A 57,671-nucleotide genomic window follows, 5' to 3' on the forward strand; every position below is an offset into this window, starting at 1 on the left:
TTGTTACTGCAAGAATATATTCAGAGCTTTTTAAGATTCCATCTATTTTAAACGAATCTACACCCGCTTCTAACATTTCTTGCAATTCATCAATGATACAAATATCATTTGGACTCATAATATGGGTTCCATTTTCGTCTTCAAAAATGGGGTATTTATTCTCACGTTCTTTATCATGCAGGAACATATTCTTTTCCATTTTGCGGTTTTCGATTTCTAATACCTTCCCTTGGTATTCATAATAATTTCCCAGCAAGGAACGTTTCGATTGGAACATACAACTCATCCCATGAACTTGAACTTCGATTTCCACTTCTGCATTTTCTTTTGTTTCCACAATGGCGTCCATGTTTATTTCTCTGGCAAGGACAGCTCTTTTTGCACCCTTTGTTCCCCAATAGTTGCAAGTAAACCAGTTTGTTCCAGTGGTTTCCGTACCCCAATGGAGTTTCATATCAGGAGCAACCTCTCTGGCAGTCATTAAAACGGCTGGGTCACCGAAAATAATCGCATCAGCCTTTGCGTCAGAAACAAATTTAATATAATCATCTAATTCATCAATTTTTTCATTATGAAAAATCGCATTCATGGCCACATAGACTTTTTTACCTTTTGAATGAGCTAGTTCAATCGTTTTTTGTACATCGTCACGAGTAAATTCACCCGCCAGCCGCAGCCCATAGCGTTGTTCACCAATTACAAACGCATCTGCACCTGCTTCAATTAATGGCAAGATATCATCAACTGTCAACGGAGTTACAAGTAATTCCGGTTTTTTCATTCCCTCTCACCTCTTCTTTTACTGATCGCAACCCCATCCCCTACAGGTAGAATGACCGAATGATAATCTGGATGGCTCATTAACCAGTGGTTAAATTCATCAATTTTTTTGACGAGATTACGAATTCTTTTCGTTTCAATTTCTGGTTCAGCGACCAGTCCTTTAAATAAAACATTGTCAGTAATGATCATTCCATCATCACTTAAATATTTTGAATACATCTCAAAGAACTTTTTATATTGACCTTTTGCTGCATCAATAAAAATGACGTCAAATGAGGCATGGTCTTTCACAGCATCCTCAACTTCTAGTGCATCACCTTTAATCAAAGTAATTTGATTTTGATGTTCCGAACGTTGAATAAATTCCTCTGCCACTTGCAGCCGTTCCATATCACGTTCGATGGTAACGATATGGGCTTTTGGCAACGCATCAGCCATTCGTAAGGCTGAATAACCGATTGCCGTGCCTACCTCAAGAATTCTTGCCGAACGGTGAAGCCGCAATAATTGAAGCATGGTTTCTATACCCGCGAGTTCCATAATAGGAACATTATGAATACTTGCATAGTTTTCCATTTCTGTTAGTAATGGATCTCGTTCTGAAATAAGACCTTCTATATAAGAATGCAGCTTTTCATTTAACAAGCTGCCCTCACCTCTATCCTTAAATAAGAATTGCACTCATGTAGCAATTCTCTAAGTAAAATACTTTTATTATCTCTATCCATAATGCTCTTTAGACATGAAAAAATAGCGTTCACAGTAATCTTCAGCATTTAACGGCAAAAATCCGCCATCATGCGTTCCAAGCAGTTGCTGCTTAGGGTACCTTTACTGTGAGTTACGCTATGGATCCTTTATTAAAATACTTGAACTATTTTATCATAAACCAAACGTAAATTTCAACAAAAAAACGAGGGAAAGCGATTGTTTCCCTCGTAGAAGCCTTTATTTTTTACTAGTAATATGTTTTGCTTTTTCTTTATTATGTTCTTCGAGTGTTTTTGTAAAAATAACCTCTCCGTCAGCTGTTGCTATGAAGTAATAAAAATCTGTTTGCGCAGGATCAAGTGATGCTTCAATCGAAGACTTTCCAGCATTGGCAATTGGTCCTGGAGGTAAACCAGTATTTTGATAAGTGTTATAGGGAGATTCCACTTCTAGATCCTTATATAATACCCTTGCCTTGTGTTTCCCTTGTGCATAGAGAACAGTTGGATCCGTTTGGAGCATCATTCCCTTTTTTATGCGATTATAAAAAACACTTGCAATCGTTTTGCGGTCTGCCTTTTCGGTTGCTTCCTCTTCTACTAAGGAGGCCATTGTCAAAAGTTGATGAACAGATAGCTTTTTCTTCTCACTTTGTTCCGCATAGTCAGATAATACTGTCCGCGTTTTCGTAAGCATAGCAGCAACCATTTCCTCCACTGAGGGATTATTTTTATAAAACGGATAGGTTGCAGGGTACAAATACCCCTCAAGAGGATATTTCACTGAGGAATTTAAGATTTCCTCTGTTAAGATATCAGGATATTTAGCCATCAATGATTTAATAAATTCCTGATCGTTCAATTTATTAAAAACATCATTTTCATTCTGCTTAGTTGCTTTCGCCATGATCGCAGCGATTTCCCTTAGTTGTTTACCTTCTGGTATTGTAATTTTGAAGCTGGCTTGTGCCAGTACTTTTCCCGTCTTGAGGCGGTTGACGATTTCAGGGACATCCATAGACGGACTTAGTTGATATTGCCCTGCCATAAACCCGCCTTCATTTTTTAACTTAACATAATATTTGAATACTTTTGCACTCTTTATTATGCCATTTGATTCTAATGTTTCGGCAATACCAGTTACCGATGAACCTAACGGAATATCAACCTGTTTAAACTTCTTGCTATCTGCGTCAATAGGTTTAAGCGCTGAATCTATATACAAATATCCTCCACCACTGATTAAGAGTATAAATAATAGCAATAAAATAGAAATAATCAAAACTATCTTTCTGACAACTTTTGCTTCTTTTTGATGTTCTAACATTTTTTTACGAATAACATCTTTTTTTGTATCTGTATGGTTTGTTGTCATTTGACTCCCCCTTTCCTTTGACTCATCGAACTACGTACGAAAAAATAGACCATCTTAATTATTTCAGCATATAGTAAGAAGAATGTCAATTTAACAATAAATTTGTCAGATTTTAAAACGAAATCCATAAAAAAAACCGACCATGGAAATGGCCGGTTTTTCTGTTTCTATTCTTCGTCTTCTTGGTCTTCGTTGAAGGTATTGAAAACTTCTTCAACCATGTCCCATTCTTCGTCTGTTTCAATTTGCATTAACGGACCATATCCGCCGTCTTCTGTTGGAATGTAGGCATAGACATGGATATCGACATCTTCTTCCTCATCATCAAAAGATCCGACTGGATAAAAGAATACATAGGACTTTTCGAATTCCTCAGAATCAAAAGTAAAAAGTACTTCATGTAACTGTTCATTACCATTTTCGTCTACTAATGTAATATATTGTTCCTCTTCATGTTCGTGCTCGTGCTCGTTTACCATTTCTTCACCTCATTAATTTTTACTATCAAGATAGCCTTGCAAAATCATTACTGCTGCCATCTTATCAATAACTTTCTTCCGTTTTTTCCGACTCACATCGGCCTCAAGTAATACGCGCTCAGCTGCCATAGTTGTAAGACGCTCGTCCCAAAGAATTGTTTGAACGGCAAATTGCTTTTCAATTTCATCGGCATATTGCATACTTGCTTCTGCACGTGGTCCGATCGTCCCGTTCATATTTTTAGGCAGACCGATAACAACTTTCTCTACTTGATACTCTTTTATTAATTGACCAATTTCCTCAAAACCAAACTCATTTCTTTCTTCATTGATTTTAAGAGTGGTGAGGCCCTGAGCAGTCCAGCCGAATTCATCGCTTAACGCCACACCGACTGTCTTCGTGCCTACATCTAAACCCAATAAGCGCATTATTAACCCTCTCGCTGCTGTTTAAGATAGGATTTTACCAATTCCTCAATAATTTCATCACGTTCAAGCTTGCGAATTATATTGCGAGCATCACGATGACGTGGAATGTAGGCAGGATCTCCTGATAATAGATAACCAACAATTTGGTTAATCGGGTTATAGCCTTTTTCCTGCAAAGCTTCATACACTTGATTAAGAACATCATTGATATCATGTTCAAATGGTTCTTCAGGAAAATTGAATCGCATCGTTTTGTCAAATGAGCTCATTGCATGCACCTCGCTTTTTATTTGAGGAAAATTATTCTATTTCTCTTCATTTTACACTACTTTATTTCAATATCAAATGGATTTTACCCATTCCTCAACGAATTGAAGCGCTGCATCAAGCTTTTCTGGGTCTTTCCCACCAGCTTGAGCCATGTCAGGACGACCGCCGCCGCCACCGCCGCAGCGTGTAGCAACTTCTTTGATTAACTTACCAGCATGGTAACCTTTTTCAATTAGATCCTTCGTTACCGCTGCAATTAAGTTTACCTTTCCTTCCTGTGCACTTCCCAAAACAATCACAACAGAGCCAAGCTTTTGCTTTAAGTCATCCGCCATATTTCTGAGGTTGTTCATATCAGCACCTTGAACATTTGCCGTTAATACAGTCACCCCATCAATTTCTTTTGCTTTGGTTACGAGATTTCCAGCTTCAATATTTCCAAGCTTCGTTGCAAGAGATTCGTTCTCTCTGTGAAGTTGTTTGATTTCAAGCATCAAACTATCAATTCTTGCAGCGATATCTTTAGGATTGGTTTTTAGTTTCTCAGCTGCATCCTTTAACATACCAACCTGCTCATTTAGGGACTTATAAGCCGATTCACCGGTTACTGCTTCAATCCTTCTTGTACCAGCACCAATTCCACCCTCAGAAACAATCTTAAATAATCCAATCACCGAGGTATTCGGTACATGGCATCCGCCGCAAAGCTCAAGACTGTAGTCTCCCACTCTTACGACACGAACAATGTCACCATATTTTTCGCCAAAAAGAGCCATCGCTCCCATTGCTTTTGCTTCAGCAATTGGTTTTAAGCTGATATCCAGTTCGATATTTCTCCAGATCTTTTCATTGACGATTTGTTCAACCTGTTCAAGTTCTTCTGGCTTAATTTGACCGAAATGCGAAAAATCAAAGCGGAGACGATCAGGTTCTACGAGGGAACCCGCTTGATTCACGTGCTCGCCAAGTACGTCTTTTAAGGCTTGGTGTAACAAATGTGTCGCTGTATGGTTTTTAATAATTTTGACACGATTTTCGGCATCCACTTCAGCTTTCACTTTGTCATTCGTTCTTAAGGTTCCAGCTGTAACCATGACTTGATGTAGATTTTGACCATTTGGTGCTTTTTGTACGTCCTTAACAGCAACACTGCTGCCTTCACCTACAATTACACCACGGTCAGCAATTTGTCCGCCGCTCTCGGCATAGAATGGTGTCACATCTAGAATTAATTGTACTTCCTCACCACTTGTCGCACTGTCAACAAGTTCACCATTTTTAATAATCGCTGCTATAGTAGAATTTGTTTTGAGTTCATCGTAGCCAACAAATTTACTCTCAACCTTTACATCACGAAGGACTCCACCTTGAACCTGCATCGAATCAACATCTTGTCTTGCTGCACGGGCACGTTCACGCTGCTGCTCCATTTCGACCTCGAAGCCGGAATGGTCTACCTTCATCCCCTCTTCTTCGGCATATTCCTCTGTTAATTCAACAGGGAATCCATAGGTATCGTAAAGTCGGAAAATATCAGCACCTTTGATGGTATCACTGCCTTTTTCTTTTTCCTTCTTAATGACAGTTGCTAGAATCGCTAAGCCTTCATGAAGTGTCTCATGGAAGCGTTCTTCCTCACTTTTGATAACTTTTTGAATGAAATCTGTTTTGTCCTTTACTTCTGGATAGAAGTCATCCATAATTTCGCCAACTACTGGTACGAGTTCATACATGAATGGACGATTAATGTTGATTTGTTTGGCATACCGAACAGCTCTGCGCAGCAGGCGGCGAAGTACATAGCCACGGCCTTCGTTGGATGGCAATGCTCCATCTCCGACAGCAAAAGCAACCGTCCGAATATGGTCAGCAATTACTTTGAACGCAACATCGGTTTCTTTGTTTTGACCGTACTTTTCACCAGAGATCTCTTCTGTTGCACGAATAATCGGGATAAATAAATCTGTATCAAAATTGGTAGGGACGTTTTGTACAACAGAAGCCATACGCTCTAATCCCATCCCCGTATCAATATTTTTCTTTGGCAGCGGTGTATAAGTGCCGTCAGGATTATGATTGAATTGTGAAAATACAAGGTTCCATACTTCCAAATAACGGTCATTTTCACCGCCTGGATAAAGCTCTGGGTCTGATGGATCATTTCCATACTCTGGACCGCGGTCATAAAAAATTTCAGTATTCGGGCCGCTTGGGCCTTCTCCAATATCCCAGAAGTTCCCTTCTAAACGAATAATACGCTCTTCTGGCAAACCAATGGTGTTTCTCCAAATGTCATATGCCTCGTTGTCTTCAGGATGGATCGTAACTGAAAGAAGTTCTGGATCCCAGCCAATCCATTTTTCAGATGTTAAGAATTCCCACGCCCATTCAATCGCTTCCACCTTAAAATATTCACCAATGGAAAAGTTACCAAGCATCTCAAAGAATGTATGGTGTCGAGCCGTTTTCCCAACATTCTCAATGTCATTGGTTCTAATTGATTTTTGTGCATTTGTAATTCTCGGATTTTCAGGAACAACACGTCCATCAAAATATTTCTTTAAGGTTGCGACACCACTGTTAATCCATAAAAGTGATGGATCATCATGAGGCACTAGTGATGCACTTGGCTCAATCGTGTGACCTTTTTCTTTGCTAAAAAACTCTAAAAACATGGAACGAATTTGTGAACCTGTTAAATCTTTCATATGTAGAAGACCTCCTTTTTTATAAAAAAGCATACAAAAAAGCCCTCATCCCAAAAAACAGGGACGAGAGCCTATCTCGCGGTACCACCCTGATTATGGATACAATAAAACGTATCCATCTCTCAAAAAACCCTTAACGCAGGCATACGGCAGTGATTAGCTGCACTCCAGATTAGCTTTCTGTCGTCCTTCATCTAGAGCTTCTTTCAGCTAGGGAAGCTCCTCTCTTCTTCGCAAATGCGATACAGATGGACTACAACATACTTTATCCTTCAACATTTTCATCCAATGACTCTATAACACGAATTATAGACACCCGAAAAAAGTTTGTCAAATCAATCTTTCCGCTTAAGTGCTAGGTTCCTTTGCATTCCTTCGAATAAAATGATTTTTCGCATGAATTATGGCTACTTTGATCACCACAAGGACCGGGACGGCCAAGATCAGTCCCAGAATCCCGCCGATTTCTCCTCCAGCTGTTAATGCAGCCATAATAATTAAGGGGTGCATATGAAGACTTTTCCCCACAATCAAAGGGGATAAAATGTTTCCTTCAAGAAATTGGAGACCAAACACGATAACTAATGTAATCAATACTAATTTTACGGATGATGTGGCAGCGATAATGACGGCCGGGACTGCCCCGATGATGGGCCCAAAATAGGGAATGACGTTTGTAATCCCCACTATTAAACCTAATATTAACGGATATTTTAAATGGAACAGCCAAAACAATAGGGCAGAGACACTGCCAATAATGATACATACCAGTAGTTGTCCCCTAATATAGCTGCCAAGGGATTCATCCACATCCTTCAGGAATAGCGTCCCTTTTCTCCGCCATTGTTTAGGTGTTATATACCAAATTGCCCGTTTGATCAACGGAAAATCCTTTAACATATAAAAGGCAATAAATGGAATGATCATCATAATTAATGCGGAATTAAGAAACTTAATTAAAATATTGACAATGACCGTTAATAAGGAATCCAGTTTTTTTTCAAACGCATCAATGCCTTCATCCATTCTAGTCTGCAGACCATCTGGCCATTCCCGTGTGTGCGATTGAAGCGTAGTAATCCATCCTCTGTATTGCTCTGCTAATACTGGTGCACTTTCAGAGAGATCTTTTATTTGGTCAATGATTGCTGGAACTCCTTTATACACGCAAAAGCCGAGTCCACCAAAAAATAAGATATAAATTAGAAAAATAGCTAATCCACGGTGGAGACCCTTTTGATGTAATTTTTCCACAATTGGATGGAGCAAGTAGGTGATAAATGCTCCAATTGCAAAGGGAAGAATAATAAGGATAACCACCCTTAAAATAGGCAGCCACACAAAGCGGATTTTTAGAAAAACATAAATAGCAATTAATAAAAGGAGTAAAAAACCGATGCGGTAATACCACTTCATACGAATTTCCACATTATCCGAGCCTCCCTTCAGGTTAGTGTTAGAGACACTCGGTAAAAATATGCATTAATAATCCCCCTCTGCTGCGAGGGGGATTCGTTCTAAAAAATCGCTCGTTTTACTTTCTTTGTCATTCTTTTCATATTGCGGGTGGACATCATATTATTTCTTTGGGCGACATTATAGGCTGCCATCCCCGCACCAAACGCAATCATCGTCGTCATCATTTTATTCATACGTTTCACCTCTTTAATAGACGTTAAATAAGTTTCTACTCACTTTGATAACGGTCTAGCATAGCATTTCCGCTTTTCTCTCTTAAAGGGTGTAACGACGCTCTTCTTCTTCAAACAAATCGTCCAAGGAACTAAGTGACCCGTCTTCTTCGACTTGATGGGTATTGATTAGGCCTTTGTTTACTGAAAGTTCAATAAAGCAATTCCAACAATAATATTGGTTAATTCCAATTTTACCGATATCCTTACTTTGACAATTGGGACACTTTAACATGGAAAGACACCTCACGTATTATTTACATCTACGATAATGGCATCCTTTCCGATTGCTAAGGGCTTCCCGGATTGAATGACTTGTTTGCCTTCCGTAAGATCCGAAAAGAAGCCATCCGTGATTTCGTACCCTATGATTGTGCCCAATTCCTCCTGAAAATATACATCTTTTAACAAACCAAGGGATTCCCCGCTTTTTGAAAGCATCATCATCCCGTCTAATGGCTGTTGATGTGTAAGTGTATATTGGGGGTCTTTCAGCTTTACTAAAGAGGTGTTATCCTCAATCATTACCCCATCTACACCGAAGGAAGCCACTTTTTGGATATCCAAAAAAAAGGATTGTTTGAAAAAAACGCCTTTTTTTACCAATAATCCGTCTACCCTGCCGGTGCTCGAGATACATAAATCACTTACCTCGCCAATTTTCTGACCGCTGTTTGTTTCAAAAACAGGCTGTCCTTTTAATAAAGAGAATGTCCGCAAAGAGTGTCCCACCTCCTGTGAACATTCATAGTGTTAGTCATTTGCCATGAAATCATAAGGTGAAACGTTTTCCATTCCAACCATTGGATTAGCCTGCATGAATTTTTCTTCGTAGGACATGGCAGAACCTATTTCTTCACCTTGGTCATTACTTTCTATCGCTGTATTTGATTCATGCTTTTTACCAACATGTGAAGCCGGTGCAATCGACTCTTGCAGCTTTTGACACAATGTAGTTTGACGGGAAAGTTCATCCGCTCTTTCTACGCCCATTTTAAGAGCATCGACTTCACCGCAAAGAATTAAGGATTGTTTACTTCGTGTGATGGCTGTATAGATTAAATTTCTACGTAACATCCGATAATAACTTCTTGTCACTGGCAAAATGACAATCGGGAATTCACTGCCCTGCGATTTATGGACGGAGCAGCAATAGGCGTGGGTAATTTGAGTTAAATCTTGTCTAGTGTACTCGACTTCATTGCCTTCAAAGGAAATGTATATCATATCCTGTTTTTCGGTGTTTTCCTTCGAATAGATAATCGAGATAATTTCCCCAATATCCCCGTTAAAAACATTGCTTTCTGGTTGGTTCACCAGTTGGAGTACTTTATCACCAATCCGATATTTGACCTCACCAAAAGCAATTTCCTTTCTTTTACCATCAGGATTAGGATTAAATATTTCCTGTAATAAAACATTCAAGCGGTCAATTCCAGCAGGCCCCCTGTACATAGGCGCTAACACTTGAATATCCTTTGCGGAATAGCCTTTATTTTTCGCATTAAAGGCGACTTTTTCAACCACTTGTGCTACCTGGGCTGTTGAACATTTAATAAACGACCGATCTGCTTGCTTCTGAGTGATATCAGCGGGCAAGTAGCCTTTTTTAATTTCATGGGCAAGTTCAATAATTGAAGAACCTTCTGCCTGTCGGTAAATATCCGTTAACCGTACGGTTGGAATCCGTTCAGATGTGAGCAAATCTTTTAAGACCTGTCCCGGTCCGACCGATGGTAATTGATCTTCATCACCAACCATGATGACTTGGATATTTTCGGGAAGCGCCTTAAACAATTGATTTGCAAGCCATATATCGAGCATAGAGGTTTCATCTACGATGATAATTTTCCCTTCGAGCGGACTTGCATCGTCACGGTCAAATCCTTCTTGACCATTAAATCCAAGTAAGCGATGGATGGTTACCGCAGGGAGGCCGGTCGATTCACTCATCCTTTTAGCGGCTCTTCCAGTCGGGGCTGCTAATAAGAACGGAAAGGGTTCGCCTTTTTTCTGGTAATCCTTAAGCTCTAAGGAACAGCCATGCAGTTCTGAATAAAGTTCTACAATTCCTTTGATAACCGTAGTTTTTCCTGTCCCTGGTCCACCAGTTAGAATCAACATAGGCGACATTAACGCCGTTTGGATGGCTTCACGCTGCGAGGGTGCATATTGGACACCCAGTCGTTCCTCTAAACTTCCTAATGAGAGAAGAAATTCAGATTCCGGAAATTGATCCTTATATTCGGTTTGTTCGAGGATACGCTGGATATTTGTTACTAGCCCTTTTTCGGCAAAATATAAGGATGGTAAGTACACGCGTTTCTCTTCACCAATTAATTTGCCCTCTTCTTGCAGCTTGATGACTTCATTTGAAATATCTATGTATTCTATTTGATCGCGCTTGTTCTCTTCTAAAAGGTCTTTTACCTGTTCCAATAAGTCCTCAGCATGGATGTAAACATGCCCCGTCTGCATGCTTTCATTTTCAAGGATGTAGAGACAGGCTGCCTTAATCCGGTCAGGGTGATTCCCAGAAATCCCTAGTTGGTACCCGAGTTCATCCGCCCGGCCAAAACCGATTCCCTCTATATCTTCAACAAGTTTATAAGGATTCTTCTGCATAATTTCAAGCGTCTGTTCTTTATAGGCTTGATAAATCCGCATCGAGATTTGAGGTCCGAAGCCATATTGATTTAAAGCGACCATGACTTGCTCTAACCCTTGATGCTCCATTAATGTATCGTAAAGCATTTTTGCTTTTTCTGGAGGGAGTTTTGGAATGGAGTCGAGCAATGACGGCTGGTGGAGAATCTTTGAAATGGCGTCCTCTCCTAAGGTTTCAACAATGTTTTCAGCCGTCTTTTTCCCAATACCTTTAAACATCTCACCTGATAAATAGTTGATGACCCCTTGTTTCGATTGGGGCATATCTTTGCGGAAATGATTGGTATGAAATTGCAGTCCAAACTTAGGATGATCCTTAAATTCCCCGAAAAAGATATAGGTCTCCTGTTCATGGATTTTTGGAAAATAACCGGTGACCACAGCCTCTTTGTCCTCATAAGAATGATTGGTTTCATCGACTCTTATTCGTAAAACCGTGTAAAGGTTTTGTTCATTGTGAAAAATGGTGACAATCGGTCTGCCTTTTACAAATTTCCCCTGTTCAGCAAATAAATCCAACGTGTCTTGCTTTTCCATTTAGCTCCCTCCCTTCTATATAATAATGAGTATTATTGATTGTTTTCTATTAATTTTTTCGCATGACCAGCGAGCAGATGGTCGGGTTGAATGTCAAGTGCTTTGTTTAACATTTCTAATGCTTTGGCTGGATTGTCTTGAAATGCGTAGGAAACACCTAAATTATAAAAGGCATCGGAATGAGTTGGATCCAATTCGATACATTTTTCAAATTGAATGACAGCTTCAGCGATGAATTCTAGTTGTGCAAGGCATAATCCGTATTGAAAACGAGCCTCCGCATCAGTTTCATTTAACTCCACACTTCTTTGTAGATAAGGGAGAGCAAATTTCCCTTGATCTAATTGAACAAGCGTCAGCCCTAACATGAAATAATTATCACTGGATTGCAGACCCTTTTTCATTGCAGTCTCAAACATATTCTTAGCTTCGTTTAATAGGTCTTTGCTAAATAACAAAGTCCCAATACTATAATAAGCAGCCGCAGCGTTATCATCTATTTCAATGGCTTTTTGATAAAAATTAAGAGCCTTTTCGTCGTCCCCAACTGCAGAAAGTACATTTCCGAAATTTATATAGGCAACTGGGTCGTTTGGGTTTTCTTGAATGGCTTCATTAAAGGCCTTTGCCGCCTCTTCCAGATTGCCATCCTGCATGTATTGTACACCTAATTGGTTTTTATCCATTAGTACCACTCCAATCTAAGAGAAAGTATATCATATTTTATAAAAAAATAATTTCAAGAGTTGTAACCAAACGGGGTATTCCCTATTTAACTGGCCGGTGGGATCTCGCCAAGTTTGAAGTTTATTTCGCCAAACTCTAGAGGGATTTCGCCAACTTTTATTTTTATTTCGCCAAACTCTGGAGAGATTTCGCCAACTTTCACTTTTATTTCGCCAGGCCCTTGAATTACCCACAAAAAAACCTGATTCCATTTGAGGAATCAGGTCTTCTATTATCCCACATAGGTTAAACGTTCACCATTTTTAAAAACATGATCAATCGTCCCACCGCCAAGACATTCATCACCATTGTAAAACACAACTGCTTGTCCTGGTGTAATTGCCCGAATCGGTTCGTCGAAAATAACTTCCACTTGATTATCTTCTAAGAGACGAACGGTTACGTTATTGTCTTCCTGGCGATAGCGGAATTTTGCAGTACATTTAAATTCCGCTGGCTTTTCACGGTCGGATACCCAGCTGACATTGACAGCCGTAATCGAGTCTGAATAGAGTTTTTCATGATGAAAACCTTGACCGACATAAAGGATATTTCTTTCTAAATCCTTACCAATTGCAAACCACGGCTCACCCGAACCGCCAATCCCTAGACCATGGCGCTGACCAATCGTATGGTACATCAAGCCCTCGTGTTTACCTTTAACTTCACCGGCGAACGTCTCCATATTCCCTGGCTGGGCAGGTAAATATTGACCTAAAAACTCTTTAAAATTCCGTTCGCCAATAAAACAAATCCCCGTGCTATCTTTTTTAGCAGCCGTGGCAAGGTTTGCTTCCTTCGCAATTTCCCGGACTCTTGGTTTTTCAAGATTACCAATTGGGAACATTACCTTACTTAATTGTTCTTGGGTCAATTGGTTCAAGAAATAGGTTTGATCCTTATTTTCATCCAGACCGCGCAGCATCTTATATTCTCCATCCCGATACTCAACTTGAGCATAGTGACCGGTCGCTAAATAGTCCGCTCCTAAATTCATGGCATGTTCAAGGAAAGCTTTAAATTTAATTTCCTTATTACACATAACATCCGGATTAGGGGTCCGTCCTGCTTTATATTCTTCAAGGAAGTAGGTAAATACCTTATCCCAATATTGTTTTTCGAAATTAACTGCATAATATGGAATGCCAATTTGGTTACATACACGTATGACATCTTCATAATCTTCTGTTGCAGTACAAAAACCAGTATCATCTGTGTCATCCCAGTTTTTCATAAAAATACCGATGACATCGTAGCCTTGCTGCTTCAACAAAAGTGCTGCCACAGAAGAATCTACTCCACCTGACATTCCGACTACCACTCTTGTATTTTTCGGATCTTTTGTTTCCAATGAATTTCACCTCTCTATTGCCAAAAGCTTTTACTAATTTTATTTTTTCAAACGAGTAACAATTCTAGCCGTTTCTTCCGCAGCCTTAACAACTTCTTCAATGGTTGTATTATACCCAAAGCTGAACCGAATCGAATTAGTTAATCGTTCTGAGTTTTTTCCAAACATGGCAACAAGCACGTGGGAAGGTTCAATTGAGCCCGCAGTGCAGGCGGAGCCGCTCGATACAGCAATACCTGCTAAATCAAGATTGACGAGCATTGCTTCCACACTTGTCCCAGGAAAGCTTAAGTTTAATACATGTGGCAAAGAGTTATCAAGTAATCCGTTTATGTTAAATTCTACATCTAGCTCTTGCAGCTTATCAATTAACGTTCGTTTCAGATCTAGGAATTGTTTGCGCTTTGCGTCACGATTTTCATTTGATATTAAAACAGCTTCATGAAAACCAACTATTGAGGCAATATTCTCCGTCCCTGCCCGTCTTTTTCGTTCTTGCTCACCACCGAAGGAACGTGGAGAAAGCTTAATATTAGATTTTGAAAAAAGGAAACCTACTCCTTTTGGTCCATTGATTTTATGAGCTGAAACAGATAATAAATCAATGAAACTTTGATTGACATCTATTTCTTCAACACCATATGCTTGGACAGCATCCGTATGGAAGATTGCTTGATGATCTTTTAATAACAGTCCAATCTCCGTTATTGGCTGGAGCGTTCCTACTTCGTTGTTACCGTACATAATCGACACTAATATGGTATCTTCTCTTAGTGCAGCTTGAAGGTCTGCCAACGAAATTTGGCCACTATCATCGACGGGTAAATAAGTGACCTCATATCCTAGTTTTTCTAATTTTTGGCAGGCATGGAGGACAGCATGGTGCTCCACTTCAGTGGTGATTATATGTTTGCCCCTATGTTGATACGTTTCAGCGGCTCCAAATAACGCCATATTATCCGCTTCTGTTCCGCCGCTTGTAAAAATAATCTCGGTTTCCTTTGCACCAATGCTGCCTGCTAACACCGAACGGGCCTGGTCAACTAGGTGACGGGCTTCCCTCCCATAAGAATGGATGCTTGAAGGATTTCCGAAAGTTGATTGCATCACCTCAAGCATTTTTTCAATAACCATAGGATGCATAGGCGATGTTGCCGCATGGTCGAGATAGATTCGTTCCACATTTACACCTTCTATCAAAATAATTCTCAATATTACTTTTTTACCCTAAATATAAAACATATATCCTTCTGGCGTTTCGTCATTACTATGATTCGCTAGGTCCTCTAAGGTCGTGTTGTCCAACACATCCTTAATAGCATCCCGAATTCGAACCCACAATTCCCGCTTAGCTGGTTCTTCATCTTCTATCCCTTCCACTGGGGCAATTGGTCCCTCTAATACACGGATCACATCACCAGCAGTAATTTTGGATGGGATGTTGGTTAGAATATAGCCGCCGTATGCACCACGAATACTTTTTACTAAACCCGCATTACGCAATGGGGCTATCAATTGTTCTAAATAATGTTCGGATAAATCATTCGCTTGTGCAATTGTTTTTAATGATATTGGACCCTCGCCGTGCTTTTTGGCAAGTTCAATCATAATCGTTAAACCATAGCGACCCTTTGTTGATATTTTCATATCGCACCTCTATTCGTATCTATAAAATTTAATTTAAAATCCATAGTAATTTGATAGGCATTAATTATATCATATTCTTCTTTAATATGCTTTTTCAACGGAAAATGGTAAAGTAAGGCTATATATAGTTAGATTGTTATTCGAATTTTGGAGAGATGTAACCATGCAGCAAAAGCCTTTAGCGTTTCGGATGCGGCCTAGAACAATTGAAGAAGTTGTCGGGCAGCAGCATTTGGTTGGCGATGGAAAAATCATATCAAGAATGGTGAAGGCAAAACAACTGACCTCGATGATTTTATATGGTCCGCCCGGTATAGGCAAAACATCCATTGCCAGTGCAATTGCCGGCAGCACCAAATATGCCTTCCGGACACTTAACGCCGTCACGAATAATAAAAAGGATATGGAAATTGTTGCCGCCGAGGCAAAAATGTCAGGAAAAGTCATTTTGCTTCTTGATGAGGTCCATCGTTTAGATAAAGGGAAGCAGGATTTTTTATTACCTTACTTAGAAAACGGCATGATCGTCTTAATTGGCGCTACCACCAGTAATCCGTATCACGCCATTAACCCAGCAATCAGGAGCCGCTGTCAGATCTTCGAATTAAAACCACCTACACCCGATGAAGTAAAATTGGCATTACATCGTGCACTCGAGGATGAGGAACGTGGACTCGGAAAGATAAAAGTAGAAATGGCCAATGAAGCCCTGCTGCATTTTGCCCAGGGATCCAATGGGGATGTAAGAAGTTCTCTAAATGCCTTAGAATTAGCTGTATTATCAACGGATAAAGATGAACATGGCATCATTCATATCGATGTAAAGACAGCTGAAGAATGTTTGCAGAAAAAGAGTCTTGTTGCAGATAAAGACGGGGATGGGCATTATGATGTCCTCTCTGCCTTTCAAAAGTCGATCCGCGGGAGCGATGTCAACGCTGCACTCCATTATCTGGGCCGATTAATCGAAGCAGGAGACCTGCCAAGTATCAGCCGAAGATTGATCGTGATTGCTTATGAAGATGTCGGGTTAGCTAATCCACCCGTTGGTGCACGCACGTTAGCTGCGATTGAAACGGCTGAGAGAATTGGTTTTCCTGAGGCAAGAATTCCACTGGCCAATGCCGTGATTGAATTATGTCTGTCACCAAAATCAAACTCGGCTGTTCTGGCTATTCAGGCTGCACTCGAAGATATCCAAAAAGGGATCGTTGGAGAAGTACCTGACCATCTAAAGGATGCGCATTATAAAGGAGCTAAGGAACTAGGCAGAGGAGTCGACTACAAGTACCCACATGACTATGAGAACGGCTGGGTTCCACAGCAATATCTACCCGATCGATTAAAACACAAACAATACTACCAACCTAAGAAAACCGGAAAATTCGAACAAGCCCTTGCAATCGTATACGAAAAGTTAACAAGGAAAAAATAGGGTGTCAGGCGCCATGTGAATTCTTCACATGGTGCCTGACACCCTTTTGTTTTTTATGAGGCCACATCACGTTTCTTAAAGACGGTGAAGGCAAAGAATTGGAATACCGCGAAGTAGATGAGTAACATGATGACTGAGAATGTCATTGACATCCCTTCGACCATAGGTGTCCCTTCTACATATTGCATAAGGTTTGTGTTTGCAAACAAGATGTATTTAGCCCAGCTAAATTTAAGAGACAATAGGACAGTAAATTGAGCCCCTGTGAACAATAAAAATAATGATAAGCCGATGGCTAAGGAACTGTTCCGGAATACAGATGAAATCATGAATGCCATCGTCGCTAACATAATCGTATCAATGGAACTTAATCCGTAATAGATTAACAAGTGAATAACAATCGGTTGTTCCGTTACTTGGCCATTAGAATAATTTAGATATGGAACAGCTTGGTCTGGCATTCCAAAAAGAAGTGCGCCTAGCAAAGCTGAGAAAACAAATAAAATGCCAAGCATTAATAACGCGAACAATAAGACAGTCAAATATTTCGAGATCAATATCTTGCTTCGGTTAATTGGTCGTATTAATAACAATTTGATGGTTCCCCAGTTGAATTCACTGGCGACAATTCCAGCTGAAATGATAATTGTAAATAATCCAGGCAGGATTATCAGTTGGGACGCATCTTTTACAAATGTCCAGACATTATATTTTTCGTGAAAGGGGATATGATGCTTGATACGGTAATCATTTATTGCGATTTCCTCTTTATAAAATTGCTTTTCCAGCTTTGAAGTGCTTTGTTCCATCTGCTTCTTTAATGCGTCATTTTCCTGCTGTAATGTCTGTTCCCAATTTTTATCGATGCTGAAATCTTTTTCTTGATACTTATGAAAGATACCAAAGGCAAAAGTTATTACAACAAGAATGGCGATCATTACATAGGTTCCAGGTCGTTTAAAAATTTTCATCCATTCATTTTTAATTAAATTAACCACGGTTTGGCACCCCCTTTTCGGTTGTCAATTCAAGGAAACGATCTTCTAATGTCTTCGCAACTTCCCTGATTCCATAAACCTGAATATCCTCCGTTACGAAACTTTTAATTAGTGAAGGAATTTGTTCCTTTGGAAGTTCGATCGTTATTCCATTCCTAGAAAGGTTCGCTCGAGCATTGGGATAGTGAACACCAATCAGCTGTAAGGCTTTATCAGCGGGGACTACTTCCAGTTCATGGGTCGTTTCAGAAGCACCGTGAACAAGTTCCTGGACAAGCTGTACATCAATTAAGCGGCCACTTTGGATAATGCCAATCCGATCACACATCATTTCCATTTCGGAAAGCAGATGGCTTGAAACAATCACAGCTAGATTTTTTTCACGTGCTAAGAGACGGACATAGTCGCGGATCTCTCGGATACCAGCGGGATCTAATCCATTTGTTGGTTCGTCCAAAATCAAGACTTGAGGGTCATGTAAGAGGCACTGAGCCAATCCTAGTCTTTGGCGCATTCCTAGTGAATAGGTTTTTACCTTATCGTGAATTCGATCAGTTAATCCTACAAGTTCTACTATTTCAGCAATCTTCTCTTTGGAAATACCATTTGCCATTCTGGCATAGTGAATCAAATTTTGGTACCCCGTCAAAAATTTATACATTTCCGGGTTCTCTACAATTGCACCGATATGACGAACAGCCTCTTCAAAATTAGTTTTAATGCTGGAACCGCCAACCTCGATGTCTCCAGATGTAATCGCCATTAATCCTACGATCATTCGAATTGTCGTTGTTTTTCCTGCGCCATTTGGACCTAAAAAGCCAAATACCTCTCCTTTATTTACCTGAAAGCTAATGTTATCTATGATGGTTCGACCTTTAATTACCTTCGTTACATTTTTCAACTCGACAATTTTTTCCAAACTCTCTCTCCTCACTATGTATTCTCACACTAGTTTATCTTATTCTAGAAAAATTTACCTCCCTAAAACTTCAAAATATAAGAAAAACCCCAAACCAATTAAGGTTTTAGGGCTCCATCAAAAGCTTATTTCTCATCTGATACACGTTGAATTTTGATGCTGCTTAATAATTGTCGCACCACATAGCTTGCCATAATCAAACCAGCGGCTGATGGTACAAAGGCATTTGATGCTGGCGGCATTTGCGCTTTGCGGATGGGTGCATTTTCATTTCCTACTTCTTTTTTAATATCTTCACGAATCACAATCGGGCTTTCATCAGAGAACACAACAGGAATTCCTTTGTGGATTCTTTCCTTCCGCAGTTTCGTACGGATGACTTTGGCAATCGGATCCGTATGGGTCTTTGAAATATCCGCAATTTTAAAACGGGTTGGGTCCATTTTATTGGCTGCTCCCATACTTGAAATAATTGGAATATTCCTTTTTAAACATTCCTTCATTAAATGTATTTTATAAATAATCGTATCTGAAGCATCAACCACAAAATCTAAATTATGGCTAAAAATTTGTTCATAGGTCTCTTCTGTATAAAACATTTTTAAGGAAATAACTTCGCATTCAGGATTAATATCTCGAATCCGCTCCTCCATAATTTCCACTTTCGGCCTTCCAACAGTGGAAAGCAATGCGATCAACTGGCGGTTGATATTGGTAATATCCACATCGTCTTTATCTATTAAAATTAACCGGCCGACGCCTGAACGGGCCAATGCTTCGGCTGCAAAAGAACCGACACCGCCGATACCTAAAACAGCGACCGTACTGTTCTTCATAATTTCTAGGCCTTCTTTACCGATGGCTAGTTCGTTCCGTGAAAATTGATGCAACATGATGTTCACTCCAATTATAAATTCGTTATGTTTCTTTTTCCCGATTAAAAATATATCATACACTCTACCAAAAACAAGCATCTTGATAGGATGAATCAAGTAAAAAGCAAAATAAAACCTCCCGAAATCTCCAGGAGGTTGAGCATTTTGCAATTGAAAAGAGTCCCAATTATGCCGTCACTTTTAACATCCTTAGTTTTGATCCCGCATTCAGCAGGGGGGTGCCCTGTTCCCGAAATTGTAAGTCCCCTTACCCGTATAAGAGTGGGGCATTTACGCAATCAGGAAACTCTAGACTCCCGAATAATTAATGTTCGGTCAAAACTTCAGGCAACGCAACGTACATCTCAGGACTCTTCTTTGTTGCTTTTATAATAGCATATTGAAAATCCGGATTCAAGGATTCATGAAAGCGAATTCCTGCTATTTTTTAACATTTAGTGACAGATGTAATTCCTTCAATTGGGCCTCAGAAACTTCCCCAGGAGCATCCGTTAACAAGCAGCTGGCACTAGCAGTCTTAGGAAATGCAATGGTATCTCTTAGGTTGGTGCTTCCAGCAAGAAGCATAACCAATCGGTCCAATCCAAGCGCGATCCCGCCGTGTGGTGGTGTTCCATATTCAAACGCATTCAATAAGAAACCGAATTGCTCATTGGCTTGTTCCGGTGTAAATCCAAGAATGTTAAACATTTTTTCTTGGATCGGACGCTCGAATATACGAAGGGATCCGCCGCCAAGCTCATATCCATTTAAGACAATATCATAGGCCTGTGCACGGACTTTTGACGGGTCAGAATCTAAATATTCAAGGTCTTCCCTAAATGGCATCGTAAACGGATGGTGAGCCGCGTAATAACGTCCTTCCTCCTCATCGTACTCAAGAAGCGGCCAGTCCGTTACCCATAAGAAATTGAATAAACTTGGGTCAATTAAATCTAAATCCCTGGCCAACTTTTGGCGAAGGGCACCTAAAGCATCGGCTACAACCTTTTTCTTGTCAGCAACAAATAGAAGTAAATCTCCTTCTGTTGCTTCAAGGGTTGCTTTAAGCGCTTGGGCATCCTCTTCTGAGAAGAATTTTGCAATCGGACCTTTTAGCCCTTCAGAATCGACTTTAAGCCACGCAAGCCCCTTCGCGCCATATACAGCAACGAACTCTGTTAAGGCATCAATGTCTTTACGTGAGTAATTGTCAGCGGCACCTTTCACATTGATTGCTTTTACTTGGCCTCCATTTGCAACTGCCGATGCAAATACTTTAAAGCCTGAGTCCTTAACAATTTCAGAAAGATCGACGAGCTCTAATCCAAAACGAGTATCAGGTTTATCCGAGCCATAACGGCTCATTGCCTCGTCATAGGTCATCCGAGGGAATGCCTCAGGCAGGTCTACACCTTTTACTTCTTTCATTAACTTTGTCATCATCTTTTCCATCATTCCCATGATATCTTCCTGGCTTAAAAAGCTTGTCTCGATATCGATTTGGGTAAATTCTGGCTGACGGTCTGCACGTAAATCCTCATCACGGAAGCAGCGTGCAATTTGGTAATAACGTTCAATGCCCCCGACCATGAGCAATTGTTTAAACAGTTGTGGTGATTGCGGCAGGGCATAAAACTCGCCTGGATGAACACGGCTTGGCACTAAATAATCCCGTGCTCCCTCAGGGGTACTTTTTGTCAAAATAGGTGTTTCAATATCTAAGAAGCCTTCTCCATCAAGAAAATCTCTGATTTGCTTGGTCACTTGATGACGCATCTTTAAGGTTTCAAAAATAACCGGACGACGGAAATCAAGGTAACGGTATTTTAAGCGGACATCTTCAGATGCATCGGTTTTATCAGAAATCATAAATGGCGGTGTCTTTGCTTCATTTATGATTGTTACTTTTTCTGCCTGTACTTCAATTTTCCCTGTTTTCAGGTTTTCATTGAAGGTTGCTGCATCACGTGCTACAACAGTTCCAACTATATCTAACACAAACTCGTTACGGATTGTTTCAGCAATTTGCAATGCTTCTTGTGATAAATCCGGATTAAAAACTACTTGAACAATCCCTGAACGGTCGCGGAGATCAATAAAAATTAATCCGCCAAGGTCACGTCTTTTTTGGACCCAACCCTTCAAAGTTATTTTTTCACCAACTGCTGATTCTGGGACTTCCCCACAAAAATATGATCTGCCAAACATAATTATCCCCCTCTTAATCCTGTAACTCTTGGAACTGTTTAATAAAAGTTGCTAAATCAATTTCTACTTGCTCACCTGTAGCCATATTTTTTACATTGATTTTATTATTTTTAAGTTCTTCATCACCTAAAACCGCTACAAACTTAGCTCTTAGACGATCGGCTGCTTTAAATTGAGCTTTAATTTTCCGATCCAAATAATCTCTTTCTGCTGAGAAACCTGCACGACGCAGCTGCTGTAACAATCCAACGGTGTAATCCTTCGCTTCCTCCCCGAGTGCGGCAAGGTAACAATCAATGCCTTCGTTACCTGCAAGCTCAATCCCTTCTGCTTGGAGAGCCGCAATAAATCGTTCAATACTTAAAGCAAATCCGATACCTGGTGTTTCAGGTCCGCCAATTTCTTCTGCTAAACCATTATAACGGCCTCCGCCGCATAACGTGGTGATCGCTCCAAATCCTTCAGCATTACTCATAATTTCAAATGCCGTGTGGTTGTAATAATCGAGTCCGCGAACTAAGTTGGCATCGACTTCGAAAGGAATATCCAATTGTGTTAAATACTTCTGTAATTTTTCAAAATAATCCTTTGAAAAATCATTTAGGAATTCAAGAATCGATGGTGCTGTTTTCATCAATTCATGGTCGCGGTCCTGCTTACAATCCAAGATCCGGAGTGGATTTTTCTCAAGTCGATTTTGACAATCATGACAAAACTCACCGATTCTTGGTTTGAAGTGATTGACAAGTGCATCGCGGTGAGCGCCGCGGCTTTCCTTATCACCCAGGCTATTAATAATCAACTTCAGCTTTTTTAAACCCATTTCTTTATATAGGTTCATCGCAAGGGAAATGACTTCTGCATCAATGGCAGGGTCATTACTTCCTAATGCTTCAATTCCGAATTGAACAAACTGGCGAAAGCGCCCTGCTTGTGGACGTTCATATCGGAACATCGGTCCCATATAGTAAAGCTTGACCGGCTGATTAGCCAGCCCGAACATTTTTTTCTCCACATAAGAACGGACAACTGCTGCGGTACCTTCTGGGCGTAGGGTTAGACTACGTTTGCCGCGGTCTTCAAATGTATACATTTCTTTCTGAACGATATCTGTGCTATCGCCAACGCCTCTTGAAAAAAGATCTGTATGTTCGAATATTGGGGTGCGAATCTCTTTATATTGATATTTCTCACAAAGTTCACGCGCTTTAGCTTCAATCAGTTGCCACTTTTCTACCTCTCCAGGTAAAATGTCTTGCGTTCCCCGAGGAATGCTAATGGACATAGTGGAAAACCTCCTTATTTTTTCTTATGTAAGTAGATGGAATTATTACTATTTTCCTAAATAAAAACAAACAAAAAACTCCCATCCCTTGTATGAATACAAGGGACGAGAGTTTGATTAATCCCGCGGTGCCACCCTAGTTGAAGGCATGAACAACATGCACTTCCTCTTTAACAGTTAACGCCTGCTACGTTCTTCTCCTACTAGAGGGTACCCTTTTTCAGAGAGAAGCCTACGGAGTGTTCATTCATTAAGTTCCATGTAGAAATGCTTTCAGCCCAGGACATTTCCTCTCTATTCATGAGTTTGCTTAATTACTATGCTCCATCATTGGTATATCACAATATGTCATTTTATTTAATTAATATTACGGAGCATCGCAGATATTGTCAATAGCCAATTATGATCTTTCTAAATGTTTTTTTAACTTTCTGACATCACCCATTGTTATTCCGAATTCTGATGCGAGTTCAAACGAGGTTGCATGCTGTTCCTTTTGAATAAAATCATGAAAATCAACACCGAAAAGCCGTCCATCCATAGATTGGATGTTCATTCCTTTTTCACTTGCTCTCACTTCTAATCACCTCAGCCTTTTCATCATTACTCATATTATCTCCACCAATCGTGAAAAACTTGCATCCTGATAGGATTTTCTCACCAAATTGGACAATATTAGCAATTTAGGCATGATTTTCAGCTTTTGATACGCTAAAATAATAGAATAGAAAAGGAGGGCTTTATGGTCAAAAAAGGTAGTTTATGGCTATTATCTATTATTCTTATTTTGATAACTTTTATGCCTCATGGTAAAAGTGTGGCAGCAACAGAGTCCATTACGATTTCCACCGATAATATCAATCTTCGCGGCGGTCCAGGTCTAAGTTACCCACTAATAAAAATTGTATATCGGGGCGAAAAGTATCCGATTGTGAAAGAACAAGGCGATTGGATTGAAATTGAACTTGCAAATGGTCAAACAGGCTGGCTCGTTAATTGGCTCGTCACCAAAGAAACCAATTCGGCTATAAAAACTAATTACGGTATGGTGAATGCTGATACCTTAAATATGCGCCAGGAACCTTCCGCATTAAGCTCAGTTGTTGGGAAACTTACCTATGGGACAAGCGTCACCATATATTCGAAACAAGATAATTGGCTGGAGATTGGTTTTTCAAATGTAAGAGGCTGGGTTATCTCTGATTTTATTGACGTCCAAGCAGCAGGTGACACATCTTCAGGTACGGCAAAAAGGAATGGCTTGATTGGAACAGTAACAGCCGACAGCCTTAGTGTCCGCTCAAATGCCTCATTGAATTCCAACCTTATTGGAACTGTAACTATGGGGCAACGTTTTACGATCGTAGAAGAATTGAATAATTGGGCAAAGATAGAGTACCAGTCTGGTAGTTTCGGGTGGGTAGCCGGCTGGTTTCTCGAGAAAGAGACTTCCAAAACTCAAACTGGACAAACCGTGAAGGAAACTATTATTACGATAATAAATAACGGGACAAATATCCGCAAAGGTCCAGATGTACAGTCAGAAGTTATCGAACGGACCAATACAGGTGCAGCATATTCCGTAAAAAGCATCATCAATGACTGGTATGAAGTTAAGTTAGAAGACGGAAGAATTGGTTATATTGCTGGCTGGCTGGTTTCCGTTAACGGGAACAACCCACAGATTAAAAAGCAAGGCGCTGAAGGCTATCTTAAAAATAAAACGATTGTCCTTGATCCAGGGCATGGCGGTACGGATAAAGGGGCAACGGGTGTCAGCGGAACATATGAAAAAGACCTTACACTTCGGACGGCACAACTTTTGTCAGATAAATTAATGGCAGCAGGGGCTAATGTTTACATAACGAGAATAAATGATTCTTACTTACAACTAGCCTCTCGTGTGAATATAGCAAGTTCTTACAATGCGGATGCCTTTATCAGTCTCCATTACGATAGCAATGTTGATCCAAGTACCCGCGGTATGACTGGCTATTATTATCACTCTTATCAACAAGCCCTTGCTGAATCCATTTTTGCATCAACCGTCGGTCAAACGAAAATGACTAGTCGGGGCGTCCGTTTTGGTGATTTCCATGTCATCCGTGAAAATAGTCAAAAAGCTGTTTTAATGGAACTAGGCTATTTAAGCAATCCAGCTGAAGAAATGGTAATAACATCTGCTGGATTCCAAGAAAATGCGGCAGCGGGGATGTTTGATGGACTGGCCCGCTACTTTAAAGAAAATGAATAAACTTCGAAAAAAAAGGCTCAGCACTTGATTAAGTGCTAAGCCTTTTTTATGCTTTACTATCAATAATCAACGTTACGGGACCGTCATTGATTAGTTCAACATCCATCATCGCACCGAAAATACCGGTTTCCACACGGATGCCTTTTTCACGAAGCAAGCTATTAAAAACCTCATAAAGTTCAACAGCCTGTTCTGGACGTGCCGCACCCATGAAATTAGGCCTTCTTCCCTTTCGACAATCCCCGTAAAGGGTAAATTGCGAAACGGAAAGAATTTCACCACCGACATCCATTAAAGAAAAATTCATCTTTCCGTCTTCATCTTCAAAAATACGGAGATTAGCAATTTTATCAGCAAGATAGGCAGCGTCCTCTTGTTTGTCTTCATGGGTCACACCGACAAGCAGGACTAGTCCTTTGGTTATTTCCCCCGTTACTTCCCCAGCAACGGTTACGCTGGCATTTTTACTTCTTTGCACAACAACACGCATTCTGAAACTCCTTAATTCATCATTCGACGTACTGAATAGATATCCGGGATCTGTTTAATGCGTTCGACCACCTTTTGCAAGTGGGCCACATTATGGATGGCAATCGACATGTTTATCGTAGCCATTTTATTCCGATCTGTTTTACCAGAAACCGCAGAAATATTCGTTTTTGTTTCATTTACCGCTTGAAGCACCTCATTCAGAAGCCCTCTGCGGTCATAGCCGCTAATTTCAATGTCAACATTATATTCTTTCCGGTCATTTAATGATGATTCCCATTCAACCGGAATTAACCTTGACTGTGCATCATTCGAATCAATATTCGTACAGTCCGAGCGATGAACAGATACCCCGCGGCCTTTCGTAATAAAACCTACGATTTCATCTCCAGGTACAGGGTTACAGCATCTTGATAAGCGAATCAATAAATTATCAATGCCTGATACACGGACACCGGATTCCCGCTTTTTCGTTGCTGGGAAAGTCTTCAAATCCGTTATGGCATTCGTAATATTCGAACTTTGTTCCTGATCTCTCTTTTTACGCCATTTCTCAGTTAAACGGTTTGCCACCTGTAAGGCCGTTACTCCATTATAGCCCACCGCTGCATACATATCTTCTTCATTGGAAAAATTAAACTTTTCAGCAACTTTTTTCAGATTGTCTGTAGTTAATATTTCTTTAATATCAAATTCCATATTACGAATTTCTTTTTCTACTAACTCTTTACCTTTATCCACATTTTCATCACGACGCTGTTTCTTAAAGAAGGCCCGGATCTTGTTTTTCGCTTGTGATGTTTGCGCAAGCTTCAACCAATCCTGACTTGGACCGTATGAATGTTTCGAAGTAAGGATTTCAATAATATCGCCAGTCTTGAGTCGATAGTCAAGGGTAACCATTTTGCCATTCACTTTTGCACCTATCGTCTTATTGCCAATTTCAGAGTGAATTCGATAAGCAAAATCAATAGGAACAGAACCAGATGGCAACTCAATTACATCACCTTTTGGCGTAAATATAAACACCATATCGGAAAATAAGTCGATTTTCAATGACTCCATAAACTCTTCCGCATTAGCGGTATCATTTTGAAATTCAAGGATCTCTCTAAACCAGGTTAGTTTTTGTTCAAACGTGGTGGTATCATTCATTGCTTCTTTGCCCTCTTTATACGCCCAGTGAGCAGCAACCCCGAATTCGGCTATCCGATGCATTTCCTTCGTCCTAATCTGAACTTCAAGCGGATCTCCCTTTGGGCCAATTACAGTGGTGTGCAACGATTGATACATATTCGGTTTAGGCATCGCAATATAATCCTTAAACCGGCCAGGCATCGGTTTCCAGCAGGTGTGAATGATTCCTAGGACAGCATAGCAATCTTTAATACTGTTCACGACGATGCGGACAGCTAGTAAATCATAAATTTCACTGAATTGCTTATTTTGCAAAGCCATTTTTCGGTAAATACTATAAATATGCTTTGGGCGGCCAGAAAGTTCTGCTTTAATAGCCACTTCTCCCATTCTGCTTTTTACTTCGTCAATGACATCCTCTAAATATTGCTCGCGTTCGGCCCGCTTCTTTTTCATTAGGTTAACAATTCGATAGTATTGCTGCGGATTTAAATACCTTAATGCTGTATCTTCGAGCTCCCATTTAATCTTAGAGATCCCAAGACGATGTGCCAAAGGTGCAAAAATTTCAAGTGTTTCATTTGAAATCCGACGCTGTTTTTCTACAGGAAGATGTTTAAGTGTCCGCATATTATGCAAACGGTCGGCAAGCTTAATCAGAATAACCCGGATATCCTGAGCCATGGCCACAAACATTTTTCTGTGATTTTCTGCTTGCTGTTCCTCGTGAGATTTATATTTAATTTTCCCTAATTTTGTTACACCGTCGACAAGCATCGCCACTTCGTCATTAAAAGCTGTTTCGATATCTTTTAAGGATACACTCGTATCTTCTACGACGTCGTGAAGAAAACCAGCAGCAACCGTAGCAGGATCCATCTCCAAGTCAGCTAAAATGCCCGCAACCTGGATGGGGTGGATAATGTAGGGTTCTCCCGATTTTCGATATTGTTCACGATGAGCATGTTTTGCGAATTCGTATGCATTTTTTACTAATTCAACATGTTCCTCATTTAAGTAGTTCCGAGTCTTGTCGATGACTTGGTCGGCTGTCAACACTAAATCATTCGCCATGAAATCACCTTTATTTTCGTCTCAATTTATTTATATAAATGTCATTCGCTAAAAATTAGTTCCTTGAATATGAACGATTGTTACTATTATCGAAAAAAATAGCCAAGATGTAAAGGGATTGAGAAGTTTTTTTATTATATAAAGAGAGCACTCGCGCTTCGAGTGCCCTCACTAATGGTTTAATAATGCATTAATGTTAAAACATCATAACCATCAAGTTTTTGTCTGCCTTCTAAATAGCTTAACTCAACTAGGAAAGCGATACCGGCAACAACACCGCCAAGTTGCTCCACTAATTGAATCGTAGCATCAATTGTTCCACCAGTAGCTAATAAATCATCCGTGATAAGGACGCGTTGCCCTGGCTTAATAGCATCTTTATGGATGGTTAGAATATCCTTTCCATATTCAAGACCATATCCTACCTTAATGGTTTCTCTAGGAAGCTTTCCTTCTTTACGAACAGGGGCAAAACCAATACCTAAGGCATAAGCCACAGGACAACCAATAATGAAACCACGAGCTTCAGGTCCAACGATAATATCAATCTTACGTTCTTTGGCGTATGCAACGATTTGGTCTGTTGCATATTTATATGCTTCACCATTATTCATTAACGGTGTAATATCTTTAAATTTAATACCCTCTTTTGGCCAGTCAGGCACAATTGTAATAAATTCCTTTAAGTCCATTCTGTAATTGCCTCCTCAAATTCAACCGACTCTTGAATTACTTGATCGAACCAGCCTTTTAATTCCTGAAAGGACGAAAATAATAACTCTCTTTCCAGTTCATATTGTGCTTGTTTTAACTGATAGGTTCGTGAGTCAGTTAAGTCACGCTTTTGCGCTCCAGTTTTTAAAGTAATAAATCCATTGTTTATTGTAACAAAATCCAGGTCAGAAAACACCTTTGACATAAAGTTAATGGTTTCCTGCGACCAACCGCGGTGTTTAGCAAGATCATCAGCATTACGTTTAAGATCAATCGGCCCCTTCTTTAAGAGAAAAGCATAAAACCATTTAAAATGGTCTCGGGTCGGAACCGTACTAAAGAAATCACTCGATTCTTTATAAAAATAAGCATAAATCCTCGCAGGTTGTTTCCCTTTAAATAAAACCTTGAGAATCTCTTTCGAGGATGGAAAATCAACCAAAACAATGTTTGCCTTTTTCCCATCGAAAGCTTTTGCTGCTTCTATATCCTGAATTAGAATGGTCTCGGGCATCAAATTAGGGTTTATTTTTTCAAGGTGCTCTTCATTAAAAATAATAAATTTCCGATTTTCCGCTGGGACTGTATTTGAAAGACTGTTGATTCTCTTTTGTCCTCGATAATCAAATAATTGCCATGACTCAACTGCGATATCATGAATAAAAATTTGTGGTTTACGTATATTGTTCCATTCGTTGACAGATAATTCTCCAATTAACGAAATTTTTGATGCAGGTGAGATATGGTCCACCAGGTGGCCCAGTCCAAAACCGACGCCATCCAGATTTGCATCCTTCTCTTTTACAAGGAGCTTTAAATGGTTTTGCTCACTGCCGATTTTTCTCATACTTGTGATATCCACATTATTTATTAAAACTTTTGGCTTAGGATTGTCCATACCAAAAGGAGCTAAAAGACTCATCTCATCTAAAGAAGATAAATTTACATGTTCCAGCTGGACTTCCTCATCAAGATAGGTGACCGGAATAAAATCTTCATCCGTAAGCTGCTCCTCAGCAAGTGTATTCAATCGTGTGCGGAGTCCATCAACATCTTCTAGCTTTAAGGTCATTCCTGCTGCCATTGGATGTCCGCCAAAGTGAGGAAGAATGTCACGGCAGGTTGATAAATTCTTAAAGAGATCAAAACCAGCAATACTACGGGCAGAACCCTTAGCTACCCCTTTTTCTGGATCAAAATTCAAAATAATTACCGGACGGTAATACTTTTCAACCAGACGGGAGGCAACAATTCCTATAACACCAGCATTCCAGCCTTCCTTACCGATGACAAGAACCTTATTGGTATCAATTGGGAAGTGTGTTTCAACCTCTTCCATTGCCTCTGCCGTAATTGCATTAACAATAGACTGTCTTAACTTATTAAGGTCATCCATTTCCGCTGCCAAGGTCTCTGCCTCAATCGGGTCATCTGTTAAGATAAGCTGGACGGCAAGGTCAGCATCTTCTAAGCGGCCCACGGCGTTAATCCTTGGTGCGAGTGTAAAACCAATCGTTTCTTCATTTATTGACAGTGGATCAACCCCTGCCAGTTTTAATATGGCTTTCAAGCCAATATTTTTGGTTGTTTTTAACTTTTCAAGTCCTTTTTTAGCAATCAGTCGATTCTCATCTTTTAGAGAGACTAAATCAGCAATTGTCCCAATTACAGCAATCTCCAATAAATGCTCTGGTACTTTTCCGTAGAGGGCATGGGCTAATTTAAAGGCAACACCTACTCCAGCCAACTCTCGAAACGGATAGGTACTATCGGGGAGCTTTGGATGAATAATTGCAAGTGCCGTTGGTAATACCGGACCTGGCTCATGGTGATCAGTAATAATTAGATCTAATCCAAGCTCTTCGGCAAAGGCTGCCTCATGTACAGCAGATATTCCAGTATCCACAGTAATAATCAACTTTATTCCATTTTCCGCTGCATGCCGGAATGCAGTCTCATTCGGACCGTATCCTTCAGTGAAGCGGTTAGGGATATAAAATTGGACATTGGCTCCAAGTTCTCGAAGTGTAATCATCAATACGGATGTACTGCTTACTCCATCCGCATCATAATCACCAAAAATAAGAATCGGCTCTTGCTGTTCAATGGCTTGACGAATTCTATTTACAGCTATATCCATCCCTTTTAGAAGAAAAGGATCGTGAAACTCTTCCTTTCCAAATAAAAAATACCGTGCTGATTCAACGGTATCAAAGCCACGGTTAACAAGCAGTGAAGCGACAAGAGGCGTAATTTTCAATTCAGTTTCAAGCTTTTTTATTAGTTGCTCATCGGATTTCCGAACAATCCATCTAGTTTTCGAACTTAACATGTGTATGTTCACCCCTCAGACTTTCTCATTATACAGGAGTACAGGACAGGATTCAATGAAAAGAAAAAACCGCAGAGGATCTGCGGTTTTTTTCGAAAACTTACACTTGTGGTTGATCAGAGTATTTTCTTTTTTCTTTTACCGTTTTAATAACGCCTTTCTTCTTCAATTCTTTACACTTCATAACATACCATAAAGAACCTGCGACAAAGACGGAAGAATAAACACCGATTACCAATCCTACAAATAATGCGATGGAGAAATTGAGAATTGATGGGCTTCCAAAAATCATTAAGCACAATACAGTAATTAGGACGGTTAAAACAGTGTTAAATGACCGGGTTAATGTTTGACGAATACTTACATTGACCACATCAGCAATATCTTGAACAGTTTTGAGTCGTTTTTTCTTTTGCATATTCTCACGAATTCTATCAAAAGTAACAATCGTATCATGATTGGAGTAACCAATAATCGTTAAAACTGCTGCAATAAAGGTTAAATCTACTTCTAGTCTTGTGATACTGAAAATAGCAATCATGAAAAAGGCATCATGAAGGATGGCAGCAACCGCTGCGATTGCCATATATGCTTCAAATCGGATCGATACATAAAGAATGATACCGATTGATGCTAATAAGACGGCAATAAAGGCATTCTTCGCCAGTTCTTTACCAACAGTTGGAGAAACTGTGCTGACATTCGGCTCAAAGCCAAATTGCTCTTTAAAATCTGCTTTTAACGTAGAAATTTCATCTTTAGAAAGGACTCCAATCATTCGGACTGCCCCAATTTGCTTTTTATCACCAGAAATAACGATATCGTCTGGATCTAAATGATGCTTCGTAAATGCAGATTCCACCTGTTCGGTTGTTAAAGGTGTTTTCGATTGAACTTCTACCCGTGTTCCACTTGAAAAATCAATCCCTAAATTCATACGGAAAATAGCGATCGCGATAATCCCAGCGACAATGAGAACTCCCGAAAGGATAAATACTTTATTTCTAAGTTTTACAAAATCAATTTTATCAAAACGAGTAGGTAGATCAACTGTATCTACATTATCGTTAATAGATTTAATTTGGGACTTGCGTACAGCAAACCAACCTGGTTTGTTGTTTAAGAAACCACTGTGAACCCATAGCCCGAGCAATAACCTCGCACCATAAACATTGGTAAGAAAGCTCATAAGGACACTCACGATTAACATGGTCGCAAAACCTTTTACCGAACTTGTCCCGTAAAAGAATAACACACCTGCTGTTAAGATTGTCGTTAAGTTTGCATCAAGAATAGCGGTAAATGCATGCTTCTCACCAGCCTGGAATGCTGATTTAATGGATCTGCCAACTTTTAATTCTTCTCTAATCCGTTCATACGTAATAATATTGGCATCGACGGCCATACCAATCCCGAGGATAATCGCGGCAATTCCTGGTAAAGTCAGAACCCCATTCATCCAATCGAAAATTAATAGAACTAGATAAGTAAAAATAGTTAGCGTAACGGTAGCAATAAGGCCTGGAAAACGATAATAGAAAATCATAAACAGATAGATAATAATAACACCGATGATTCCTGCGAAAATCGTATCATGTAATGCTTGTTCACCAAACTTCGCTCCAACAGAGGTGGAATAAACCTCATCAAGTTTAACAGGTAACGAACCCGCATTTAAAAGTGATGACAAAGTTTGAGCTTCTTTAGATGTGAAACTACCAACAATTGAAACTGTATTTTGATTAAAGATTTGATTTACAGTTGGTGCTGATAAATACTTAGGATTTGCCTTTGTTACCTCTTTTTTGAAGGAATCTTTTCCTTCTTCAAAATCAAGCCAAATAACAAGAACATTATTAGGTGCCATATTCTTTATTTGTTCAGTTACCTTGCGGAACTTATCGGCACTCTTTAATGTTAGGGAAACGCTTGGTGCTCCGTTTTCATCAAATGTTTGCTTGGCACCGCCTTGTTTTAAGTCGGAACCATCCATCATCAATTTATCATTGGCATCCCTGAAGGTAAGATTTGCTTGTGTAGATAAGATTTCACGAGCTTTATTCTGATCTGTGACACCAGCAAGCTGCACACGAACGCGATTCTTTCCCTCAATCTGGATACTCGGTTCACTGACACCAAGGACATTAATACGCTTATCAAGTGCCTCAGCGGTACTAGCCATTACATTTTTGTCAATTTTTTGTCCTTTTTTTGCTTCCTTCACATCGTACAGAACTTCAAATCCACCTTGAAGATCCAGTCCAAGTTTCATATTGTTTAGGATGTTCTTTGTTGTTGCCCCCATTGTGCTTCCGATAATTAGGACCACAAGTAAGAAAGCAACGATTCTACTGCGCTTTACCATTATGTATTGTTCCTCCTTAATGCATGTGCATCGGCACTGTTCCGTCTAATCCTTATATGAAAATAAGAAAAAAGTCACTTCCTTCATTATGAAAGAATATGGATTGGCTGTCAATTTACAATAATATGAAGGTCTATCTTATTTCTATTTTAAAAGTTCCTTCAATTCATCTTCATCATCCATGGAGAAGTCGGAAGCTTTATAGGCCTCTATCGTCGCAAAATTGAGATAATCACTTGCTTTAACAGACAGAATTTCTTGGATCATTTCGTACAGTTTCATTTCTTTCTTGATTTTTTTCCACTTTTTCTTAATTAAAAAAACCCAAAATTCCTCCTCTGTTACCGAATCAAGCCCTAGCAACTGAAACTCTATAAGTTTACTCGCTACGGCTGGCTGGACTTGGGAGCGAAAATGTTCGAATCTGTGACTTTCATCCATTACGACTGCCTCCTTGGAAAATCTCCCCATTAATTGAACCTTGCCAAAAAGCTGATACAACTTGTCATGCTTTGTCCACCCTTACGCATATAGTTAATTGTATATGAATTCTTCTTATTTGAGAAGGTGGGAATCAGCATGTCGAAGTTTTTAAAAGGGACCTTTATCCTATTAATCGCAGGCCTTGTCACAAGAGTCCTTGGTTTCATAAATCGGATTGTTATAGCTCGGAGTATAGGGGAAGAAGGAGTGGGCTTATACATGATGGCGTTTCCTACCTTTATTCTAGTAGTGACGCTCACTCAGATGGGACTGCCTGTAGCTATTTCAAAAAATGTGGCCGAAGCAGAAGCGAAGGGAAATTTTGCAGAGATTAAAAAAATTCTGGTTGTCTCCCTAGCGATAACGATTTCTCTGTCCCTTATTTTTACCCCTGCACTATTATTACTTGCACCACTGCTGTCGAAAACATTGTTTACCGACCCGCGGACATTTTATCCTTTAATTGCGATCGCTCCAGTTGTTCCCGTGATTGCGATTTCCTCTGTGTTAAGAGGGTACTTTCAAGGTAGACAACAGATGCGTCCGTCTGCAATTTCACAAGTTTTAGAACAAATTGTTCGAATTTCCCTGATTGCCGTAATGACAAGAGCGTTTCTTCCTTATGGAATTGAATATGCAGCCGCAGCTGCCATGATCGCTTCTGTGATTGGTGAACTTGTCTCACTTATTTATTTAATGACAACTTTTAAATTAAAAAAACGATTTAGGCTCCGGAAAAAATTCTTTCAATTTGTTCACAGTGGGAAACAAACATTTAAAGACTTAATGGATATTGCCTTGCCAACCATGGGAAGCCGAATGATTGGTTCGGTGGCATGGTTTTTTGAACCTATTGTTGTGGTTCATAGCTTAGCCCTTGCAGGTGTCGTCACCGTCGAAGCCACCAAACAATATGGGGCCTTAACTGGTTTTGCCATGCCGCTATTGATGTTACCGTCTTTCATCACTTTCTCTTTAGCCACTTCACTCGTCCCGGCGATTAGTGAAGCCAATACCCAAAACAACAAGAAGTTAATTGAATATCGATTACAACAAGCTTTAAGGTTTGCCTTCTTATCAGGTGGATTGGCCGTTGTTGTTCTCTATGTATTGGCTGACCCGTTAATGCAACTTATGTATGGCTCAGCAAAGGGCTCTTATTTTATTCGATTGATGGCTCCTTTCTTCCTATTCTATTACTATCAAGGTCCATTACAAGCAGTATTGCAGGCGTTGAATCTTGCCCGGGCTGCTATGATTAATAGTCTGATTGGGGCCATCGTTAAAACAGCCGTCATCTTTTTATTGGCGTCCCAAGCTTCCTTTGGTATTAATGGGGTGGCAATAGGCATTCTCGTCGGCTTTGTTTTAGTGACCATTCTTCACTTTGCCACTGTACTAAAAAAGATTTCCTTTTCGTTTTATGTTCGTGATTATGTAAAGGGATTTCTTGTTATGGGTGGATCTGGCTGGCTTGGATATTGGTCATTTGCACACCTATTTCTAAATGAAGTGTTAACCATAAGAGTCCTATTATCATTACTAACTATGACCATTTCCTATATTGTTTTGGTTCTAATGTTAGGTCTAATTAAAAGGGATGAACTAAAACGGATTCCTTGGATTGGAAATTTATTTGTATAAAAGAAATAAGACACGCCCAAGCGTGTCTTTTGTTCATTCATCCTTTAAATCAATAAAGAACTTTCCGTTTTCATAGCTACAAAAGGAGATCTTTTTAACATCCCGATAGCCCTGTTTTTTCAACTCCTGCCGCAGCCAGAGATTTGTTTTATTAATTCTAAGTAAATTTTCATCATCAATATTCCCATCTAGTATTAAAGGAATCGTAATATCGCCTTGCTGAGATTCTGCGTTTTCATTCTTTATCTTTTCAATGACGGACAAACTTCCAGAGGATTCAAGAATTGCAAACTCAACGTCAGCAATACTACGGATGTCCTTTTCACGGAGCTGTGTCATTAAATCATCAAAATTGTACCGCTGCTTCCGCATTGCTTTCTCATCAATTTTCCCCCGATTAATAATAATGCTTGGCTGTCCATCAATGAGATTACGAAATTTTTTACTTTTTAAAGAAATGAGTGCTAGAAGTATTTGAATGAGCATTAGTAAAATCATGGGGACAACTGTATAAATCAAAGGATCCTTTGGTTCATCGATTGAAACAACAGCCATTTCACCAATCATGATAAAAACAACGAGATCCAGAATACTTAATTCTCCAATTTCCCTTTTCCCCATAACACGAAAAATAACTAGGATAAGTACATAAAAAAACAATGTTCGAAACACAATCGTCACATATTCTTCCATAACTGTCGCCCCTTTTTTTACATTCAACGATATTGTTTGCATTTTAAAGTGAAAAATTAGCGGAATAAAATACCAACACCCTCTTCCGTTTGAAAAATTCTATAAAATTTATTCTACTTTTCCCAATCCACGAATACGCTTGTACTAGGAAGAAACTTTACTAGAGGGTGGCACGAAAGAGTTTATATAAATGCCAGCCTAAAGGGCAATTGAAGGGGGAGAGTTAAAATCGAATCAAAAAGCTTTGGCACTTCCATTCTGTACGGATTAATTTTTATTCTCGTTTTTGCTGTAATTAGCAGCCTAATATTTGCGTTTATTCTTAGGTTCACGTCTGCACGGGAGGTATCACTTCAATACGTAATTACAGCATTATCATTTATCGGGCTATTCGGAGGCGGTTTTTTATCCGGTGGAAAAAGAAAAGAAAAGGGCTGGCTTATTGGGGGAATGACTGGCTTAATCTACTCGGTCATTGTCTTTTTGTTCCAGTACTTAGGATATGATCGCTTGTTTGATGCCGAACAAGTGATTTACCATACTTGCTACACATTAATTGCGATGATGGGTGGTATTTTAGGGGTAAATATATCTACAAACAATTCTCGAAGATCTGTGTAATCTAAAAAAAAGGAAGCCGACTCGCGGCTTCCTTTTTTGCTAGTTATTATTTTGAAAGGTTTACGCTTTCGCCTGCATCAGCAGTGACTTCACGAATAGCATTACGGTCAAATGTAAGACGGCTTCCGTCACCACATTTAATTACGGCTTTATTATCATCAATTGAATCTATAAAACCATGTAGTCCGCCAATCGTGACGATTTTATCACCCTTTTTTAAATCGTTTTGCATTTGCTGAACCGCTTTTTGGCGCTTTTGTTGCGGGCGAATTAATAGGAAATAAAATAACACAAACATTAATATTAATGGAATGATTGTACCAATTCCTCCAGACATCTTGTTTCCCTCCTTTCAATAAACATCTATTAGAAATTTTTCGCGTTCGGTTTGTTAAAACCATAACGTTCAAAAAATTCTTCTCTGAAATCACCAAGCCGGTCTTCCATGATGGCTTGTCTGACTTTCTCCATTAATCTTAACAGAAAATAAAGATTATGGTAAGACGTTAAACGAATTCCAAACGTTTCATCGCATTTTATTAAGTGGCGGATGTATGCACGGCTGTAATTTCGGCAGGTGTAGCAATCACAATTTTCATCAAGTGGGCCAAAATCTCTTGCGTATTGAGCATTTTTCACGACAAGTCGTCCTGTGCTGGTCATCAATGTTCCATTTCTGGCAATTCGTGTTGGCAATACACAGTCAAACATATCAATTCCGCGAATCGAGCCGTCAATTAATGAATCTGGTGATCCCACTCCCATTAAATAACGCGGTTTATTCGTTGGTAACAATGGTGTCGTAAACTCAAGGACACGGTTCATGACATCTTTTGGCTCACCGACTGACAATCCTCCAACAGCATAGCCTGGAAAATCTAAGGAAACAAGGTCTTTCGCACTCTGCTTGCGAAGTTCCTCATATTCTCCCCCTTGAACGATTCCAAATAAACCTTGGTCATTCGGACGGCTATGGGCAGTTAAACAACGCTCCGCCCAGCGTGATGTTCGCTCCACAGACTTTTGCATATACTCATAAGTGGCAGGAAATGGCGGGCACTCATCAAAGGCCATCATAATATCGGAACCAAGAGCATTTTGAATTTCCATCGCCTTTTCTGGTGATAAAAATAATTTTTCACCACTCATATGGTTGCGGAAATGAACTCCTTCTTCTTCAATTTTACGGAATTCACTTAAACTAAACACCTGAAACCCACCCGAATCGGTAAGGATTGCACGATCCCAGTTCATAAATTTATGCAATCCGCCCGCTTCCTTAATGATTTCATGTCCAGGTCTTAGCCATAGATGATAGGTGTTACTTAATATAATTCCTGCACCCATTTCCTTTAAATCTTCAGGTGCCATTGTTTTTACCGTAGCAAGTGTACCAACAGGCATAAATGCAGGAGTATCAAATGATCCGTGCGGGGTATGGACTCGGCCTAGCCGGGCCCCTGTTTGTTTACATGTCTTTATTAATTCATAACGAATAGCAGTCAAAATTTTTATCTCCTTCCTAAGGCAATCCTTAGATGATCAACATTGCATCACCAAAACTAAAAAAACGATACCGCTCAGCTACAGCCGTTTGATAGGCATGTAACACATGTTCTCTGCCTGCTAACGCACTGACAAGCATAATCAGAGTTGATTTTGGCAAGTGAAAGTTCGTAATCATTCCATCAATGGCTTTAAATTCATAGCCGGGATAAATAAATATACTTGTCCAGCCGCTTCCTTCTATAAATTGTCCATCATTTGCCGAGGCAATGGTTTCAAGGGTACGAGTGGAGGTTGTCCCTACTGAAATGATTCTGCCCCCATTACTTCTAACCTCATTTAGCAGCCGGGCTGTCCCCTCTGTCATTATATAAAATTCAGAATGCATATCGTGCTCTAATACATCATCTACACTCACAGGACGGAAAGTCCCCAGTCCGACATGGAGGGTAATAAAGGCAATATGGACACCTTTTGCTTTAATTTCCTCCAATAAGCTGTCGGTGAAATGAAGACCTGCTGTTGGCGCTGCGGCTGAACCAGGTTCACGCGCATACACAGTTTGATATCGATCCCGGTCCTCTAGCTGCTCTTTTATGTATGGTGGGAGCGGCATTTCTCCTAATTGGTCGAGAACCTCATAAAATATGCCCTCATATTTGAATTCTAAGACACGCCCGCCATGGTCCGAGGTTCCAGTGCAAACGGCTTTAAGTAATCCATTGCCGAATTCGATTTCGGTTCCTTCTTTTACTCTTTTTGCAGGCTTGACAAGTGTTTCCCAACTGTCTCCTTCTAGCTGCTTCAAGAGTAAAACTTCAATTTTGGCGCCTGTATCTTGTTTGACACCAAAAAGACGTGCAGGAAGTACCTTTGTATCGTTTAAGACAAGGCAATCTCCTTCACGCAAATATTCAATCACATCTTTAAATACTTCATGCTTTATATCTCCGGATTGTTTATCAAGGACCATTAAACGGCTGTCGGTCCGATTGTGCAACGGCACCTGCGCAATTAATTCCTCCGGTAAATGAAAATCAAATAAATCTACTTTCATAATATGACACCCTAATCTTTTTTTTATAATCAATCAATTGGCAGGCATATCCATCCCAAAATGCTGATAGACCAGCGAGGTTACCACCCTGCCGCGTGGAGTTCTTTGTAAAAAGCCAATTTGTAATAAATATGGTTCATAAACATCTTCGATAGTTTCAGATTCTTCTCCAATCGAAGCCGCAATTGTATCCAAACCGACGGGACCACCGCGGAATCTTTCGATAATGCCCTTCAGCAGTTTATGGTCGATATGGTCTAATCCTAGTTTATCGACTTGAAGCAGTTCAAGTGCTTCCCCTGCAAGAGCTAGATCAATCGTTCCATCCCCTCTTACTTGGGCAAAATCTCTCACCCGGCGGAGGAGACGGTTCGCAATCCTCGGGGTCCCCCGTGATCTCCGAGCAATTTCTGCTGCTGAAAGGTCATCGATTTCAGTTCCAAACACTTCCGCTGTTCGCAGGACAATATTTTTCAATTGGTCTTCTTTATAATACTCGAGTCGACTTAAAACTCCAAACCGGTCGCGTAATGGGGCTGATAAGGAGCCAGCCCTCGTTGTCGCACCAACCAGAGTAAACGGTGGGAGATCCAGGCGGACAGACCTCGCGCTTGGTCCTTTGCCAATGACAATATCAAGACAAAAATCCTCCATCGCTGGATAAAGCACTTCTTCGATCGTCCGTTGCAAGCGATGGATTTCATCAATAAATAATACATCTCCAGGTTCAAGAGCCGTAAGAATCGCTGCTAAATCACCGGGTCTTTCTATGGCTGGTCCTGAAGTGGTCCGGATATTTACGCCCATTTCATTGGCGATAATCACGGCAAGTGTTGTCTTCCCTAATCCGGGCGGCCCATAGAGAAGGACATGGTCTAATGTTTCCTTCCGCATTTTTGCAGCCTTTATATAAATATCGAGGTTTTCCTTTACTTGATCTTGCCCTATATATTGACTGAGAACTTGCGGCCTAAGGCTCTGTTCTATGCTCATCTCGCTCTCGTTAACTTCACTAGATAAAATCCGATCTTCCATGAATCATCACCTATTTTAAAAGCCGCTGCAGGGCTTTTTTAATGTATTGGTCCGTAGACATTTGTTCTTTTCTTAGCTCAGGCGTTATCTTTTTGATTTCTTTCTCGGAATAACCTAATGCTTTCAAGGCAAGAATGGCTTCTTCTAAATTTGAATTTCCCTTTTGTGTTTGCAGCTCAAGTTGGTCAGCATTAAATAAGTTAGGGAAGTAGTCTGGAACAATGTCCTGTAATTTTCCTTTTAGGTCTAGGATCATTTGACGGGCTGTTTTTTTGCCAACTCCCGGGAATTTGACGAGGAAGCTTTCATCTTCATTTTCAACAGCTGTAACCACCTGCTGCACTTCACCTGACGCAAGGATGGCTAGTGCCCCTTTTGGACCGATTCCTGAGACATTTAATAATTTTGTAAAAAGTTTTTTCTCTTCTCTAGTTTCAAAGCCGTAGAGTGCATTGATATCCTCACGAACATAATGATAGGTATATACGGTTACCATTGTTTCCATTTTACCCGCATAGATAAACGGATTGGGCGTTGCGATTTGGTAGCCGATTCCGTTGTTTTCGATCACTATATATTCTGGCCCGACAAAGTCGACGGTCCCTTTAATAAATTCGTACACTTGCATTCTCTCCCCTAGTTTTACACTGTATTTCATTCTACCATACAATTTTGAGTAAGTTATAGAAAATAACTATTGGGAGAAACATCGAACTATTCGGAATTCGGAGTTCGGCTTTCGGAGTTCGGCTTCGCAAGGAGGGGAATTATTCGATTCGCTGATAGAAGTGCAATATTCGCCGATAGATGCTTGGAATTCACTGATAGATACTGGATATTCGCTGATAAGTGCTTGAAATTCGCTGATAGAAATTTGAGATTCACTGATAGATACTTGGAATTCCCTGAAAGAAATTGGATTCGCTCATTAAAGTACGGAATTCGCTTATTAAGGTACGGGATTCGCTCATTAATCATCGGAATTCGCTCATTCAACCTCTGAAACACCCTAATTGACCTCTATTTTCGAAAAAAAAACCAGGCTGAAAGGGCGGCATCAGTCTGATTAATAGATTTTTCTATTCATTTTTTAAAGAATATGGCTTAAATGTCTCTAATACTTCTACATATCGATTCTTATTTTTGATTGGAATGCCTTGAATTAATTCCTCTTGCTTTGTGCTCTCGAGCCTCTTAATGTCTATTTGAAAAAATGATTGGATAATTTTTAATTGATCAGGTTTTCCATTAAAAATACTCAAAACACCCTCTTCAGTAATTCCAAAAAAGCCATTTGCTTTTAGCAAGGGGGATATGTCATTGACTTGTTTTTGAAAAACAAATGTCGATCCGTCAATGTCAATCAGCTGCCATTGGTCATACTTAGCCCAAAAGTTCTCCAAGGACCAGCATGTCTCATTGACCACTTCTTGACTTATTTCCCCATCCAAATATACCCTTTCCAAAATAACCTTCATAGTTAGAGGTTCAGCTTTTTCCTCTTTCTGAGGTTTATTCATGGGAGCGGCCGAGCCAATTATGGTCATTTCGTTGGCATTAAAAATAAACATGAAGAGAAGAACAGCGAATCCGGCGAACATATACCTACACCATGCCATCCAATGATACCTCATGCTACTCACCTCTTATTGTTAAAAATTAAACATTCTATACAGTAATAGTTTAGCCTTATTTTGCCTTTTTATCCTCCATAACATGTTAAAAAGGGTAAAGCTAAATAGCTTTACCCTCAACCCGTAAGGATTATCTTCCGCCTTTTTCCTGTTGACTATCATTATAAAAGTTACGATCGCGTCCAAGGGTTCCCTCGTCAATGATGACCTTTACTGTTCTTCCGTTTGCGTATGGCTGTACTGCTTTCTGAATCGCTCTTTTGGTAGCAGCAGCTTTGCCATGGTTATTTAAATGCACGGAAACAATAATCGAATTTCCATAGGCAACGGATCGAACGTCCTGTACATTCGGAACTGCACCTACTTTGTTCCTGATTTTATTCGTAATATTATTTTGAAAGTCAGGGTCGGTTTTCACACCAGTATTTCTGGTGTTTACATTTAAATGACCGTGATAATTCATATCACTCGTACTAAAGCGATTATCTCGTTGGAAAAAATTACGGTCATTGGAAGCTAAAGGTTTGGTTGGATTCTTTGGATTCCCATTTCCATCCTTGGTTTGAAGCTGCCTTCTTCTATTTTCATTCGTAACTTGGTCCTCATCCCCTAGAGAATGATCCATCATTTCCGTAATTGCCCCGTCGTCATCTCTAAAAAGATTATTATCTGAGTTTGGGTGGTTTTCATTGGAATAATATCCGACCGGATTTAAAGAATTTTTATTGTTATCGTTAACCCCTGCACGATTATCATTATTCGCACATCCAGCCAGTCCCAACATTAATGTGGCTGAAAGAGGAATCATCCACTGTTTCTTATTCAAGCGAAAAACCCCCTCCATTAACATCCTGAGCATGTGAAACCCATGCTCATTATTAGGGTGTTATTTTTGAGGGGATTTCATTCAGACGGAAAATTCCAGCTCTGGTTAATCCACTAACTCCATTAAACGATCAATAAATTTTTTCCTAGCATAAAATTGACTGATTGTTAAGTCCATTACTTGTTTATATTTCATATGGTCCATATATGATTTTTCACGAATCATTCGATTCCATTCCCGAAAGATATCTGCTGGATAGGCTAATGCATATAAAAAAGCGGCCTCGTGTAAGTATTTCTTTATTTGTTTAAGACTAGAAAGTTTTTCGAATGACCAATCAAGATAAGGTAAAATCCTATTCGCATATTGTAAATAATCAAAGGAAGCAGGGCCAATGCTGATTAAATCAAAATCAATAAGATTTAATTGTCCGCCTGTATCCCTTAAGAAATTATGATGGGCTACATCCCCATGGAGAATGAGAGAAGGTTCCGTTTGAAAGAAGCTCCGGTTATTTTCCATCCCTTCTAGTGACCAGTCAGCCCAAGCAAGCATTTCTGTAATCACTGGCTCATTGATAAAATAACCAAGATAGGGAAGATTATTGGAAAAAACATTTAGTCGCTCCGACCATTTTTCGATAAGATGACCTTTTGGAAGTAAAGTTCGATAGCGTGCTTCAAACGATGCCGTGGTGTGGTGATATTGTTCTAATAACTCAATTCCTTCTTGACGATTTTTATGCGACTGGAACGAAAATACCGATTTATTTGGAGGAATGTACTCCATACATCCAAAGTAGGTTCCTTCAAAAAAAAGCTGATCTCTCATTGGGGAAGTTAAAAATAAATAGGTCTTTGTAAATCCTTCTTTTTTTAGGGTGGTTGTAAAGGCTTCTTGGAGTCTTAGCCTATTATTGGTATGATACCCTTTTAGGACGTAAGTATTTTTATCTGTTCTTAAATAAATAACAGATTTTCGAATCGGAACCATTTGAACGATTCGTTCAAGGAACTGGGATTGAAAATAAGAGAGGAGACGATCAAAATAATCATCGTCTCCCTTTTTTTGATTTGGTATATTAAAGGCTCTCATCTTGGTAACCTGGCATCCCATAAGGACTTGTTCCGATCGGCCCCATACCATATGGATTCATATACGGAGGCTGTGCTGCATTAACTGGCCCTGTATATGGTGCGCTGTAAATTGGCGGGGTTGGCGGCTCAAAGTTTGGTGCCATCGGTTCTTGCTGTTGTATTGGTTCCAGTTGTTGCATAGCTTCCCGCTGCTGCATTGGTGCTAGCTGCGGCATCGCCATCGGTGCCTGCATTCCCGCTGGCATTCCTACTGGTGCTCCTCCACAGCCGCAATCACCTCCAGCTCCCGCTGGAAAACCTTGTGGTGCCTGCATGAACGAACCATGGCCAGCCATTTCTGGAGATTCGAAATGAGGTGGTACGCCCATTGGACCACTCATTTGCGGGTAGCCGAATGGCATTTGTCCATAAGGTACACCCATTCCATACGGATTTCCCATAGCAGGATTTCCAAACATGCTTCCTGGCATTACCTGAGTTGGTGCAAAGCCAGCTGGATTTTGTGCCATTCCAAATCCTGAAGGACTTTCCATTGGGAAACCTGTTGGCATTTGACCAAAGCCTCCTGGCATTTGCTGGCCAAATCCTTGTGGCATTTGATCGAAGCCTCCTGGCATTTGCTGGCCAAATCCTTGTGGCATTTGTCCAAAGCCTCCTGGCATTAGCTGACCAAATCCTTGTGGCATTTGGCCGAAGCTTCCTGGCATTTGCTGACCAAATCCTTGTGGCATTTGATCGAAGCCTCCTGGCATTTGCTGACCAAATCCTTGTGGCATTTGTTCGAAGCCTCCTGGCATTTGCTGACCAAATCCTTGTGGCATTTGATCGAAGCCTCCTGGCATTTGCTGACCAAATCCTTGTGGCATTTGTTCGAAGCCTCCTGGCATTTGCTGGCCAAATCCTTGTGGTGATTGACCGAATGCGGATGGATCCATATAAGGGTAACCCATTGGCGCCTGGGGTGATTGAGCACCCATTACTGCCCCCGGATTATAGGCAGGATTCATAACAGGCAATTGCGGCATAAAGGATGATTCATCATCGAATTGCGGTGAAACAAACGATGTTCCAGCAACAGTTGGCGTTGCCCCTGGATTGCCTGGGAACCCACTTGGCATTACCGGCGGTGTTGGAATCGCCCCACCTTGCCCTTGTTGGTAAGGCATGTATGGCTGTACTGGCATCGGGAATCCACCAAATGGAGGACAGAATCCTGGCCCCGGCATGATTGGAGTAACTGGAACACAATAATCCTGTTGCGGTGCTACCTGTTCAGGTGCTTCCATTACTGGTGGCGGTGCAGGAACAACAGGTGTTTCTTTGATTGGCATTTCTTTGATTGGTGCTTCTTTAATTGGCATCTCTTTGATTGGTTTTTCTTTAATTGGCATCTCTTTAATTGGCATTTCTTTAATTGGCATTTCTTTAATCGGCATCTCTTTCTTTGGTACTTCTTTGATCTCAGGCAGGATATTGGCAGGTTTAGGCGGCAATTGTGGTTGTTGTACTGTCATATTTTGCATGTTCATCATGTAATAATTGTTAATATCTATTTCTGGGACGATTTGTAGGGGCATTTTTGGAGTATATGGTGCTTTTGGTGCTTCCTTGATTGGAGCCTCCTTAATTGGCGCCTCCTTGATTGGTGCTTCTTTAATTGGTGCTTCCTTAATCGGCATTGCTTTGATTGGTGCTTCTTTTATGGGTTTCTCTTTGACTAACGGCTGCTCAGCAAGCGGCTGTTCATTCTTCATTCCTAAAGTGATTTTTGTACCGGGTTTAGTTCCCATTGGTGCTTCTTTCTTTATTGTTCCACCTGAAGTTGGGACCTTTATTTTCATACCGGGCATAATCATATCAGGGTTGCTGAGCTGTGAATTCAACTTTTTCAGCTCTTCAAAATTCACTCCGTACTTCTTGGCAATCTTCCAAAGAGTATCCCCTTTCTGTACGATATGGATCTTCACTCTGATTTCCCCTCCTATGGCATAAGTCCATATAGTCTATGTGAAAATGGGCAAAGTGCTATCCTTCTTCACAAAAACTTATGCTATTTTTCAAAAGAATATGAATCCCGCCTGATGAATTCATGAAATATAAAAAGATGCAATCAGGAAAAATTGCATCTTTTTATCTCTTACTATGAATTTATCAGCATCCGCTCGAGAGCCAATTTTGCATTTTCCGCAACCTCAGGACTAACCTGAATGATATTATTTGTCTCCTCAAGTGTATCAAGGCTCCATACCAAATGAGGCAGGTCTATTCTATTCATCGTTAAACATGGACACATATGCGGATTTAACGAAATGATATTTTTATCCGGATGGTTTTGAATTAAGCGATTAACAAGGTTCATTTCTGTACCGATTGCCCAAGCCGTTCCAGGCTCCGCGGTTTCGATGGCCTTAATAATATAACTCGTTGACCCTGCCATATCGGCTAATTCTACTACTTCGCGGCGGCATTCCGGATGAACAATGATTTTCATCTTAGGATATTTATAGCGAGTATCAATCACATTTTGTACCGTAAAATTTTCATGAACCGAACAATGACCTTTCCAGAGGATGACCTTAATTTCTGACGTGTCACCTTCAAACTCCAGTTCATTTGTAATTGGGTTCCAGACTGCCATTTCGTCTAATCCTACCCCTAGTTCGACGGCTGTATTTCGGCCAAGATGCTGATCGGGTAAGAATAATATTCGTTCCTTCATTTCAAATGCCCACCTAACCATCGTCTCGGCATTAGAAGAAGTAACCGTTGCCCCGCCATGTGCACCAACAAACGATTTAATGGCTGCTGTTGAGTTAACATAAGTTAATGGAAGAATCGTATCACCAAAGAGTTCCTGAAGCTTTTCCCAAGCTCTTTCAGTCTGCTGAAGATCAGCCATATCAGCCATCGAACAGCCTGCGCGCATATCAGGCAGAATTACCTTTTGGTTTTGATTCGTCAAAATATCCGCTGTCTCTGCCATAAAATGTACACCACAGAACACAATAAATTCAGCGTCAGTGTTTTTTGCTGATAATTGTGCTAGTTGTAAAGAATCACCGGTGGCATCAGCAAACTGGACCACCTCATCTTTTTGATAATGATGACAAGGGATATAAAGACGAGAACCTAGTTCCTTTTTGACCTCGATGACCCGATTTTCTAGTTCTTCTCTCGACATTTGTTTGTATTTTTCAGGAATCATATTTTTTTGTAAAGCTGCTAGTAGATTCATGTTACTCGTCTCCTTTATTCCATTGCACTTTTACACTGATATCTAGTGCTTTATAAGAATGAGTTAAGTACCCGAGGGAAATATAATCGACACCCGTGTCACGATAATCAGCAATATTAGCCAATTGGATTCCGCCAGAGGCCTCAGTAATAATCGTCGATGGAACCAATTGAATGAATTCTTTAATTTCATCGGGGGTCCGGTTATCAAACATGATTACATCTGCCCCTGCATTTACCGCTTCCAGCACCTGAGCTTCCGTTTCCACTTCGACTTCCACTTTCACCATATGACCCGCCTTTTTTCGAACCGCTTCTACCGCATTCGAGATGGAACCAGCAAAAGAGATATGGTTATCCTTGATCATGACCCCATCATATAAACCGAAGCGGTGATTATAGCCGCCACCACAGCGAACGGCATACTTTTCAAGCATGCGAAGGCCAGGAGTAGTTTTCCGAGTGTCACATATTTTCGTATGGCCGCTATCCAGGGTATCGACCGTTTTTCGTGTGAGTGTGGCAATCCCGCTCATACGTTGGACTAGATTCAGGATCACTCTTTCTCCTTTTAATAAATCAGCTATTTTCCCAGAAACTTGGGCTAATTTATCACCATAGTTAATTGCTTGGCCATCCTTCACAAACACATGCGTGGAAATTTCGTTATTTAGCAACTGGAAGCCTGTCTTTATAATTTCCTCTCCACAAAAAATCCCTTGATCTTTTGCAAGAAAAACAATTTCTCCATTTGTTTCCTCTGCAAAGATTAAATCAGTGGTAATATCCTGTTCCCCGATATCCTCTATAAAAAACTTCTCAAGTTGCGAGCGCAGTTTCAATGTGTTCATTGGACTTTTCCCTTCCTTGTTTCAAGTTATGAATGATTGATTTTCTTAACCAATGGTGATTATCTTCTTTCGGGCAATCACTTCGAAAGTGCCCTCCCCGGCTTTCTGTCCGTTCTAGAGCTGCATCTGTCATTAGCTTGGCAGTGACCAGCATAAAAATCTTTGTTATCTGTTGCGTTGTACAGGTATCCAAATGGATCGTTTCGGCCCTGAATTGCTGTAACCAGGCTTGCTGTTTCTTTAAATTCCCTTCATTACGAACAATTCCCACCTGTTCCATCATTGAATCCTTAATTTGTTGGACATGCGGTAAATGTATTGCTTTCTCTTTTTTAGGATGACAATCAGGAAGTTTTGATTCTATTTGGGAACCTTGCCATCCTTCATTTATCCACTTCGATAACTGTTTCCCCTGAAATAATCCCTCTAACAAGGAATTACTTGCAAGTCTATTCGCACCGTGTAAACCTGTACAGGAGGCTTCGCCAATTGCATATAGTCCATTTAGAGAAGATCTTCCGATTAAATCGGTTTTAATTCCGCCCATTAAAAAGTGGCTGCCTGGAGCTACAGGGATTTTCCCATCTTCAATCCGGATCCCGTTGTCCTCACAAAGGGATGTAATCGAAGGAAATCGTTTCCTAAATTCTTCAATGGAACTTATATCCAAATAGATCTGCTTTCCTTTTTTCAAGTATTCATATATTCGTTGGGAGACGATATGTCTCGGCCCGAGATCTTTTAAGGGGTGAACGCCCTCCATAATGCGGGTCCCATCTTCTGTAACAAGAATGGCCCCCTCTCCCCTGACAGCTTCAGAAACTAAGCCCTTTGTTTCACCGTTTATATATAAAAGTGTGGGATGAAATTGGTTAAATTCCATATCAACGATGTCCGCACCGGCTAAATAAGCCATGGCAATCCCATCACCACTGACGGTTTTGGCGTTAGAAGTGTAAGTATATAGCTGACCACAGCCCCCCGTTGCGATAATGACATGCTGACCATAAAAATAATGGATGGATCTTTTAGAAGTTTTTGCTTTAACACCAATACATCGGTTTTGTTCGTTATTTAAGAGTAATTCATAGGCGAAGACATTTTCTTCGACAGTGATATTTCGCTTTTGCTTGAGCACAGTAATCAGATACTCCATGACGTTTTTACCAGTGGCATCACCGCCGCCATGAACTATTCGCTTTTCACTGTGTGCCCCTTCCATCCCAAGAAACAATTCACCCTGTTGATTTTTATCAAAAATCTCGCCATCGCGTGCCATATTCTTGATCAGTTCCGGCGCCGCAGTAATAATTTCCTGAACCACATCTCGATTGTTGTGAAATCTTCCCGCTTCAAGTGTATCGACCACGTGCTTAGAGGGATGGTCATTATTCCCCAGGGCAGCCGCAATCCCGCCTTGAGCAAGATACGAATTGGCCGTTCGTAATTTTTCCTTTGTGAGTATCCTCACATTTAAATGGCTAGCTAACTGAACAGCCAGCTGCATGGCGGCTATTCCACTTCCAATTATTAATACGTCATCATTTGTCATGTTGACCCTCCTGACATAACAGGTGTCTTGACATATATATTTACATAGAATTAAACTAAAAACAAGTATTTTTATAGAAAAGTAGAAACACCCCGTCCTAAAATAAGAAGAATGGGAGAAGAATCATGAAATATTTTGACTATGCTGCGTCCACACCACTAGACACAGAAGCAGCTGAGGTATATGTAAAAGTGGCAACAGAATACTTTGGAAACTCCAGCAGTCTCCACGATATAGGTGGACAATCAGCTGCCTTACTTGAAAACTGCCGCGAAGAATTGGCCAATTTAATGGGAATTGATAAAAATGGGCTGTTCTTTACAAGTGGGGGGACAGAAGGGAATTTTTTAGCAATCGAGGCATTATTGTCCTCCACTAAAAAAGAGGGGAAACATATCATCGCAGGCATGGCGGAGCATTCATCCATCCATGGAGTCCTAACTAGATTAAAGGAAGCGGGATATGAAATCACCCTGCTTCCGCTTAATGAAAACGGCCTGATTGATCAAGAACAGTTGGTCCATTCAATTAAGCGAGAAACTATTTTACTCACCCTGCAGCATGTGAATTCTGAAATTGGCACCATCCAGCCAATCGATAAACTTGCCAAGATTTGCAAGGACAACGAAATCCTTTTCCACAGTGATTTTGTTCAGTCGTTTGGAAAAATAGATATAAAAAGACTAGCACCACTTGTCAGCAGTTTTACTTTTTCAGGCCATAAAATCTATGGCCCAAAAGGCATTGGTGGAGTATACGTCGATCCTCAGCTTAAATGGGAGCCTTTTTTTCCAGGCAGTTCTCATGAACGCGGATTTCGTCCAGGCACTTTAAATGTTCCTGCCATTGCCGCGATGACAGTTGCTGCCCAGAAAATAAATGCAAAATTGCCAGAGGATTTAAATAGATATGAATTACTTCGGAAAGCTTTTATTAAAACACTTGAGCCGATTGAAGAAAAGGTGAAAATATATCAAGCAGCCGATACCTCTCGGCAGCTCTCCAATATCATCGGGCTCCGAATTTCTGGTATTCAGGGTCAATGGATGATGCTTGAATGTAATCGGCATGGATTTGCCATTTCAACCGGCAGTGCCTGTCAAGTCGGCAGGCAATCCCCCGCAAAAGTGGCTCAAGCCCTAGGTTTAACTTCTGACGAAGCAAAAGAATTTATCCGTATTTCTTTCGGTCAATCAACGCGCTTGGAAGATGTGGTTGAACTGGGGGAGAGGATCGTGAATATCGTTCATGCCTTCGAGGCAGCTACGGTTATATAAAAAATTTAAACTATGCTAAAATAGGGAAACAGCAATAGAAAATAGGAGGAATTATATGGTTGAGCAAAAAAAAATATTGGGAGAAGAAAGGAGGTCCTTCATTTTACAACTACTAAAAGACAGTCCTGTCCCGGTGACAGGAAGTGAATTAGCCAATCAAACGAATGTAAGCAGACAAGTGATTGTCGGAGATATCACGCTTCTTAAAGCAAAGAATGAACCCATTATTGCCACGAGCCAAGGTTATATTTATTTAAAGCAAAACACCAGCACTTATTCCTTTGAAAGAACAATCGCCTGCAGACATTCACCTGATGACACCGAAAAAGAACTAAATTTGCTCGTTGACCATGGAGTATTAGTGAAGGATGTCAAAATTGAACACAAGGTTTATGGAGATTTGACGGCCTCAATTATGGTTTCTAATCGCCAAGAGGTGAAACAATTCATGGCAAACTTGCACAAGACCAGAGCAGCCCTGCTATCTGAACTAACCGAGGGAATCCACCTTCATACGATTTCAGCATCTAGCATCCAAGTCTTAGATGAAGCAGAAAAAGCATTAAAAGCAGAAGGCTTCCTAATTGAATCATAGTAAAACCTCACAAAAAAAGGACCCTAAAATCGGGTCCCTTTTTGTTTAGTCTAAACTCACCAAAACAGATGGATAACTGCCAAGTAATGTAACACCGCAGCCTAAAGCTTCTATTTCTGCTATTGCCCCGGGAATCAATACATCATCCAATTTCATCTCGAGATCAATAATGAAAAAGTAATTGCCAATCCCGGTTTTCATTGGTCTTGATTCAATCTTTGATAAATTCAATTTTCTCCAAGCAAAGGCAGATAATACCTGATGAAGAGCTCCAGCCTGGTCTGATGGAAGTGTAACCATCAGCGTTGTTTTATAATGGGTTGATTCGCTAATCTTCTGAAAATCAAGTTCTTTCTCGGAAAGAACAACAAATCGCGTATGGTTATAATCAAAATCGTGGACATTTCTTTTTACAATCGATAACCCGTATTCCTTTGCGGCAAGTTCATTGGCAATCGCTGCAATTTTCAAATCAGGATGTTCCATTACCATTAATGCTGCTGCCGCTGTTGATGAGACGCTTTCAAATGGGACACCTTTTAAATAGTTATGTAAAAATTTATGACATTGGGCAATAGCATGAGAGTGACTATACACCCTGCTGACATCCTGCCAATTTTCCAGATTATCTGGATGTACCATCAAATGCTGCTTGATCGGCAAGGTGATTTCACCAATAATGGGTATTTGGACTTCTTGTGTTAAATAATCGAGTGTAATGTTCACTGAGCCTTCTAGCGCATTTTCAATTGGAACAACAGCCAAGTCTACTTCTTTATCAACTATGGCATCCATGCTTGCAGGAATTGTTTGATAGGGCTCAAGTTCATATTCTTGAAATACCTTCTTTACAGCTAATTCTGTGAATGTAGCTTTTGGTCCTAAGTATCCAACTTTCACTGTTTTCCCCACTCCTTATTTTATAAAAAGAGAGCTGAGAGCCGGTGGTAGATTGTCCTACACACCTGTTCCCAGCACTTCTACCTTCTCTACAAATTCGAGTTTCCTAAGCTCCTCAAGTAACTTATCTATTTCCATCGTGATGTTTGAAGTGTTTAATGAGAGTGTTACATTTGCTCTGCTTTGCAGCGGAATTGTTTGGTGAAGGGTGACAATATTGCAGCCTGAGTTTGCAACAACACTGAGCAAGTGTGACAGCGTACCTGAGCGATCTTCCAAATGAAAGAAAAGCGTGATAATCTTTTCTTTTTTAATGGTTGAAAACGGAAAAACAGTATCTCTGTATTTATAAAAGGCACTTCTGCTTAAATCTGCTTTTTGAACAGCTTCCGCAATGGATTCTGACTTCCCTCTTTCCAGCATTTCCTTCACATCTATTGTTTTTTTCATGGCTTCCGGCAAAACATCTTCACGTACTAAGTAAAATTTTTTATCCATTTTTTATCACTCTACCTTACTCTCTTTAGGACACGTTCTCTTCTACTCAATAAACTCAAATTCAAACTCCATTAATTTCACAATATCCCCGTCTTTTGCTCCTCTTTCCCTCAAGGCCTCATCTACACCTAGACCACGAAGTTGACGTGCAAAACGGCGAACAGATTCTTCTCTCGAGAAGTCTGTCATCTTAAACAGCTTATCTGTCTTTTCACCAGATACGACAAATGTGCCATTCGGTTCTCTTGTAATTTTAAATGCTTCTGGTTCTGCCTCATGCTTATAAAGAACACGGTGCACACCCGTTGTTTCATCTTCTTCATTATGCTCAAGTGGAAATTCAGGTGTTTCCTCAATCTTATCAGCAACAGCATACAATAATTCACGAAGACCTTTTCTTGTTACAGCTGAAATTGGGAAGATCGGATAATCCTCATCGAGCTGTTCTTTAAACTTTTTCAAATTTTCCTCGGCTTCCGGCATATCCATTTTATTGGCGACAATAATTTGCGGACGCTCAGTCAAGCGCAAATTATATTCACTTAATTCACGATTGATGGTCTGGAAGTCCTCGAATGGGTCCCTGCCTTCCATTGCAGACATATCAATGACATGAACAATTACCCTTGTCCGTTCAATATGACGCAAGAATTGATGACCTAAGCCTACACCTTCACTAGCCCCTTCAATCAAACCTGGAAGGTCAGCCATGACAAAACTGCGCCCATCTTCTGTTTCGACCATACCAAGATTCGGAACAATCGTTGTAAAATGATACTCCGCAATTTTAGGTTTTGCCGATGATACAACAGATAAAAGCGTTGACTTCCCTACGCTTGGAAATCCAACAAGACCCACATCAGCAAGCAGTTTTAATTCAAGGATTACTTCCCGCTCTTGACCAGGTTCTCCATTTTCAGAAAGCTCCGGCGCAGGGTTTGCTGGGGTTGCAAATCGTGAATTTCCGCGCCCGCCACGGCCGCCTCTGGCAATAATTGCTTGTTGCCCATTTTCAACTAAATCTGCAATCACTTCTTTCGTCTCGGCATCAATTACCACTGTTCCAGGCGGTACCTTGACAATCATATCCTTTGCACCGGCTCCGTGCTGGTTTTTAGACATGCCATGCTCCCCGCGTGGTGCTTTAAAATGACGCTGATAACGGAAATCCATTAATGTGCGCAAGCCTTCATTTACTTCAAAAACAACATTGGCACCTTTCCCGCCATCCCCACCTGCTGGACCGCCTTTTGGTATATATTTTTCTTTACGGAACGCGACCATTCCATTACCGCCGTCTCCGCCTTTTACATAAATCTTCGTTTGATCAACAAACATCTTATTCCTCCAGTCTGCAATTCAAATCAAAAAATGTCACGAAAAGCATCTTAACTTTTCCTACTTTTTTGATAGGGTATATATACTTCTAATGCGAATTCACTTTCTGATAAGTCCTTGACCACGATGTCGAGTAGACCAAATGGTTTGGATAGGAATTCAGTCAGTACTTCGCTTTTTATTATTATCCCGCTAAAATCAAAAAAGAAACGAATCCCCTTTGATTCCGGGTCTATTGTTACGGATAAATGATTTTCCTGAAAGGCTTCGATCGTTTCATTTAAACATGTAAATAAATGGGATGACCACTTTGTCAAAAGCTCCTCATTGATTGGATCTACTTTCTGATCATGAAGGACTTCATATTCAAGTTTAAAGGAAGGATTCTCCCAATTTGACTTTAACAAGAGTGAGGCAAACAAAGGCATTTTCAAATTCGAAAGTTTTGACTCGTGCTGCGTTTCGATAATGATTTCATCGATGACCTCTTTTGCCCGGTCGATTCGATTTAAATCCAAGTTCCCCTTTATTAATTGAAGCCTATTTAACCAATCATGCCGAGCATGCCGCAACACTTCAACAATATCCCAATCTTTCTCCATACGTACACTCCCACATTAAGTGTCACAACACTAGTTTGCTGATAGTATATCAAAAAATGAACCATGAGTAAGCTTATTTTGTGATGAAAGTTATTTAGAGGCAAAAAGAAGCATCTACGTAGCGTTTCCCGAAGTATAATATGGAAGGAAAAATTCGCTGGAAAAAAGAAAACTCTAACCAATCAGGTTAGAGTTTTCAAAGAATCCTTAAGCTTCTTGAGCTACTGGATAAACGCTCACTTTTTTGCGATCACGGCCGACACGTTCAAATTTTACAACGCCGTCAACTTTTGCAAAAAGAGTATCGTCGCCTCCACGGCCAACGTTTTCACCTGGGTAAATCTTTGTACCGCGTTGACGGTAAAGGATTGAACCACCAGTTACGAATTGTCCGTCTGCACGCTTAGCACCAAGGCGCTTTGCGATAGAGTCACGTCCGTTTTTTGTAGAACCTACACCCTTTTTAGATGCAAACAACTGAAGATCTAATTTTAATAACATTTATTCCACCTCCTGCTTTTTGAAGGTAATCTTTATGTGCTTTCCGTATTCTTCTTCTATCGCCCGTAATGAAACAGCCATCCCTTCGAGAAGAATTTGCACTTTCTCTTGCGTGTTTTCTGGAAGACCTTCCGGAATCACACAGCGGAGAAAACCATCTGCCCGATGTTCCAGATCAGGAGTGACACCAGTTAGTTCATGGATCGCATTAATCGCACCAACAGATACGGCTGATACGCCTGCACAAACAATGTCTTTCCCACGATCTGCAAACAATGCATGTCCGCTCATTTCGAATGAATGAATCGTTCCGGACTCAGTACGATAAATCGTAATGTTAATCATCTATGAAACAACACCTTACGCGTTGATTTTTTCGATGACTACTTTAGTGTAAGGTTGACGATGACCTTGCTTCTTACGGTTGTTTTTCTTCGCCTTGTACTTGAAAACAATGATTTTCTTTTGACGGCCTTGTTTTTCAACTTTAGCTGTAACTGTAGCACCTGCAACAACAGGAGAACCTACTTTTACGTTTTCACCGCCAACGAAAAGAACCTTGTCAAAAGTAACTGTTTCACCAGCTTCAACATCTAATTTTTCGATGTAGATAGCTTGGCCTTCTTCGACTTTCAATTGCTTACCGCCAGTTTCGATAATTGCGTACATGAACTGCACCTCCTTATAAACTCAGACTCGCCATACACAGGCGCTTTAAACTTTAGTTAAAGACTTAAGACCTGTTCTGTGCGGTTGTAGCACGGGTGCGCTACAAACATAACATTAAAATCCTAACATATTCTAGACAAAAGTGTCAATAGAATTTTAGAAAGATCATTTATTATCCAACCCTTTTGATGCAATCTCATTTTTAGTGCCAAACTGTTTTATCACATAATAATGGCGGTCAGACGGCTGAATGGAGAAAAATAACTTTAGATGTAAGAGCTCTTCTAATGCTTCCCTGTGGGCTTCATTTGGCCCTAGCAGCTGTTCTTTCACCTCAGCGGTCGTTTCCACCAGGACAGCTTCAAATTCAGAATAGCGGTGCTCTAATAGCTCTCGTTCAAGTCGAAAGCCTACTGTTTCTGGACTGAGAATCCGGCCCGTCCCCTCGCACACTGGACACTTCACCTCGAGTGCCTCTGAAAGAGTAACCTTCGTTTTCTTTCGTGTTAGTTGAAGAATTCCTAACGGCGTAAAGCCAATGATTTTTGTTCTTTTTTGATCCTTGGCTAATTCCGATTCGATAAGTGCATAAATGGCCTGCTTGTCCTTTTCACGTTTCATATCGATAAAATCGATGAGGACGATTCCGCCAATATCGCGCAGACGCAGCTGACGCACGACTTCCTTCGCAGCCAACTGGTTCGTTTTTAACACGGTTTCCTGATAATCCGTCTTCCCGGAAAATTTGCCTGTGTTCACATCAATAATCGTCAGTGCTTCCGTTTCATCAAAAATCAGGTAGGCGCCTTGATCAAGCCAGACCATTCGTTTGAGTGCTTTATCAATTTCATGCTCGATCTTATGTACTGAAAATATATTTTCTTTACCGCTGTAATAACTATGTTTCACCCGATTATTCTGCTTCTCAGCCAGCTTTTTTAGTGATAAGTCATCGACGATTACCTCTCCGTCTGACATTTTCCCTACCTTATCCAAAATCATTTCGACGAAAGTATCTTTTTGAAAAACAATCCCTGGCTTTTTTAGGCCTGTTGTTTTCTGTAGCAGTTGTTGATATTGCTCACGCAGGTTGGCTAGTTCAGTGTGTATTTCTTCTTCGGTACTTGAAAGGGAGGAGGTTCGAAAAATCATCCCTTCTTCGTCTGTCTTTAAGTGACTGCCAATTCGCCGTAAGGTTGCTTGCTGTTTGTCATCAGCAATTTTTTTTGAAACGGCTACATACCGACCCTTGGGCATGTAAATAAGGTTTGTCCCCGAGATTTCAACAATCCCCGTTACTCGGGCACCTTTCGTGCCGGTTGCATCCTTGTCGACTTGAACAAGCATTTTTTCCCCTTGATGGACGAACGAGCTGACGTTTTTTTGTTTATCAGCGGATTGGAGATACGAAGGAAGAACATCCCGGTGTAAATACGCATTTTTCTCCTCGCCAATATCTATGAACACGGCATTCATGCCGGGCAATACTTTCGTCACTGTCCCAAAATAAATATTACCGACCAGTGATTGATGTTCTGGCCGGTCAAAGACGATATTTTCCACACGGTTATCCTTTATATAAGCCAATCGCTTT

At 40.3% G+C, this 57,671-nt stretch carries 54 protein-coding genes, 1 other RNA gene, 1 pseudogene and 3 other annotated features (2 of these 59 running past the window's edge); of the genes and pseudogenes, 6 read left to right on the forward strand and 50 right to left on the reverse strand.

From position 1 onward, the window contains the following. The 16 genes from M3610_RS06440 to cymR form a co-directional block, all read right to left on the reverse strand. On the reverse strand, nt 1–781 hold the 5' portion of the coding sequence (locus M3610_RS06440) for a peptidase U32 family protein (protein ID WP_251457465.1). The gene continues 149 nt to the left of window position 1, outside the view; the window shows 781 of its 930 coding nt (coding positions 1–781); it begins with the start codon at nt 779–781; its stop codon lies beyond the left edge, outside the window. Further along, nucleotides 778–1,428, reverse strand: a complete 651-nt coding sequence (locus tag M3610_RS06445) for an O-methyltransferase (RefSeq protein ID WP_251457467.1) — start codon at nt 1,426–1,428, stop codon at nt 778–780. The genes M3610_RS06440 and M3610_RS06445 overlap by 4 nt, the downstream gene beginning before the upstream one ends. A 303-nt stretch (nt 1,429–1,731) precedes the next feature. Beyond that, nucleotides 1,732–2,868: an endolytic transglycosylase MltG gene (gene mltG, locus M3610_RS06450; protein ID WP_251457470.1), complete on the reverse strand. Its 1,137-nt coding sequence runs from the start codon at nt 2,866–2,868 to the stop codon at nt 1,732–1,734. A 167-nt stretch (nt 2,869–3,035) separates the two neighbouring features. Further along, nucleotides 3,036–3,347 (reverse strand): DUF1292 domain-containing protein, encoded by a 312-nt coding sequence (locus M3610_RS06455; RefSeq protein WP_098575586.1) that lies wholly within the window; start codon nt 3,345–3,347, stop codon nt 3,036–3,038. A 12-nt stretch (nt 3,348–3,359) separates the two neighbouring features. Next, the gene (gene ruvX, locus M3610_RS06460; RefSeq protein ID WP_098575587.1) at nt 3,360–3,776 is read right to left on the reverse strand and encodes a Holliday junction resolvase RuvX; all 417 of its coding nucleotides are present in this window, start codon (nt 3,774–3,776) and stop codon (nt 3,360–3,362) included. Nucleotides 3,777–3,778: 2 nt separating this feature from the next. Beyond that, on the reverse strand, nt 3,779–4,045 hold the full coding sequence (locus M3610_RS06465) for an IreB family regulatory phosphoprotein (protein WP_026563485.1): 267 nt from the start codon (nt 4,043–4,045) through the stop codon (nt 3,779–3,781). Between the two features lie 72 nt (nt 4,046–4,117). Then, on the reverse strand, nt 4,118–6,754 hold the full coding sequence (gene alaS / locus M3610_RS06470) for an alanine--tRNA ligase (protein WP_251457473.1): 2,637 nt from the start codon (nt 6,752–6,754) through the stop codon (nt 4,118–4,120). A gap of 56 nt (nt 6,755–6,810) precedes the next feature. Next, nucleotides 6,811–7,039, reverse strand: a binding site (T-box leader). Nucleotides 7,040–7,102: 63 nt separating this feature from the next. Continuing rightward, nucleotides 7,103–8,182 (reverse strand): AI-2E family transporter, encoded by a 1,080-nt coding sequence (locus M3610_RS06475; protein WP_251457476.1) that lies wholly within the window; start codon nt 8,180–8,182, stop codon nt 7,103–7,105. A gap of 89 nt (nt 8,183–8,271) precedes the next feature. Further along, nucleotides 8,272–8,406 carry a YrzQ family protein gene (locus M3610_RS06480; protein WP_098575590.1) on the reverse strand — a complete coding sequence of 45 codons (135 nt, stop codon included), beginning with the start codon at nt 8,404–8,406 and terminating at the stop codon, nt 8,272–8,274. Between the two features lie 82 nt (nt 8,407–8,488). Further along, nucleotides 8,489–8,680 carry a hypothetical protein gene (locus M3610_RS06485; protein ID WP_026563482.1) on the reverse strand — a complete coding sequence of 64 codons (192 nt, stop codon included), beginning with the start codon at nt 8,678–8,680 and terminating at the stop codon, nt 8,489–8,491. Nucleotides 8,681–8,691: 11 nt separating this feature from the next. After that, entirely contained in the window at nt 8,692–9,165 is a 474-nt protein-coding gene (locus M3610_RS06490) for a PRC-barrel domain-containing protein (protein ID WP_251457479.1), read from the reverse strand. 33 nt (nt 9,166–9,198) lie between these two features. After that, nucleotides 9,199–11,649, reverse strand: a complete 2,451-nt coding sequence (gene recD2 / locus M3610_RS06495; protein ID WP_251457482.1) for an SF1B family DNA helicase RecD2 — start codon at nt 11,647–11,649, stop codon at nt 9,199–9,201. Nucleotides 11,650–11,681: 32 nt separating this feature from the next. Beyond that, nucleotides 11,682–12,335, reverse strand: a complete 654-nt coding sequence (locus M3610_RS06500) for a tetratricopeptide repeat protein (RefSeq protein ID WP_251457485.1) — start codon at nt 12,333–12,335, stop codon at nt 11,682–11,684. 272 nt (nt 12,336–12,607) lie between these two features. Beyond that, nucleotides 12,608–13,726 (reverse strand): tRNA 2-thiouridine(34) synthase MnmA, encoded by a 1,119-nt coding sequence (gene mnmA / locus M3610_RS06505; RefSeq protein ID WP_285850963.1) that lies wholly within the window; start codon nt 13,724–13,726, stop codon nt 12,608–12,610. 39 nt (nt 13,727–13,765) lie between these two features. Further along, a complete protein-coding gene (locus tag M3610_RS06510) occupies nt 13,766–14,908 on the reverse strand; it encodes a cysteine desulfurase family protein (protein ID WP_251457488.1) in 1,143 nt (380 codons plus the stop codon). A 45-nt stretch (nt 14,909–14,953) separates the two neighbouring features. Then, complete coding sequence (cymR, locus tag M3610_RS06515) at nt 14,954–15,373, reverse strand: cysteine metabolism transcriptional regulator CymR (RefSeq protein WP_251457491.1); 420 nt, start codon at nt 15,371–15,373, stop codon at nt 14,954–14,956. 163 nt (nt 15,374–15,536) lie between these two features. Between cymR and M3610_RS06520 the strand changes: the two genes are divergently transcribed. Beyond that, on the forward strand, nt 15,537–16,808 hold the full coding sequence (locus M3610_RS06520) for a replication-associated recombination protein A (RefSeq protein ID WP_251457494.1): 1,272 nt from the start codon (nt 15,537–15,539) through the stop codon (nt 16,806–16,808). Between the two features lie 53 nt (nt 16,809–16,861). On the opposite strand, the gene M3610_RS06525 is transcribed toward M3610_RS06520, so the two are convergent. The 7 genes from M3610_RS06525 to M3610_RS06555 all read right to left on the reverse strand — a co-directional run bounded on the left by M3610_RS06525 (nt 16,862) and on the right by M3610_RS06555 (nt 23,676). Next, entirely contained in the window at nt 16,862–17,806 is a 945-nt protein-coding gene (locus tag M3610_RS06525) for an ABC transporter permease (RefSeq protein ID WP_251457496.1), read from the reverse strand. Continuing rightward, nucleotides 17,799–18,728: an ABC transporter ATP-binding protein gene (locus M3610_RS06530; protein ID WP_251457499.1), complete on the reverse strand. Its 930-nt coding sequence runs from the start codon at nt 18,726–18,728 to the stop codon at nt 17,799–17,801. Before M3610_RS06530 ends, M3610_RS06525 begins: the two co-directional genes overlap by 8 nt. A gap of 125 nt (nt 18,729–18,853) precedes the next feature. After that, the gene (locus M3610_RS06535) at nt 18,854–19,621 is read right to left on the reverse strand and encodes a tRNA threonylcarbamoyladenosine dehydratase (RefSeq protein ID WP_251457502.1); all 768 of its coding nucleotides are present in this window, start codon (nt 19,619–19,621) and stop codon (nt 18,854–18,856) included. A 158-nt stretch (nt 19,622–19,779) separates the two neighbouring features. Continuing rightward, nucleotides 19,780–19,978, reverse strand: a non-coding RNA gene (gene ssrS / locus M3610_RS06540) — 6S RNA. A 66-nt stretch (nt 19,979–20,044) separates the two neighbouring features. Next, complete coding sequence (gene aspS / locus M3610_RS06545) at nt 20,045–21,814, reverse strand: aspartate--tRNA ligase (protein WP_251457505.1); 1,770 nt, start codon at nt 21,812–21,814, stop codon at nt 20,045–20,047. Between the two features lie 13 nt (nt 21,815–21,827). Further along, on the reverse strand, nt 21,828–23,099 hold the full coding sequence (gene hisS / locus M3610_RS06550) for a histidine--tRNA ligase (RefSeq protein WP_098575600.1): 1,272 nt from the start codon (nt 23,097–23,099) through the stop codon (nt 21,828–21,830). 98 nt (nt 23,100–23,197) lie between these two features. After that, nucleotides 23,198–23,439, reverse strand: a binding site (T-box leader). 60 nt (nt 23,440–23,499) lie between these two features. Further along, entirely contained in the window at nt 23,500–23,676 is a 177-nt protein-coding gene (locus M3610_RS06555; RefSeq protein ID WP_186328577.1) for a hypothetical protein, read from the reverse strand. Nucleotides 23,677–23,841: 165 nt separating this feature from the next. On the opposite strand from M3610_RS06555, the gene M3610_RS06560 reads away from it, so the two are divergent. Then, complete coding sequence (locus M3610_RS06560; protein WP_251457508.1) at nt 23,842–25,353, forward strand: N-acetylmuramoyl-L-alanine amidase family protein; 1,512 nt, start codon at nt 23,842–23,844, stop codon at nt 25,351–25,353. 46 nt (nt 25,354–25,399) lie between these two features. Here the strand turns inward: M3610_RS06560 and dtd are convergent, their stop codons facing one another. The 6 genes from dtd to M3610_RS06590 all read right to left on the reverse strand — a co-directional run bounded on the left by dtd (nt 25,400) and on the right by M3610_RS06590 (nt 33,905). Further along, nucleotides 25,400–25,843, reverse strand: a complete 444-nt coding sequence (gene dtd, locus M3610_RS06565; protein ID WP_251457512.1) for a D-aminoacyl-tRNA deacylase — start codon at nt 25,841–25,843, stop codon at nt 25,400–25,402. 11 nt (nt 25,844–25,854) lie between these two features. Next, nucleotides 25,855–28,053 (reverse strand): RelA/SpoT family protein, encoded by a 2,199-nt coding sequence (locus M3610_RS06570; RefSeq protein WP_098575603.1) that lies wholly within the window; start codon nt 28,051–28,053, stop codon nt 25,855–25,857. A gap of 179 nt (nt 28,054–28,232) precedes the next feature. Continuing rightward, complete coding sequence (locus tag M3610_RS06575) at nt 28,233–28,745, reverse strand: adenine phosphoribosyltransferase (RefSeq protein ID WP_026563464.1); 513 nt, start codon at nt 28,743–28,745, stop codon at nt 28,233–28,235. Next, nucleotides 28,736–31,099, reverse strand: coding sequence for a single-stranded-DNA-specific exonuclease RecJ (gene recJ / locus M3610_RS06580; RefSeq protein ID WP_251457515.1), 2,364 nt, complete (start codon nt 31,097–31,099; stop codon nt 28,736–28,738). Before recJ ends, M3610_RS06575 begins: the two co-directional genes overlap by 10 nt. 100 nt (nt 31,100–31,199) lie before the next feature. After that, complete coding sequence (secDF, locus tag M3610_RS06585; protein WP_251457518.1) at nt 31,200–33,464, reverse strand: protein translocase subunit SecDF; 2,265 nt, start codon at nt 33,462–33,464, stop codon at nt 31,200–31,202. A 144-nt stretch (nt 33,465–33,608) separates the two neighbouring features. Beyond that, entirely contained in the window at nt 33,609–33,905 is a 297-nt protein-coding gene (locus tag M3610_RS06590) for a post-transcriptional regulator (protein WP_251457521.1), read from the reverse strand. 138 nt (nt 33,906–34,043) lie between these two features. On the opposite strand from M3610_RS06590, the gene spoVB reads away from it, so the two are divergent. After that, nucleotides 34,044–35,591, forward strand: coding sequence for a stage V sporulation protein B (gene spoVB, locus M3610_RS06595; RefSeq protein ID WP_251457526.1), 1,548 nt, complete (start codon nt 34,044–34,046; stop codon nt 35,589–35,591). 33 nt (nt 35,592–35,624) lie between these two features. Here the strand turns inward: spoVB and M3610_RS06600 are convergent, their stop codons facing one another. Further along, nucleotides 35,625–36,284 carry a DUF421 domain-containing protein gene (locus tag M3610_RS06600; RefSeq protein WP_251457529.1) on the reverse strand — a complete coding sequence of 220 codons (660 nt, stop codon included), beginning with the start codon at nt 36,282–36,284 and terminating at the stop codon, nt 35,625–35,627. Nucleotides 36,285–36,542: 258 nt separating this feature from the next. Here M3610_RS06600 and M3610_RS06605 point away from each other — a divergent pair, with 258 nt between their 5' ends. After that, the gene (locus M3610_RS06605; protein WP_251457647.1) at nt 36,543–36,905 is read left to right on the forward strand and encodes a TIGR04086 family membrane protein; all 363 of its coding nucleotides are present in this window, start codon (nt 36,543–36,545) and stop codon (nt 36,903–36,905) included. 46 nt (nt 36,906–36,951) lie between these two features. Here the strand turns inward: M3610_RS06605 and yajC are convergent, their stop codons facing one another. From yajC to nadB, 12 genes and pseudogenes are all read right to left on the reverse strand, one after another. Next, nucleotides 36,952–37,242, reverse strand: coding sequence for a preprotein translocase subunit YajC (gene yajC / locus M3610_RS06610; protein ID WP_098575610.1), 291 nt, complete (start codon nt 37,240–37,242; stop codon nt 36,952–36,954). Nucleotides 37,243–37,271: 29 nt separating this feature from the next. After that, nucleotides 37,272–38,411: a tRNA guanosine(34) transglycosylase Tgt gene (gene tgt, locus M3610_RS06615; RefSeq protein ID WP_251457532.1), complete on the reverse strand. Its 1,140-nt coding sequence runs from the start codon at nt 38,409–38,411 to the stop codon at nt 37,272–37,274. Between the two features lie 28 nt (nt 38,412–38,439). Further along, on the reverse strand, nt 38,440–39,468 hold the full coding sequence (gene queA, locus M3610_RS06620; protein WP_251457535.1) for a tRNA preQ1(34) S-adenosylmethionine ribosyltransferase-isomerase QueA: 1,029 nt from the start codon (nt 39,466–39,468) through the stop codon (nt 38,440–38,442). 33 nt (nt 39,469–39,501) lie between these two features. Beyond that, nucleotides 39,502–40,503, reverse strand: coding sequence for a Holliday junction branch migration DNA helicase RuvB (gene ruvB, locus M3610_RS06625; protein WP_251457538.1), 1,002 nt, complete (start codon nt 40,501–40,503; stop codon nt 39,502–39,504). 10 nt (nt 40,504–40,513) lie between these two features. Then, on the reverse strand, nt 40,514–41,125 hold the full coding sequence (ruvA, locus tag M3610_RS06630) for a Holliday junction branch migration protein RuvA (protein WP_251457649.1): 612 nt from the start codon (nt 41,123–41,125) through the stop codon (nt 40,514–40,516). Nucleotides 41,126–41,582: 457 nt separating this feature from the next. Beyond that, nucleotides 41,583–42,137 carry an intercompartmental signaling factor BofC gene (locus tag M3610_RS06635; RefSeq protein ID WP_251457541.1) on the reverse strand — a complete coding sequence of 185 codons (555 nt, stop codon included), beginning with the start codon at nt 42,135–42,137 and terminating at the stop codon, nt 41,583–41,585. A gap of 130 nt (nt 42,138–42,267) precedes the next feature. Further along, nucleotides 42,268–42,963, reverse strand: coding sequence for a YhcN/YlaJ family sporulation lipoprotein (locus M3610_RS06640; protein ID WP_251457544.1), 696 nt, complete (start codon nt 42,961–42,963; stop codon nt 42,268–42,270). Nucleotides 42,964–43,068: 105 nt separating this feature from the next. Next, nucleotides 43,069–44,058: a phosphotransferase gene (locus M3610_RS06645; RefSeq protein ID WP_251457547.1), complete on the reverse strand. Its 990-nt coding sequence runs from the start codon at nt 44,056–44,058 to the stop codon at nt 43,069–43,071. Nucleotides 44,059–45,892: 1,834 nt separating this feature from the next. Beyond that, nucleotides 45,893–46,027 (reverse strand): annotated as a pseudogene (gene safA, locus M3610_RS28495) (SafA/ExsA family spore coat assembly protein); the annotation flags it as partial. Nucleotides 46,028–46,200: 173 nt separating this feature from the next. After that, nucleotides 46,201–47,295 (reverse strand): quinolinate synthase NadA, encoded by a 1,095-nt coding sequence (nadA, locus tag M3610_RS06655; RefSeq protein ID WP_251457553.1) that lies wholly within the window; start codon nt 47,293–47,295, stop codon nt 46,201–46,203. Nucleotide 47,296: 1 nt separating this feature from the next. After that, nucleotides 47,297–48,145 carry a carboxylating nicotinate-nucleotide diphosphorylase gene (gene nadC / locus M3610_RS06660; protein WP_098575620.1) on the reverse strand — a complete coding sequence of 283 codons (849 nt, stop codon included), beginning with the start codon at nt 48,143–48,145 and terminating at the stop codon, nt 47,297–47,299. Continuing rightward, the gene (gene nadB / locus M3610_RS06665) at nt 48,114–49,697 is read right to left on the reverse strand and encodes an L-aspartate oxidase (RefSeq protein WP_251457556.1); all 1,584 of its coding nucleotides are present in this window, start codon (nt 49,695–49,697) and stop codon (nt 48,114–48,116) included. Before nadB ends, nadC begins: the two co-directional genes overlap by 32 nt. A gap of 125 nt (nt 49,698–49,822) precedes the next feature. Here nadB and M3610_RS06670 point away from each other — a divergent pair, with 125 nt between their 5' ends. Next, complete coding sequence (locus M3610_RS06670) at nt 49,823–50,974, forward strand: IscS subfamily cysteine desulfurase (protein WP_251457558.1); 1,152 nt, start codon at nt 49,823–49,825, stop codon at nt 50,972–50,974. 55 nt (nt 50,975–51,029) lie between these two features. Then, the gene (locus M3610_RS06675; RefSeq protein WP_098575623.1) at nt 51,030–51,569 is read left to right on the forward strand and encodes a transcription repressor NadR; all 540 of its coding nucleotides are present in this window, start codon (nt 51,030–51,032) and stop codon (nt 51,567–51,569) included. A 45-nt stretch (nt 51,570–51,614) separates the two neighbouring features. Here the strand turns inward: M3610_RS06675 and pheA are convergent, their stop codons facing one another. The 8 genes from pheA to M3610_RS06715 all read right to left on the reverse strand — a co-directional run. Continuing rightward, entirely contained in the window at nt 51,615–52,469 is an 855-nt protein-coding gene (pheA, locus tag M3610_RS06680) for a prephenate dehydratase (protein ID WP_251457560.1), read from the reverse strand. A 57-nt stretch (nt 52,470–52,526) separates the two neighbouring features. Next, nucleotides 52,527–52,967 carry an ACT domain-containing protein gene (locus M3610_RS06685; RefSeq protein ID WP_098575625.1) on the reverse strand — a complete coding sequence of 147 codons (441 nt, stop codon included), beginning with the start codon at nt 52,965–52,967 and terminating at the stop codon, nt 52,527–52,529. Between the two features lie 42 nt (nt 52,968–53,009). Then, nucleotides 53,010–54,305 (reverse strand): GTPase ObgE, encoded by a 1,296-nt coding sequence (gene obgE / locus M3610_RS06690; protein WP_098575626.1) that lies wholly within the window; start codon nt 54,303–54,305, stop codon nt 53,010–53,012. 50 nt (nt 54,306–54,355) lie between these two features. Continuing rightward, a complete protein-coding gene (locus M3610_RS06695; RefSeq protein ID WP_251457563.1) occupies nt 54,356–54,907 on the reverse strand; it encodes a Spo0B C-terminal domain-containing protein in 552 nt (183 codons plus the stop codon). Between the two features lie 207 nt (nt 54,908–55,114). Beyond that, nucleotides 55,115–55,408, reverse strand: a complete 294-nt coding sequence (rpmA, locus tag M3610_RS06700) for a 50S ribosomal protein L27 (RefSeq protein WP_026563442.1) — start codon at nt 55,406–55,408, stop codon at nt 55,115–55,117. After that, nucleotides 55,409–55,753, reverse strand: coding sequence for a ribosomal-processing cysteine protease Prp (locus M3610_RS06705; RefSeq protein ID WP_251457566.1), 345 nt, complete (start codon nt 55,751–55,753; stop codon nt 55,409–55,411). A gap of 15 nt (nt 55,754–55,768) precedes the next feature. Continuing rightward, nucleotides 55,769–56,077, reverse strand: coding sequence for a 50S ribosomal protein L21 (gene rplU, locus M3610_RS06710; protein ID WP_026563440.1), 309 nt, complete (start codon nt 56,075–56,077; stop codon nt 55,769–55,771). Nucleotides 56,078–56,090: 13 nt separating this feature from the next. After that, nucleotides 56,091–56,173: a sequence feature (ribosomal protein L21 leader region), on the reverse strand. Between the two features lie 69 nt (nt 56,174–56,242). Further along, nucleotides 56,243–57,671: the 3' portion of an Rne/Rng family ribonuclease gene (locus tag M3610_RS06715; protein ID WP_251457569.1), read on the reverse strand. Its footprint extends 35 nt past the window's final position; 1,429 of the gene's 1,464 nt are visible here — the last part of the coding sequence; its start codon lies beyond the right edge, outside the window; the stop codon is at nt 56,243–56,245.

The sequence above is a fragment of the Neobacillus sp. MER 74 genome (assembly GCF_023714155.1).

What these genes read in the sequence shown, in the direction of transcription:
- mltG (WP_251457470.1), bottom strand. Translation starts at nt 2,868, where the DNA reads ATGACAACAAACCATACAGATACAAAAAAAGATGTTATTCGTAAAAAA.
- M3610_RS06455 (WP_098575586.1), bottom strand. Translation starts at nt 3,347, where the DNA reads ATGGTAAACGAGCACGAGCACGAACATGAAGAGGAACAATATATTACA.
- ruvX (WP_098575587.1), bottom strand. Translation starts at nt 3,776, where the DNA reads ATGCGCTTATTGGGTTTAGATGTAGGCACGAAGACAGTCGGTGTGGCG.
- M3610_RS06465 (WP_026563485.1), bottom strand. Translation starts at nt 4,045, where the DNA reads ATGAGCTCATTTGACAAAACGATGCGATTCAATTTTCCTGAAGAACCA.
- alaS (WP_251457473.1), bottom strand. Translation starts at nt 6,754, where the DNA reads ATGAAAGATTTAACAGGTTCACAAATTCGTTCCATGTTTTTAGAGTTT.
- M3610_RS06480 (WP_098575590.1), bottom strand. Translation starts at nt 8,406, where the DNA reads ATGAATAAAATGATGACGACGATGATTGCGTTTGGTGCGGGGATGGCA.
- M3610_RS06485 (WP_026563482.1), bottom strand. Translation starts at nt 8,680, where the DNA reads ATGTTAAAGTGTCCCAATTGTCAAAGTAAGGATATCGGTAAAATTGGA.
- recD2 (WP_251457482.1), bottom strand. Translation starts at nt 11,649, where the DNA reads ATGGAAAAGCAAGACACGTTGGATTTATTTGCTGAACAGGGGAAATTT.
- M3610_RS06500 (WP_251457485.1), bottom strand. Translation starts at nt 12,335, where the DNA reads ATGGATAAAAACCAATTAGGTGTACAATACATGCAGGATGGCAATCTG.
- cymR (WP_251457491.1), bottom strand. Translation starts at nt 15,373, where the DNA reads ATGAAAATATCAACAAAGGGTCGCTATGGTTTAACGATTATGATTGAA.
- M3610_RS06520 (WP_251457494.1), top strand. Translation starts at nt 15,537, where the DNA reads ATGCAGCAAAAGCCTTTAGCGTTTCGGATGCGGCCTAGAACAATTGAA.
- M3610_RS06535 (WP_251457502.1), bottom strand. Translation starts at nt 19,621, where the DNA reads ATGTTGCATCAATTTTCACGGAACGAACTAGCCATCGGTAAAGAAGGC.
- aspS (WP_251457505.1), bottom strand. Translation starts at nt 21,814, where the DNA reads ATGTTTGGCAGATCATATTTTTGTGGGGAAGTCCCAGAATCAGCAGTT.
- hisS (WP_098575600.1), bottom strand. Translation starts at nt 23,099, where the DNA reads ATGTCCATTAGCATTCCTCGGGGAACGCAAGACATTTTACCTGGAGAG.
- M3610_RS06560 (WP_251457508.1), top strand. Translation starts at nt 23,842, where the DNA reads ATGGTCAAAAAAGGTAGTTTATGGCTATTATCTATTATTCTTATTTTG.
- dtd (WP_251457512.1), bottom strand. Translation starts at nt 25,843, where the DNA reads ATGCGTGTTGTTGTGCAAAGAAGTAAAAATGCCAGCGTAACCGTTGCT.
- M3610_RS06570 (WP_098575603.1), bottom strand. Translation starts at nt 28,053, where the DNA reads ATGGCGAATGATTTAGTGTTGACAGCCGACCAAGTCATCGACAAGACT.
- M3610_RS06575 (WP_026563464.1), bottom strand. Translation starts at nt 28,745, where the DNA reads ATGGACTTAAAGGAATTTATTACAATTGTGCCTGACTGGCCAAAAGAG.
- recJ (WP_251457515.1), bottom strand. Translation starts at nt 31,099, where the DNA reads ATGTTAAGTTCGAAAACTAGATGGATTGTTCGGAAATCCGATGAGCAA.
- secDF (WP_251457518.1), bottom strand. Translation starts at nt 33,464, where the DNA reads ATGGTAAAGCGCAGTAGAATCGTTGCTTTCTTACTTGTGGTCCTAATT.
- M3610_RS06590 (WP_251457521.1), bottom strand. Translation starts at nt 33,905, where the DNA reads ATGGATGAAAGTCACAGATTCGAACATTTTCGCTCCCAAGTCCAGCCA.
- spoVB (WP_251457526.1), top strand. Translation starts at nt 34,044, where the DNA reads ATGTCGAAGTTTTTAAAAGGGACCTTTATCCTATTAATCGCAGGCCTT.
- M3610_RS06600 (WP_251457529.1), bottom strand. Translation starts at nt 36,284, where the DNA reads ATGGAAGAATATGTGACGATTGTGTTTCGAACATTGTTTTTTTATGTA.
- yajC (WP_098575610.1), bottom strand. Translation starts at nt 37,242, where the DNA reads ATGTCTGGAGGAATTGGTACAATCATTCCATTAATATTAATGTTTGTG.
- queA (WP_251457535.1), bottom strand. Translation starts at nt 39,468, where the DNA reads ATGAAAGTAGATTTATTTGATTTTCATTTACCGGAGGAATTAATTGCG.
- ruvB (WP_251457538.1), bottom strand. Translation starts at nt 40,503, where the DNA reads ATGGAAGATCGGATTTTATCTAGTGAAGTTAACGAGAGCGAGATGAGC.
- M3610_RS06635 (WP_251457541.1), bottom strand. Translation starts at nt 42,137, where the DNA reads ATGAGGTATCATTGGATGGCATGGTGTAGGTATATGTTCGCCGGATTC.
- M3610_RS06645 (WP_251457547.1), bottom strand. Translation starts at nt 44,058, where the DNA reads ATGAGAGCCTTTAATATACCAAATCAAAAAAAGGGAGACGATGATTAT.
- nadA (WP_251457553.1), bottom strand. Translation starts at nt 47,295, where the DNA reads ATGAATCTACTAGCAGCTTTACAAAAAAATATGATTCCTGAAAAATAC.
- nadC (WP_098575620.1), bottom strand. Translation starts at nt 48,145, where the DNA reads ATGAACACATTGAAACTGCGCTCGCAACTTGAGAAGTTTTTTATAGAG.
- nadB (WP_251457556.1), bottom strand. Translation starts at nt 49,697, where the DNA reads ATGACAAATGATGACGTATTAATAATTGGAAGTGGAATAGCCGCCATG.
- M3610_RS06670 (WP_251457558.1), top strand. Translation starts at nt 49,823, where the DNA reads ATGAAATATTTTGACTATGCTGCGTCCACACCACTAGACACAGAAGCA.
- M3610_RS06675 (WP_098575623.1), top strand. Translation starts at nt 51,030, where the DNA reads ATGGTTGAGCAAAAAAAAATATTGGGAGAAGAAAGGAGGTCCTTCATT.
- M3610_RS06685 (WP_098575625.1), bottom strand. Translation starts at nt 52,967, where the DNA reads ATGGATAAAAAATTTTACTTAGTACGTGAAGATGTTTTGCCGGAAGCC.
- obgE (WP_098575626.1), bottom strand. Translation starts at nt 54,305, where the DNA reads ATGTTTGTTGATCAAACGAAGATTTATGTAAAAGGCGGAGACGGCGGT.
- M3610_RS06695 (WP_251457563.1), bottom strand. Translation starts at nt 54,907, where the DNA reads ATGGAGAAAGATTGGGATATTGTTGAAGTGTTGCGGCATGCTCGGCAT.
- rpmA (WP_026563442.1), bottom strand. Translation starts at nt 55,408, where the DNA reads ATGTTATTAAAATTAGATCTTCAGTTGTTTGCATCTAAAAAGGGTGTA.
- M3610_RS06705 (WP_251457566.1), bottom strand. Translation starts at nt 55,753, where the DNA reads ATGATTAACATTACGATTTATCGTACTGAGTCCGGAACGATTCATTCA.
- rplU (WP_026563440.1), bottom strand. Translation starts at nt 56,077, where the DNA reads ATGTACGCAATTATCGAAACTGGCGGTAAGCAATTGAAAGTCGAAGAA.